Consider the following 57671-nt stretch of genomic DNA (forward strand, 5'->3'; position numbering starts at 1 on the left):
TGCTCAAAAATAATATGCGCGCAATCTATTTGATTCTTTTTTGTTTATTGGCCAATATCCCTTTCGTGAATGCGCAAAAAAAAGGCGTATTGTCTCCGGCTAAGCAAGAGGAGTTGATGGCCGAGGGGATGCGTTTTTACACCAAAGGGGATTTTGAGGAGGCGATTTTAGTTTGGGAAAGTATGCTTCCTCATATAAAACAGGAGCCTGCTTTATATTTTTATGCAGCTAAATCGTATGCGGCGCTGGCAAAACCGGCGCTTGCTATACAGCACGCGAAAAGAGCGCATGAACTGTCGCCCTACTCCTTAGATTACGGTTTATTTTATAGTGAATTATTGTTGCAAGAGCGGCGATTTGATGAAATGATTCAGTGTTTGCGTCAATTAGCTCAATACGATGAATCGCAGCCAGATGTAAATTTACTTTTGGCGCAGGCTTATTTGTGGAGTGAGCAGGGGGATTTAGCTTTAGAAGCATTGGAAAAAGCGAATCATTGGATTGGGGAGTATCCTGAAATCATTCGGACCAAACAATTTATTTTATTGAAAAAGCAACGTTTATTGGATGCTTTGGCGCTAGGAGCGCAATTAGTTGCGCAGGAGGAAGGTGAAAATTTAGTTGCCTGGGATCAGATGGATGTGGCTTGGGAGTTAAGCAAGGGGGATTCCGTGCGCAATGCATACATTCGTTTGGCGGAGCAATTTCCTACAGAGGGTCAGATTCCACTTTTACTCACGCATGTGTATGTTCAGGAAAAGGATTTTGGCGCTGCTTTAGGTCAATTACATGCGGCTTCGGAAGATCGTTCGTTAAATCCGGAAATGATTTCACAGGTTGCGTTGAAGGTTTTTGAGCTGATAGATACGAAGGAAAAGTGGGCTGCAGCATTGGATGTCACGCAGCATTTTATTCAAATGTATCCCCAGGAACCTCGATTTTTGGCGATTCAAGGCGATTTGTATGTGAGTTCTCAGGACTTTGCATCGGGATTGGCACATTATTTACAAGCTGCTCGCTTGGGTAAAAGTAAGATTGAAGTTTGGGCGCGTATCATCCAATTGGACTTTGAGTTAAGCGCGATTGATAGTGCGATTGTGCATGCGCAGGAGGCTTTGGTACTGTGGCCTACCCATGGTTTTTTCCATTTTCAAAAGGGTTTTGGGCAATACATCAAAGGCAATGTGGCCGGTTCTTTGATTTCATTGGAATTAGCAAAGACCCATTTACAGCCAGAGGATGGATGGGATGTTCAATTATACTCAATTTTGGGCGATGTGTATCAGGCCCAAAAAAGGTATCGGGATTCGGAGAAGGCTTTCGATTATGTGTTACGTAAGCAACCAGAAGATGAGCATGTGCTAAATAATTACAGTTATTATTTGTCTATGCGGAAGGAGCGATTGGTGGAGGCGGCTGCGATGTCGAGGAAATTAGTGCTGAAATCCCCAACCAATGGGACATATTTGGACACCTATGCCTGGGTTTTATTTCAGCAAGGTTTGTTTACAGAGGCTTTAGTTTATTTAAAATTGGCGGTTGCAGATAAGGAGTCCGCGAGTGCCACGGTCTGGGAGCATTTAGGCGATACCTTATATCGATTACAACGTGTGGATGATGCAGTGGTAGCCTGGAAACAGGCCAAAAAATTAGTTGGTGAAAATCAAATACTCGATAAAAAGATTGAGATGAAGCGAATTATCGAAAATTGAGATATTTTTGTATACTTTTTAATGCCTACCGGTAACTATGCGCTACGTAATTATACTCCTTTGCTTTGTGTTTGTGGCCGCGTGCCAGCGAAAGCAGTCGGCAGTCATCGTGCAAGCCATACATCAGGATACACTAGTTCGTGATACGGTGGTGGCGGAAGTTAAGAAAGTAGAAGTTCCGCTCCTTCCGGAGGCGGATCGACGTGAGGCGGTGGAGGATTTACGGTTCAACTACCTAAAAGCAAAATCACGTGTTGTTTGGAAGTCAGGCAATAATCAAGACACTTATACCGTTGACATACGCATGAAACGTGACAGTATCATCTGGGTAAATATTGGTCAGACGGGCATTACGGGGGCGACGGGTATTTTTGACCAACAGCATTTGCGTTTTTATCAAAAAATTAGCGGTCAATATTTTGACATGTCCTATGACAGTTTAAGTGTCATGATGGGTTTTCGAATTGATTTTCGGATGTTACAGTCGTTGGTTGTGGGGAACCAACCATTCAAGCGAAATAACTCACGGGTTATTCGGGAGAATGAAAATATTATTATCAAGCAAGATTCGGGGCGGATTAAGATCGATAATATGGTTGGTCCAAACCGAAAGTTGAAAAAGTTATTAGTGAATGATGAGCCTACGGCAAACAAATTGACGATGGATTTTGAGGAATTCACGACTTTAAATCAGGTTGTTTTTCCGTTTTCGAGTTTGATTACGTTGGATGTTAAGAATAAGGAGAACAAGCAAGTGTCGACGGTGATTAGTATCAAATATTCCAAAGTAGAATTATTGGACACACCATTGGAATTTCCGTTTCGTGTTCCGGTTAAATTATTGAATTCAAAACCATGAGATATATTTTTGTTTTAATTAGTTTGATTTGGAGTTTTTCAACCAGTGCGCAGGTAGATAAGAAGACGCAATTGGAACAACAGAAAAAGGACAATTTGGCTAAAATCAAGGAGTTGAATTCCATTATTTCTAGGACCTCTAAAAAGAAGAATGCGTCGATCGGGAAGTTGAACGTTTTGAAACAGCAGATCGGGGTGCAGAAAAAGCAGATTACGATATTGAATGAAAACCAACAACTTTTAGCCGCAGAAGCAACGAAGTTGGCCCGCGAAAGTGATATCCTAGCGGCCAAATTAGAGCGCTTAAAAAAGAATTACGCGCTGATGTTGTTTGAGTCACAAAAGGTTTCAACAGTTTCCAATAAAATCAGTTTCTTGATTTTATCGAATGATTTTGGTCAATTCACGCGACGCATGGATTTTTTACGTCAGTTTACGAAGAATCGAAAAGATCAAGCGAATAAAATTTTTGAGACGCGTCAGGATTTAATGACCAAGAAGCAGCAAGTGATCTTCAAGAAGAATGAAGAGAAGAAGGTGATTGTCGAGAAGGAAAAAGAAACCAAAACGCTTGAGGTATTAAAGACCAAGGAAAATAAGGTGGTTACGGTCTTAACGCAGCAGGAAAAAAAGTTGCGCACGGAATTGGAGCGTAAGAAATTAGCCATTCGGAAGTTGGATAATTTAATTGCAGGAATCGTACAGCGCGAAATTCAAAAGTCGATGGAGCGGGAACGTAAGCTTCGTCAAGCAGCGCAAGCGCGTAAATTAGAGGTAAATAAACCTGCTTTGCCGAAGGTGAAATTAGATGAGGGAGTTGTTAAAAAATCGGAGAAGCTTGGTGTAGAGGAGCAGCCAAAGGCAGAAACTAAACTAGAAGCGAAGGCTGAGAAGAAAGAAGTTGTGAAAGAGAAAGCTGTTGTGGCTGAAAAAGTTGCCGAGCCAGCGTTGAATTCAAATACGTATTATATGAATGCGGAGGAGGCGAAATTAGCTAGTTCGTTTAGCGCCTTGCGCGGACGGATGCCGTTCCCTGTTCCCTCTGGATTTATCTCGGATCACTTTGGTGTACATAAACACCCTATTTTGAAGGGAGTGATGATCAATAATAATGGAATTGATATTCAAACTTCACCGGGTTCCCCTGTGCACACCGTATATGACGGCGTTGTGCAGTCGGTGGTGAACATACCGGGAATCAATATGGTGGTAGCGATCCAGCACGGAGATTATTTTACCGTGTATAGTAAGTTGGCCGGCGTATCTGTCAGTACGGGTCAAAAAGTGAAAACGGGCCAACGAATCGGATCGGTTGCTTCGGATGAGGATGGTACGTCGGAGATTAATTTCCAGGTTTGGAAAAATACGGTTCGTCAAAACCCTGAAGTCTGGTTGCGTCGTTAAATTTTATACAAGATGCGTAGGCTGATGTTTCGACCTTGGTCGTCTGTAAAATATCGGAAGCGATTAAGATAATCGCGGTACGATGTATTCAGGGCGTTATTAATGCGAATACCCACATCTATTTTCTTGAGGTTGATTCCCCAATTCGCTTGTACTAATTGGTAGCCTTTAGGTGGTTCCGAGTAATCAGATCCTGGTTCCACGCGTGTTTGTCGGCTTACTTGAATGAGGCCAACACTTATATATTGCTTTTCCTGCATCCAACGGTAGGTCAAGGTATACTCAAAGCGATTTGCTGGAATATTAACGAGGTAACGTTTGTTGGCCGACGAGTTGTCAACTGCTTGGACGATACTTGTTTTGTGTTGGAGCGCGAGATTGGGTGTCAACTGGTAGGTGGCTTGCGCATCGATACCGCTAAAAATGGCATTGATTTGTTCGTAGGTAAAAACCGGAAATGCGCCACGTACGGTGGTGAAGTATTCGGCCACGCCACGCGTAACCATGGGCTTTAAATAGATAAAGTTTTGAATGTAATTGTGGAAGACGCCAAGTTCAATTTGTAATTTATTGGCATCAATTAAGGTGTTTAAGCTGGCATTGTAGGCCGTTTCCCCTGTCAAATTGGGATCTCCAATTTCAAATGCAGCGGCACCATGATGGACGCCATATGAGAATAATTCATTCACGCCAGGCGCACGGAATGCACGAGCTAGTATCAGGTGATTTGTCCATTTTTCTGACCAATGGTATTTAAGGCCGGCGCTTCCTGAAAGGCCCATGAAATCGTTCTTACTACGGTTAATTATGGGTGAATAATTGATTTTTGGCCGATATACGTCGATTGTTTTTTGGTCGACACGTAGGCCAACTTCAACTTCAAATTTTTCTTTTACCAGGCGCTCAATCGCAAAAACGCCTAAGGAATTTTGGAGGTAATTGGGGAGTAGGCTAGATGTTAATGTGGGTATGGTTACACTTCTGCCCGAGGTTAAATTACCTTGCATTTGTAAGTTAAAGCCAAATTGCCCTTTCCATTTTTTAGCTGTGTTTGCCTCATCCAAAACAAGCTCGCTTGTATACGTTTGGAGTAAGAAGCGTAAATTATTTACGCCTCTACCGGCGCGCAGCACATCTAGTTCGAGTCTTTCATTGTTTTGAAAGGCAAGCGTTCCGCGCATGGTTTGACCTGACGCGAATTTATATTGAGATTTAAACTTACCCAAGCTGTGGTTTATATTTTGATATGGACGAGATATTTCTCTACTGAATTCAAGGGGAGTAAATACCTCAAAAGGCCTTGAACGGGCAATCGATTTTTCAAGATCATTGACATTCCCAATGTGGGAGCCCAAATAAATTCCAATAACGGAATGAAAATGGCTGAAGAATAAATCATTAGACCAGTTATTTTTTTTGTAGCCAATGGCTGCAGAAAAATTCTCTTCTTGAACACCTGTATTTGCCAAAAAATAGTCGGCCGTACGTATATTTCCCCCATTTTTCAGCGTTCCTTGCAAACGCCAGCCCCATCCATTTGCGCGGTTAAATCCACCTTCCAGCATGCCGGACAAAACGGCTTGTCGGCCATTTGTAAAATAAATCGATTGCATTTCCCCTTTCAATCCAGCGCTATCTGGTAGAGCATCGGGTTCCATCATGACCATACCACCGATGGCATCTCCTCCATACCGTAACCCGCCGGGGCCTTTGATTACTTGAATATTTTTGGAGACAAATGGGTCCACCTCTGGTGCGTGTTCGCTTCCCCATTGCTGACCTTCTTGGCGGATACCGTGGTTTAATATGATTACTCGGGCCGAGTGCATACCGTGAATAACGGGTTTTGATATAGTGCTTCCTGTTTGTAAACTTTGCACGCCACTGATCCCACGTAACATTTCTCCTAAACTTAAACCGTCTCGTTCGGATCTTTCGGTTTCACTTAAGTTGCCGCGAAGTTGGGCACTACTCTCACTTTTTTTTCCGCTGACGACGACCTCTTGGAGGTGCTCGTCATGGCTTTCTAGCGTGAAATTTTCGTTGTGATTTGCCTCGTCTTGGATGGAGATGGGTATTTCTATCGCATCAAAACTGCTCATTCTGCAGATCAATGTATAGTCGCCAGGACAAAGGGATTGGATTTTGAAATGACCATTTCGGTCGGATAGAGCGAATTTATTAGTTCCTTTTATGTAAACATGGGCCCCAGATATGGTCTCTTTGGTTTCTTTTGAAGTAACATTTCCTTCCAAGGTGCATGAACAAGCGGCCTGCCCAAAGAGCATGCTTGCTGGTGCAAGAAGCAATAAAAGAAAAAATATTTTACGAAACATGAATGCCTAAAAGGGGTGGTAAATATACGGTAAAATAGGCTGAAAAGCCTACTAATTGATTATTTCAACTAACTCGCCGACGAACACCAATATCTTGTCGATAAAATTTTGTTTAATTTATTTTGAAATTTGTTAAACAAATATTTGTTTTGTTTAATCTTTTTATAAATTTGTTAAACAAAATCAACAGAACAAAGATGACGGCGTTAGAATTTTCTTATCAAGTAGGCAATTTTTCCAAATTTTTGAAGCCATTTGCGTTACGTTTAACGCGTGATGGAGACGATGCAAACGATTTGGTACAAGACACTTTAGTTAAGGCATATACAAATCGCGATAAGTATATGGATGGAACGAACTTGAAGGCATGGTTATTTACCATCATGAAGAATACGTTCATTACTCAGTACCAACGAATGGTTCGTCGGAACACATTCATTGACACGACAGAAAATTTACATTTTATCAATTCATCAGAAACAGTTCAAATCAATTCCGCTGAATCTACGTTCATGCGTGAAGATATAAATTTGGCATTAAGTCATACAGAAGAGATGTACCGAGTTCCTTTTCTCATGTATTTTGAGGGGTTTAAATATCATGAAATAGCAGATGAGCTGGATTTGCCAATTGGCACAGTCAAAAACCGAATCCACATCGCTCGGAAATCTTTAAAGCAGCATTTGCAAATGTACGCTTAACATATTAATTACGTTTTTTTGGTTAACAGAGGAGGAAGTAAAAAGTCAGATTTTATCTGACTTTTTCTTTGTCCGGATAACGCATAGAATTCCTATATTTGTTTCGAATATGAAGAAGATAATTGTAATTGGTGCAGGATTTTCAGGCTTGTCAACTGCGACAGCGCTTGCTGATCAAGGATATGAGGTTGAAATTTTTGAAAAAAATGACCAAGCGGGTGGTCGTGCACGTGTGTTCTCGGAAAAAGGATTTGTCTTTGACATGGGGCCTAGTTGGTATTGGATGCCTGATATTTTTGAAGATTACTTCGGCAGGTTTGGTAAAAAGCCATCGGATTATTACAATTTAGTTCGTTTAGACCCGTCGTACACAGTTATCTTGGATGAGCAGCAAATCATCGATATGCCTGCAAATTACACCGCACTAAAAAACTTGTTTGATTCCATTGAGCCGGGTGCAGGAAATGCATTAGATCGATTTTTGGAACAAGCGGCCTATAAATACAAGGTGGGGATTCAAGAATTTGTTTGGAAACCATCTACTAAAATCACCGAATTTTTAAGTCTTCGCGTTTTGATTGATGCACTCCGCATGGATGTTTTTCAATCTTTTTATAGTCATGTGCGTAAGTATTTTAAATCGCCAACGCTCTTGAAATTAATGGAATTTCCCATTTTATTTTTGGGAGCTATTTCGCAAAATACGCCTGCCATGTATAGTTTAATGAATTATGCAGAAATTAAATTGGGTACTTGGTATCCGATGGGCGGCATGCACAATATTGTCAAAGGGATGGTTGCCCTAGCTGAGGAAAGGGGTGTTAAGATTCGGACCAACATGGAGGTTACGGGTTTTGGCATAACGAATGGCCGTGTGCAATCTGTCAAAACAACTTCTGGAACGTGGGAGGCTGATGCGGTGGTTGCCAGTGCAGATTACCACCATGTGGAAGAGCTTTTAGGAGATGCCTATCGAAATTACGATGAGTCGTATTGGGATAAACGTGTCATGGCTCCGTCTTCGTTATTATTTTATTTAGGCATAAATAAGCGTTTGCCTCGCCTGAAGCATCATAATTTGTTTTTTGATCGTGATTTCTCCGTGCATTCGCACGAGATTTATACGGAGGCTTCTTGGCCAACTGACCCGCTTTTTTATGCTTCAGCACCTTCTGTGACGGATCCATCTGTGGCTCCTGAAGGATGTGAAAATGTATTTTTACTGATTCCGGTGGCGCCAAATTTGGTTGATACCGAGGAGGTACGCGAAAAATATTTTGCGCAATTGATGGATCGTTTGGAGGCGTATTGTGGTGTTTCGATTCGGGATTCGATTGTTTATAAGCGCTCGTATGCGCACCGAGATTTCATCGGGGACTATCATGCGTTCAAGGGGAACGCGTATGGGTTAGCGAACACATTGATGCAAACGGCTATTTTAAAACCAAGTTTAAAAAATAAACGGGTGGCTAATTTGTTTTACACGGGCCAACTAACCGTTCCGGGACCGGGTGTTCCTCCTTCACTTATATCAGGTTTAGTCGTTGCTAAGGAAGTTGACAAATCATTTAACTAGTCAAATGGATTTATATTTAAAGGTATCGCTCGATTCGAGTAAGTTGTTGACACAAGCTTATTCAACCTCTTTTTCATCTGGGATTCGGACTTTGGATAAACAATATCATGAAGCGATTTATGCGATTTATGGTTTTGTGCGTTTGGCGGATGAGATTGTAGATACCTTTCACGACCAGGATAAGCAAGCGCTTTTAGCGCGATTTCGCGCTGACACCTTTCAGGCAATTGAAGAAAAAATTAGCTTGAATCCTATTTTGCATTCATTTCAATGGGTGGTGAATACATTTCAAATTGGGCATGATTTGATTGATGCTTTTCTGGTTTCCATGGAAATGGATTTGACGGATCGAGTTTATGATGTCGCGACATACAAAACGTATATATATGGTTCCGCAGAGGTGGTTGGCCTTATGTGTTTACGTGTTTTCTGTTTAGGGAATTCGGAGGAATATGATTTTTTACGTGCGGATGCTTGTGCTTTGGGTTCAGCCTTTCAAAAGATTAATTTTTTACGGGATATTAAGTCGGATTTTGATGAGCGTGGACGTGTGTATTTTCCGGGAGTTAATTTTGAAACGTTCTCCGATACGGAGAAGAAAGAAATTGAAGCGGATATCCAGTTAGATTTTGATGCGGGATTGCGCGGCATTGAGAATTTGCCAAAAGCTGCTCGAAAAGGCGTTCTACTCGCATACGAATATTACATTCGATTGTTTGAAAAGATCAAGGCGCTTCCTGCATCTCGAGTTAAGGAAGAGCGTATTCGAGTGCCAGATTGGGAAAAATTGTTGATTTATCTCCGCGTGTAATATGGATTTTTGGCTTCTCCTTGTTTTACTCGGCATCATGGCATTTTTATATGCCTCAGTAGGACATGGTGGAGCATCTGGCTATCTAGCCGTTTTAGCTCTATTTAGTGTGGCACCTGCGGTGATGAAGCAATCGGCTCTTTTGTTGAACTTGGGTGTTTCGTTGATGTCGTTTATCGCATTTTACCAACAAGGATATTTTAAGTGGCGTTTGTTTTGGCCTTTTGCCTTGGGGTCTATCCCGGCAGCTTTTTTGGGTGCGCGCATTCCACTGAGTGATTCAAGCTATAAACAAATTTTGGGTGTTTGCTTATTGATTGCAGTACTTCGTATGCTAGTTAGCTTACGCGAATCGTCGGCTAAGCCACTTCCTTTGTGGGCAGGTTTAACTGCTGGGTCCTTGATCGGTTTACTTTCGGGTATGATTGGAATCGGGGGTGGAATTATTTTGAGTCCGGTTTTATTATTGTTTCGCTGGGCAAATTTAAAAGAGGCGGCGGCGGTTTCTGCACTGTTTATTTTTGTTAATTCGATTGCAGGTTTAGCTGGATTAAAAACATGGATTCCCTTAGATGACACCTCGCTTATCTATTGGTTGGCGGCCTCATTAATCGGGGGTTTTTTAGGTGCGAGGTGGGGTGCTGGTGTAGCATCAAATTCGAAGGTAAAATGGGTATTAGCTTTGGTGCTTATTATTGCATCAGTGAAACTTTGGTTTGTATAAATCGATAGGATGGAAAATGTAAATCAGGATACGGGATTTGGGGAGCGGAGTGCCGATATGGGTGGTCGCATGGTCAATAAAGACGGGTCATTTAATATTCGTCGCATTGGGATTCATGTCCATCATCGGGTAAGTAATTATCAGAATATGTTGACCATGAAGAGGTGGCGATTTTTGATTGTTATTTTGCTGGTTTATTTGTTGATAAACGCTGTATTTACCGCGCTGTATTGGCTTGCGGGTCCTGAAGGTTTGCAAGGTGTTGATTACCAGCAAGATACTTGGGGTCAGTTAAAGCAGTTGTTCTTTTTCTCTACGCAGACATTAACTACGGTGGGTTATGGGCGCATAAATCCCGTGAGTGAATTAGCTAATTGGATTGCTGCACTTGAATCGCTGGTGGGATTTTTATCTTTAGCCATTGCTACTGGACTTTTGTATGGTCGGTTTTCACGGCCAAAGGCATTTATTCGTTTTTCAAATTTGATTGTGTATTCTCAGTACAAAGGAGGGAAGGCGTTGATGTTTCGATTGGTATGTTATAAGGACGACCATTTATTAATGAATGCAGAAATTAAGGTGAATGTACGTATCCTAACTCCAGACAATACCTATCGTTTTTATAATCTTCGCTTAGAACGAAACCGCGTGGATAGCTTAGTTTTGAATTGGACTGTTGTTCATCCTATCGATGAGGATAGTCCATTTTATGGTTTGTCCCAAAAAGAGATTGTTACCTTGCAGCCTGAAATTGCCGCAAATTTGACAGGATTTGATGAGGTGTATTCATCCACCGTTGTTGCACGTATTTCCTATACCATTCAGGATTTTAAATTCGGATTTAAATTCTTGCCCATGTATTTCAGCAAATCCAAACGAACCGATTTAGATTTAGCCAAATTGAACCTAATCGATCAGGAATAAAAAAATCTCGAATTTAGCTCATTCGAGATTTTATCAGTTTCCTGGAGTAAATTATCAGTTTTTTTCTAGGTGAGTTGCATCTAAAACCGGTTTTTTGCTAACGCTGCCGGGGTCTTCAACCCCGGCAGCGTTTACCCTTCCTTAGTTTTTCGAACCAGTTACCGCCCCTGCTTTTTTGGCGTTTTGAGCCTCCTGCATAGGATTTAGGCCTCCACCATAGCTGCGCGGTTGCGCTTTAAATAGCTGTACACGGGTCGGCTGAGCGGGCTCACGTGGATATGCATTGTCATCAGTATCTATGTCGGCAATTTCAAAAAATGGGTCTAGCGTCCATTTAACGACTTTTTTCGACGTTGGTATGATTTTCTTTGCCTCTACATCGTTCAAACGCCACACCTCGGCAGGGAAGCGTAAAATCTCATCCGTCCCATCCTCATAATTCAACTTGATAATCACTGGCATTGGCAATCCCCCCTTATTTTTGAAGTTAACCACGTAGAAGTTTTTACCTTCTGAAACCAATTTGCGTTCATCTTCCGACAAGCCACCCAAATAATCTTGATATTTTTTCTTCTCTGCATCTGATGTTGCAAAGCGGTCATAGGTATTGTAAAAATCCGTTAAGTCTGGATTCTCTTCAACCACCGTAGATTTTATATCCGTTTTGTTACGAATATTCGACATTGTTTGGCGCTTCGCGTCTGCCTTTTCTTTTTCTGTTGCCTTTTTAGCTACTGGATCCATATTGTCCACGCCAAACCATTCAACCGTCTCAATGGACTGATTTACTGGCTCCGTTCCGTAGAACCATCCACGCCAAAACCAATCTAAATCCACACCCGAGGCATCCTCCAACGTACGGAAGAAATCGGCCGGATAAGGTTGTTTAAAGGCCCAACGGCGCGCATATTCTTTAAATGCATAATCGAATAATTCGCGCCCCATCACCGTCTCACGCAAGATATTTAAAGCAGCAGCTGGTTTAGCATATGCATTGTTTCCGAAGTCCATAATGTTTTCCGAATTGGCCATAATCGGTACTTGATTCTTCGAATCCAACCGCATGTAAGGTACAATGCTTTGTGGTTCCCCACGACGCGCTGGGAAATTGCGATCCCATTCTTGTTCCGCTAAATATTGGCAAAATGTATTTAAGCCTTCATCCATCCAAGACCACTGACGCTCATCAGAATTGACAATCATTGGGAAAAAGTTGTGACCCACTTCATGAATAATGACACCAATCATTCCATTTTTTACATTTTCTGTATAGGTGCCATCCGCCTCTGGTCGACCGCCATTAAACGAAATCATTGGATATTCCATACCGCCACCTAAGGTCGCATGACATGAAATTGCGACCGGATACGGATAAGCAATCGTTCTTTTTGAATACGATCGCAAGGTATGCGCTACGACCATCGTCGAATATTTTCCCCAAAGTGGATTCGCTTCTTTCGAATAGTAGGACATCGCCCAAACTTTTTTCCCTTCCACGTCCACCTGCAAAGCATCCCAAATAAATTTACGCGATGCCGTAAACGCAAAATCACGTACATTATCAGCCTTAAACAACCATGTCTTTTTGCCTATTGGCTTACCTTTCTCCGCCACTTCCGCCTCAGCTTGCGTCACGATTTCCACCGGACGTGTGGCTGTTTTTGCTTTTTCCCAACGCTTTAATTGGGTAGATGTCATGACTTGATTCGGGTTAAGGAGTTCTCCGCCTGCGCCAACAACCAAGTCGTTTGGTGCCGTGATGGCTACTTTATAGTTACCAAAATTTAAGGTAAACTCACCTTGTCCCATGAATTGTTTGTGCTGCCAGCCATAAACGTCGTTATAAACGGCCATTCGTGGGAACCAGTGTGCAATGAAATAATTTGCATTGCCATCTTTGGTAAATAATTCATACCCTGAACGGCCATAATATTCTGTAATCAGATAATTCCAATCGATGTTAAATATCACTGAGCCCCCCGACTTTACTGCAGTTGGTAAATCAATGCGCATCATCGTTTGATTAATAGTGTGGCGCAGAGGATTCCCTTTGGCATCTTTCACCGCGGTTATTTTATACCCGAAATCTTTAGGGTTTGTTAAATCTTTAAAAGCAGATGCTGGAATGCCATTTTTTATTTCGCCAGTCGCAGCAGTTTTGTTGGCTGAATTTTTCTCAAATAAATTTTGGTCCAATTGAATCCATAAATACGGCAATTCATCCGGAGAATTATTGAAATAAGTAATCGTTTCAGTTCCGGTAATTTTCCGATTAATATCGTCCAATTCCACTTTGATGTCGTAGTCGGCACGTTGCTGCCAATAATCTTTTCCGGGAGATCCACTCGCCGTCCGATAGGTATTGGGCGTTGGAAGTGTAGATTCAAGTTGCTCAAAACGACTATTTGAATTGTAGTTCGTTTGCGCGAAAGTGGGTAAGGTAAACAGGAAAAGAATTCCGAGCTTGTATAATTTGTTCATATGATGAAATAGTATTTTTCAAAAATAGGAAAAACTTATTAAAAACATAGCCTTATGTTGTTGCCCATCTGTGCTACACTATGCTGAGATTATCGCTCAGCCCATTTGGTTTCAAACGTATAATTTGTATTTTTGATGCTTTACAAGCAAATCAACGTATTTTTTAACTACACACATGAGCGTTTTAATTGGACAAAAAGAATATTTCAAAGGAATTGGTCAAATCAAATTTGAAGGTCCTGAATCAGATAACCCCTTAGCATTTCGTTATTACGATGAAAATCGAATAATTGCGGGTAAATCTATGAAGGAGCATTTACGTTTTGCCATCGCTTATTGGCATTCTTTCTGCGGCGATGGTGCTGATCCTTTTGGTCCTGGTACGCATCATTATCCTTGGGATGTTGCGTCTGATGCGCGTCAGCGTGCTGCGGATAAAGCAGATGCCGCGTTTGAATTTATAACTAAAATCGGTGCGCCGTTTTATTGCTTTCACGATGTGGATGCAATCGAAGGTCATAATGATCCGAAGGAATTCACGGATCGAATGAAATTCATCACGGATATTTTCGAGAAAAAACAAGCGGAGAGTGGTGTGAAGTTATTGTGGGGAACGGCCAACTTGTTTTCGAATGAGCGCTATATGAACGGTGCGTCCACGAATCCGAATTTTGAGGTCGTTGCTCATGCAGGTGCCCAACTAAAAGGAGCGATCGACGCAACGATCAAATTAGGTGGCGGCGGATACGTATTCTGGGGAGGTCGCGAAGGCTACATGACCTTATTGAACACTGACATGAAGCGTGAGCGTGAACATTTTGCGCGCATGTTGCACACCTGTGTGGAATATGCACGACGCAATGGTTTCAAAGGAAAGTTCTTTATCGAGCCAAAACCATGCGAGCCTACTAAACACCAATATGACTATGATGCAGCAACCGTTATCGGTTTCTTGCGCGAGTTTGACTTGTTGTCTGAATTTGGATTAAACTTAGAAGTGAACCACGCGACTTTAGCGGGGCATACCTTTGCACATGAGTGCCAAGTTGCTTCCGATGCGGGGATGTTGGCCTCGATCGATGCAAATCGCGGTGATAATCAAAATGGATGGGATACGGACCAGTTCCCAACCGATATTTACGAATGGGCTGAAGCGATGTCAATCATCTTGAAGCAAGGTGGATTAGCGGGTGGCGGTATCAATTTTGATGCCAAGCGTCGGCGTAATTCAACTGATGCCGCAGATTTATTCTATGCGCACATTGGTGGAATGGACACGATTGCTCGCTCCTTAATTATTGCCGACAAATTAGCTTCTCATGGTGAAATGGATCGCTTGAAAGCAGCGCGCTATGCAAGTTTTAATTCAGGTAAAGGGGCTGATTTTGAGGCTGGTAAGCTTAAACTAGAAGATTTGTACCAAATTGCGGTTGAGATTGGGGAGCCAGCCATGATCTCTGGAAAGCAAGAATATTTGGAGAATTTGTTAGGTCGTTTTGTCTAAAAAAACGACATTCGGGGTATGATCAAATTCAGATACCTATTATTTTTTATATTAATTACCAAAGCAGTTGGAGCACAAACTCCCACTGCTTTTTCTACTTCTAAGCCTTGGGCGTATTGGTGGTGGCCGGGAAGTGCGGTGACCGAGACCGGTATTACCCATAATCTAGAGGCTTTTGCCAAAGCGGGTTTTGGCGGCATGCACATTATTCCCATCTATGGAGCCAAAGGCTACGAGTCGAAATTTCAACCTTACTTAAGTGACGGATGGAATCAGAAGTTCGCTTTTGTTTTAAAAGAAGCCAAACGATTGCACTTGGGTATCGACATGACGCTGGGAACCGGTTGGCCTTTAGGTGGTCCACAAATTCGAAAACAAGACGCCGCTAAATCGTATAAAATAGAGCTCATTTCATTAGCACCAGGTCAAAATTGGGTGCCAACTCCCGACATAAAAGCTGCTTCAGTTTATGTGAACAAGGTATTTGTGGAGGATTTGGTGTCCTTGAAAAAAGCAAGTTTTCAAGCGGGGTCGGAGGGAGCGCAGGTGTATGTGTTTAAGGAGAGTCTGACGAACCAACAAGTCAAGCGGGCAGCTCCGGGAGCGGAGGGTTTGGTGATGGATCACTTCAGTAAAGCTGCATTTACCCAGTACCGTGAATCGTTTGTTCCCTTGTTAAAGAAGTCGCACGCGCCACTTCGGGCTTTGTATAATGATTCGTATGAGGCTTATGGGGCAAATTACACGCCTGATTTATTTGCAGAATTCCAACGAATGAATGGCTATGATTTACGCGTCTATCTGGATGTTATGGCCAAATCAAAAGCAGAATCTGATGCTGAAAACGCGATTTGGGCAGATTATCATCGAACCTTAGCTCATTTATTATTAACCGAGTTTACGCAACCTTTTGCCTCATGGATTAAGCAAATGGGCTTTGTGAGTCGGGATCAGGCGCATGGTTCTCCCGGCAACTTATTGGATTTATATGCTGCGGTTGATATTCCAGAAACGGAGTTTTTTGGCAGTAAACCATTCGATATCCCGGGATATCGGGTAGATCCGGATTATGATTCGGTTCGCTTTGGTATTCCGGATGTGCGAAACTTGAAATTAGCTTCATCGGCGGCTAACCTGACGGGTAAGAAATTGGTCTCATCCGAGACAACAACTTGGTTAGGAAATCATTTTAAAGTTTCACTTGCGCAGGTGAAGCCTGTCGTCGATCAGGTTTTTATCGGCGGAGTGAATCACATTTTTTACCATGGGGCAACCTATTCGCCCCCTGAGGTCGCTTGGCCAGGTTGGTTGTTTTATGCGAGCACCAACTTCAATCCGCAAAGTCATTTTTGGGAAGCCTTGCCTGAGTTAAATCGGTATGTGGATAATTGCCAAAAAATGTTGCAGGCGCATCCCACAGATGCGGATGTGCTGATGTATTTCCCGATGGAGGATATTTGGCATGAACGAAATGGTAAGGGGAAAACGCATCCATTGGATTTGCATGCCAATAGTCGGGATTGGATGAAAAATACGTCTTTTGGACACTGGTCGGAGCACATGCAAACCAAGGGTTACCAAGTTGATTATGTGTCTGATTTGCTCATGAAAGGCTTACAGCCAACCGCTAAAAGGACATTTAGAACGGCTTCTGGCGCCGAGTATAAGATGTTGTTGATCCCTGCCCCACATTTTGTTTCACTTGAAACGATGGAATTGTGGGCCAAATGGGTGAAACAGGGTTTACCTGTTTATTTTTTGGAACACATGCCTCTTCAGCCAAATTCGTTTGGCCTGACGGATGAACAAAAGGACCGTTGGCACGCTGCTCGTGAAACCATGGTGATGCGTTGGGTTTCAGATCCAATCAACATCCTAGAACGCTATCGGATTAGTCGGGAATCAATTGCCGACCAAGGAATTTCATTTATTCGTAAGCGTTCGCCTCAGGGAGCTCGGTATTTCATCGCGAATTTGTCCAATCGTTTTTCGGAAGGGATGGTTCGACTTGCGAAGGGAACGATGGATATGGAATTGATCGATCCGATGACCGGGGTAAAATCGGTGGTTCACGCAAATAAAGACAAGGAATTTTTCTTGAATTTGGCGCCTGGCCAAAGTCTTTTGGTTAGTCAGTTGGCATTAAAGTCAAAGGTTCAGGTGATCGGGGATAAGGTAATTAGTCCGATTGAGCCGTTGGGTCAAGTCACAGTCAGTTTTCCGGATAAGCAGTTAAAATCGTTGGTTTTGGACGACTTGGATTATTGGACTCGTGATTCATTGACGCACGATTATTGGGGGAAAGGGACGTATGCCTTTGATTTTGAATTGACTGCGGAACAATTGCCACAGGCGAAAATTTTGCATTTAGATCAGGTAAGGGATTGGGTCCGCGTGAAGATTAATGGTGTTGATTTGGGAATTATTTGGTCACTTCCGTATCAGATTCAAGTTCCGGCTGGTGTATTAAAGACGTCAAATCATATCGAATTAACAGTAACGAATGTATCTGCAAATCGCATCCGAAAGCTGGATCGGGATCGCGTAAATTGGAAGAATTTCTACGAGATTAATTTTGTGGATATTCAATACAAGCCTTTTGATGCATCCAGTTGGGAAGTGACTGAAAGTGGTTTACAAGGTAATTTGTATTTCTCAAATCGATGAGTTTTGTCAAGGAGATAACAGCTGCATTTTACGCATTGGATCATCCGGAAAACGCCTATTGGATGCGTGGATATATGCGGGATCAATACCCGTTTATTGGGATTAAAAAACCTGAACGAACAGCCGTATTCAAGGCTATATATAAGGCACATGGCCGGTGTGAAGATTGGTTTGAGGTTTGTTCGGAATTATTTACGATGCCTGAAAGGGAGTTTCAATATGCCGCGATGGATTATTTATTGATGGCTCAGAAATGTTGGGACAAGCGCCTCCTCGAATTGATTGATCGCTGGGTAGATGCCCAATCTTGGTGGGACGTGGTAGATGTTTTGGGCCCCAAAGTGCTTGGGGCTTATTTTTTGCGTTTTCCTAGTGAGCGGGATGCTTGGATTGCGCGATGGATGGCTTCGCCGGTTTTTTGGCACCAACGTCTCTGTATCTTATTTCAGTTAGGCTATAAGTCAAAAACTGATTTGGTTCTTTTAGTTCAGGTGATTCTTGTCTTGAATACGTCTAAAGAGTTTTTTATTCAAAAAGCGATCGGGTGGATATTACGGCAATATGCACGGACGAATGCCAATTGGGTGTGTGAATTTGTCGAAGAAAATGAGTTGATGCCTTTGTCGAAACGCGAGGCCCTGAAGCACATTTCCCACCTACCTTTGGCAAACCTTGGAGGATTGCCAAAGGTAAGGGGATCTGAGGATTTTTGAAACTCAAAAACTGATAATTTATTTCCGCTTTTTCAATACCGCAAGTTCATGTGCTGTGTCGTAATAACCCCGCAGATTTGACCAATCAAATGTGTCCGCAATACTCTCCACGCGATTCCGTTGCGTGATGCGATCCCGCTGACTTTGTTGGACGAATTTGAAAAGTAAATTCGCCAATTGCTCTGCGGATTCCTGGTAGTTCTGCGTTTTGCGATTCACCACACTCACTCCCCATTGCTCATAATCACGCATAATTTGCATCATGTAATCCCCGAAACCCGATAAGTCAGACGTAACCGTTGGCACACCGCGCGCCATACATTCCAATGGCGTGTATCCCCAAGGTTCATAATAGGAAGGGAAAACACCTAAATGGCAACCGCGTACAAATTGGCCATAATCAAGACCAAACAACGGATTGGTTGAGACAATGAAATCCGGATGGTAAACCACTTTCACTTTATCCTCTTCATTATTCAACAACTTTGTCCGATGCAAATTTCGAATAATATCGTCCTCTTGCTTGAGTAAATGCGTGACTACTTTAGGCCGCGCATTTGTTTTCCAAGTTTGAACGGTCCTTCGTAAACGTAATCGCCAGTATTCGTTTACAAAATCATTTAAATCAGGTAATGATAAATCTTTAGAGGCAGCGGAGGCTTGGAATAATTTCTCGCCAACTTCCTTTTCAATAGCCTGGCAGTTTTCGCGAATTTCGTCTAGGACGGCCCGGGAATGCAAAACTTCTGGGTCGATCGAATGGTAAGGTTGTTTGGTGATAAAAAACATAATCACCGTCTTGCGTGAACCAGATTCTTTCATTTTCCGATTCAATATTTCTAATGCATCCAGAGTCAAATCATACCCTTTATTCGAATATTCAAAGCGCCCCGAAGTAAACAAATACAAGGTTTGGTCCAGGTCAAAGGGTTGATTCTGGAAAAAGTGTCCCATCACAAAATCCGAAATCCGTTTTTTGTAAAGGGAATGTAAGTTTTGGTGCTCGTGGAGCGCCGCAAAACGCTGAATATTCAAACCATTTGGCAAAATTAATTCAGGTATCCTCCCCAAAAATGCTACACATTCTTTCGCAGTAATATCCGATACGGTCGTCAACACATCCGCTTTTTGAGCCGCCGCACGCTCGAAGGAAGCTTGCGCCTCTATTCCATAATGTTTGGCCTCTTTAAGCCAATCAAACTTAACCAAAACATCGTAGAAATTGGGTACGTTTCCGGCCAGATAGCGCCCTAACATGGTCGCGTGGGTGGTAAAAACCGTCGCTATTTTTACTTTTTCTTTACGTAAATCAGGAAGACACGTGGAGGCCATCCATTCATGAAAATGAACGATAATGTCTTTTTTAGTCTTATTTTCAGTCGCTAATTGACTTAAGAAAAGACGAATCATCTCACCAAAAACAATTGTTTGATTGACCAAGTCCTCAACACCCAAGGTCGAAATTTTATGATTTTCCCAAATGCGTCCTTTGATTTCGTCCACGTCTTTCATGAGCGAAGCAATGTCAAAAAGCACAATTTTCGGTTTACCGGTGATGAGCCAATTGCCATAATGAACCTCCAACCCTAAGTTGCGCATCCAGCTAATGGTTTGGCCAACCGCAGTTTCTTCGTCGATCGCTAAGGGTTCAAATTCTGCAGCTGCAGTTTGCGTAAAGTAGGGTCCCAAAAGCAAGTAGTCTTGTTCCCATTTCTCAACCATGGCAGGTACTTTGGTACGAATAACGGTATAAATTCCACCTACTTGATTACACGTTTCCCAGGCAACTTCTACCAAAAACTTTTTCTTATTGGTCGCTTTTTTTTCCATAAGTCTAGGACATGTAATAGCCACTTTCAATTACTTGTGTGACGTTATTTTTCGTAATTGTGAAATTAAATCCTTTTTGAATAGAATAAGCGCCATATTCCCCTTTTTTGTTTAGCGCAAGATAGCCCACCTGGAATTCTTGATATTTATAACGCTTCACAATCCGCATAATAGCCGCCTCGCAGGCTTGTTGGGGCGACATCCCTTGCCGCATAAACTCCACAATCAAAAAGGAACCTAGCGTCTTCATCACAAATTCCCCTAATCCTGTGGCACAAGCACCGCCAACCTCATCGTCACAAAAAACAGCCCCACCGATAATCGGCGAATCGCCCACGCGTCCATGCATTTTAAATGCCATGCCACTCGTAGAACAAGCCCCCGCGATTTCGCCCGACTTTCCTAGTGCCAATAATCCTATCGTATCATGTCGTTCAATATTTACTTTCGTTTCGTATTTTGATTCTTTTTTCCACGCCTCCCATGCTTTTTTAGATTTTTCGGTCAATAAGTTTTGTTGCTTAAATCCCTGTGACAAGGCGAATTGCAAAGCACCTGCCCCCGAAAGCATAACGTGCGGTGTTTTTTCCATGACAGCCCTTGCTACCGAAATCGGGTGCATAATTCCTTCCAAAAAGGTAACTGATCCCGCATTTCCCAAGTGATCCATTATGCACGCATCTAACGTCACATGCCCATCCCGATCAGGATAACCGCCATAACCAACCGTTGTCTCTTCTGGATTCGCTTCAGGTACCCACGCCCCAGCTTCAACGCCATCTAACGCCTTTCCAGTTTGCATAATTTTGTCCCAACCAGCTTTTGTTCCTGCCTCATTTTTCCAGGTTGCAATGATGATTGGTTCTGAGCTTTGACCCGTGGAAATTGTACTAGCAGCCCCCATAAGGCCCGCTGATTGCAGAAATTGTCTTCTTTTCATGTAGTAACTTTGTTGGCGAAATGTAATTAAAAGTAATTTATTTGTTGGTTGTTCGACAATTGCGTAAAATTGCCTTTCTAAAAGTAAAAAAAATCTTAGAAAATTTATCGTTCATCATCAATCGTTTCTATGAACTTAGTTAAAAAGGTATTCCCGTTGCTGATCACCCTTTGTGTAACATACGTTTTGTCAAATTCTTGGGGTACCATCCCACCATTCGGTAAATTTCTCAGTCCATTTCATGGTTTTTGGGTCAACGCAGAAGCACCTGAGGCTGGAGAGCCAACAGAAGAAAATTTGCAAATACCGGGTTTGCAAAAAACAGTTAAAGTGGTTTACGACGAAATGGGAATTCCCCATATTTTTGCCGAAAATGATCACGATTTATTTTTAGCGCAAGGCTATTTAACCGCCAAAGACCGTTTGTGGCAAATGGAATTTCAAACGCATTTTGCGGGTGGACGTATTTCTGAAATTGTAGGAGAAAAAGGGTTAGCGTCTGACCAATTTCAGCGCCGCATGGGTTCGGTATATGGTGCCGAGCAATCCTTTGAGGGAATGAAGGCAGACCCACTTTCAAAGGTCGCTTTGGAAGCGTATTCAGATGGAATCAATGCGTATATTTCAAGCTTGTCGGAGCGCGATTTGCCCCTTGAATACAAGCTATTAAACTACCAACCGGAACCTTGGACTCCCATAAAAAGTGCCTTGTTTCTAAAGAATATGTCCTTTGTTTTAGCTTCAGGTACAGACGATTTGAAAATGACAAATATTTTACGCCAATATGGTCGCGAAGTTGCCGAAGATCTTTTCCCGAATTATCCATTTGAGGAGAGTCCTATCATTCCAACGGGCTCACCTGTCGATTTTAAGCCTGTACCAATTCCTGCGGCTCCGAAAGATTTCATAGGTTTAGGCAGTGCGATGACAACTCCAGAAAAAGACCCGAACATTGGCTCGAATAACTGGGCTGTTTCCGGAAATAAAACGGTTTCAGGCATGCCAATTTTAGCCAATGATCCCCATTTGACTTTATCGCTTCCCTCGATTTGGTATCAAGTACAATTGGTTGCTCCAGGTGTGAATGTATATGGATCGACCATGCCAGGAACACCTAATGTGATTACAGGTTTCAATAAAGACATCGCTTGGGGCGTAACCAATGTAGGCTCGGATGTGCTTGATTGGTATCAAGTTAAATTCAAAGACGCTTCCAAACTCGAATATTGGCACGGCGGTCAATGGAAAAAAACAAAACTCCGCATTGAAACATTCAAGATTAAAGGCAAAAAGGATTTTGTGGACACGGTCTTCTTTACCCATCACGGCCCAGTCGTTTATTTGAGTCATGAAAAAGCGTTCAAATCGAACATCCCTGTTGGCCATGCCTTGCGCTGGATTGCACATGAAAAGTCACAAGAATTAACTACTTTCTATCAACTTAATCGGGCTAAAAATTACACCGATTATACAAAAGCCCTCAGTTATTATTCAGCCCCCGCACAAAACTTTGTTTTTGCGAGCAACGAAGGTGATATCGCGCTGTGGGTAAACGGGAAGTTTCCGTTGAAATCGAAGTTGCATGGAAAATATTTGATGGATGGAACTGATCCCGCTGCCGACTGGCAAGGATTCATCCCGCAGGCGCACAATCCACATGTTAAAAACCCAGCACGCGGTTTCGTAAGTTCAGCAAATCAATTTTCTACAGATGCCTCTTATCCCTATTACATGGGTTGGCAATATGCCCCTTCTGAGCGAGGAAGGCGCATCAATGAGCGTCTTACGGCCATGAGTAAAATCACCATTGACTCATTGCGCGGCTTACAAAATGACAACTTTAACATTCGGGCAAGAAAACTATTGCCACTTTTGCTTGCACAGGTAAGTTCCAACAGCAAAGCTATCGATGAATTAAAGCAATGGAATTTGCAAAATTCATCGGAGTCGATCGGAGCTACTATTTTTGAAACATGGGTGCTGACCTTGCAAACATTCCTTTGGGATGACGAATTTGCCTCCGATGAAAAAGTGCCAATGAATCGTCCTGCCATGGATCGCACGATTCATTTGATTGAGCACGGGGCGCAGGCTCGCTGGTGGGATAATGTGAAGACTAAAAATAAAAAGGAATCGATGCGCGATATTATTTCAGGATCATTTCAAGCGACATTGGATTCCTTAACTAAACACCACGGTCCCATGGGAAATGAGTGGGCTTGGAATAAACATAAAGAAACAGGTGTTCGGCATTTAATTCCAGGAATGGATGCGCTAAGTCGATTGCATATTCCAGTAGGAGGCGGAGGTACAATCGTCAATGCTACAACAACAAAAACCGGGCCTTCTTGGCGATTTATTGTTGAATTGTCAAAGAAAGGCACCCCAAAGGCCTTCGGAATTTACCCGGGTGGACAATCTGGGAATCCCGGTAGTGCGCATTATGATGACTTAATAGATACGTGGGCCAAAGGTGAATTAAAGCCGTTGCTTTATTTAGATAAGCCAACAGAGCCAACAAATAGAATTCGTAAAAAATTAACTTTATCTGTTCAATAGTATGAAATATTCGCTTGGATTAATTCTAGTCTTTGTTGTTGTGGGTGCCTTAATTGGGATGTATTTACCTTGGTATGCCATGGGTATATCTGCGGCTGTTATCGCGTATATCGTTGGCATGAAAACAAAAGGTTCTTTTATCGTTGGCTTCGTGGCAGGGTTTATTTTGTGGGTATTTGCAGCCTATTACACGGTATTGGGACATCCGAGTACCCTACCTGGGCGCATGGCGGAGTTGCTACCATTGAAGGGCCAAGTTTCTCTTTTATATGTGGTGACCGGAATCATAGGTGGTTTAACAACTGGACTGTGGGTTTGGGCAGGCGCTCGTTTACGACAGAAATAATAAAATTTTAGGACAATCAATTTTGACATTGTATATTTACCATTCTTTTAAAATAAAAATTTAATCTCGTGAAAAATCCAAGTATCGCTTACGTTTGGTTAGCCATTTTGACAATAGCAGTAGGCTATTCATTATTTAAGCCAAGCACAAGTGGAAGTGCTAGCGCAACAACAGCAGATGGAAAGCGCATCGTGTTTGTTAACTCCGACTCGTTATTAACGAATTATCAGTTTTACAAAGACGCACAAAAAGAATTTGAAAATAAGGGCTACCGTTTGCAAGTTGACCTAGGTCAAAAAGAACGTTCACTACAAGCTGAATTGCAAGCGATCCAACAGCGTGCTTCGGCAATGACGCAAGCCCAATTGCAAGCCGCTGATATGACTTTGAAGAAAAAAGGAGCTGAATTGCAACAATATTCACAGCAAAAACAAGCGGAATTAGGGCAAGAGCAAGCGAAGAAAAACGAAGAGTTATACAACAACATTCGTGAGTACATCTTAAAAGTTAATAAGGAAAATAAATATGAATTCGTTTTGGGCTATTCGAAAGTAGGTGGCGGTATTTTATTCGCTGATGCCTCAGTAGATGTAACCCAAAAATTAGTAGACGGTCTTAACAAAGAATACGCAGCTAAGAAAGGCAATAAGTAATCAATTATTTGTTTTGAAGGCCACGCAGTTTGTGCTGTGTGGCCTTTTTGTTTTAACATGGCCAAAGAAAAAATTCAAAAACAAGTCGAAATTAAAAACCGACGCGCATCCTTCGAATATGCATTCTTGGATACGTTTACGGCAGGCTTGGTATTGACTGGCACAGAGATTAAATCGATCCGTCAAGGCAAAGCGAATCTAACCGATGGCTATTGTGTTTTCTTTCAAGAGGAATTGTTTGTGCGCAATATGCATATTTCAGCCTATGATGAAGGGACACATTACAACCATGATCCTTTACGTGATCGCAAACTTTTATTGTCCAAACGCGAATTAGCCAAGCTGCAAAAGGAACTGAAAAATGTAGGTTTGACGATTATTCCTACACGCCTATTTATATCAGATAAAGGTTATGCCAAATTGAATATTGCCTTAGCCAAAGGAAAGAAAACATTCGATAAACGAGATGACATCAAAGAGAAGGATGTGAAACGAGATATGGATCGCGCTATGCGTTAGTCCGATATTTCCGAACGATTTTTACGGCCGTCATAATCACAATGGCAAAAATGACAAACCCCACCAAACCATAAATCATATCCAAGGTATTTTTCGCGACCACAAGAAACACCACGGCCACAAGAAGTATCGTTGCAATTTCATTGAACATTCGTAATTGAGGCCCAGAAATGATAAAATTTCCTTGTTGGAATTGGCGAATGAAATGCCTACAAACAAAGTGGTAGATTGTAATGCCCACAACGAAACTCAATTTGAGATGTAACCAGGTGTGCGAGGAGAATGAATCCCACCATGCTAGGTAAATTAAAATCAATCCCGTTATCCAAGTCAAAAACATCGCCGGAATCATGATGGCGTTAAATAGCAGTTTCTCCATTTTGGAAAACTGAGCTGATAAAATAGCTTTCTCGTTTGGCTCCTTACTTTGAGCTTCCGCATGATAAACGAGTAAGCGGGGAAGGTAAAATAGGCCAGCAAACCAGCTGACAACAAAAATAATATGCAGTGATTTTAAGATTGAGTAGTCCATTACGATGCTTGGTAACGCTTAAACAAACTGCTAATTTTTAACTGAATAACACCAAAAATAGCCTCTTTGAATATATTGGCCGACATCTTACTTGTTCCTTTAGTACGGTCGGTGAAAATGATAGGAACCTCAATCATTTTAAATCCATATTTCCAGGTCGTGAATTTCATTTCAACTTGAAATGCATATCCGATGAATTTGATCTGATCCAACGGAATCGTTTCCAATACATTTCTTCTGTAGCAAACAAAACCAGCTGTTGCATCTTGGACGGGCATGCCTGTAACAAATCGAACGTAGTGTCCTGCAAAATAGGACATCAATACACGCCCGATAGGCCAATTAACCACATTGACCCCATTGATATAGCGCGATCCAATGGCCATAAATGCACCTTTTTCGTGACAGGCATCATACAAGCGAACTAAATCATCTGGATTGTGCGAGAAGTCGGCATCCATCTCAAAAATATATTCATAGCCTTGATCCAATGCATATTTAAATCCTGCAATATAGGCGGTACCTAATCCTAGTTTCCCTTTACGTTCTACTAAATGTATGCGGTCCGGGTGCAATGCGTGTAATCGCTTGACCTCTGCGGCAGTTCCATCGGGGGATCCATCATCGACAATCAATAAATCAAAAACAGGCTCCAAACTCAACACCTTTTCGATGATGGCTTGGATGTTTTCGATCTCATTGTAGGTCGGTATGATAACGATCCTCGAATTCATGCGCATTAGTTAGCGTAACAGAAACAGCTTTTTACATGGTCATTCACTAAACCGGCCGCTTGCATAAATGAGTAGCAGATGGTGGGCCCCACAAACTTGAATCCCAATTTCTTCAACTCTTTACTTAATCGCTCCGATAATTCGGTGCTTGCTGGCAAAGCCTCATGTATAGTGAAATGATTTTGAATGGGATTGTCGTTCACGAAAGCCCATATAAATCGGTCAAAGCTACCAAATTTTTCCTGAATTCGAATATATGCTTGCGCATTCGTCCGGACAGACCAGATTTTAAGTCGGTTACGGATAATCAATGGATTTTGCATTTGCTTTTCGAGTGCTTCTTCAGACCAGGTAGCCAAGATTTGAAAATCAAAATTTTCAAATGCTTCTCGAAAGTATTCTCTTTTGCGCAGAATGGTGATCCAAGATAAGCCGGATTGAAAACCCTCTAAAATGAGTAATTCAAAAAGTGTATGGTCATCATGCAATGGCTTTCCCCATTCTTGGTCATGATAGGCTTGGTAAAGCGGGTCATTTCCGGGCCAAAGGCATCGGGTCACTGTTTCCATGTGGGTAGGTTTAGGTTACAAAGAAGTTAATTATTTGGGAATTGACAGAGTACAAAGTTGATAAGTTGGAATAAAAATCAAGTTCTTGATAAAATATACTAAGTTTGCATCAGTTTAAGGTGTATCAAATCATCCGTGATTTGCTGCTTAATAGGGAATTCAGTGAAATGCTGGAACTGTCCCCGCAACTGTAAACTTTCAAAATGCTTTTCTACCTCATGTCACTGGCTTCGGCTGGGAAGACGGAAAAGAATCGAAAGTGAGTCAGGAGACCTGCCTTAAATGATCCTTGACCCTGTTTTACGGTGGATGAGCTGGGGTCGAGCGTTCGATTACCTTTTTATTTTCACGCTCTTTGGGCAAAAAAATGTTAAAATTACAATCAGCGATTACAATCGCTACGCTATTCCTGTGTGGGCATCATTCCATGCATGGGCAAACAAAATCCTTTACTGATTCCACATTATCTGAAGTTCAAGTTACCGCCAGTAAATTTCCCGCAAAATTAGCGCAGACGGGGAAAGTTGTGTCCATCATTTCGCGTCAGCAAATCCAAGCAAGCCTAGGAAAAGGGTTGGGGGAACTTTTACAAGAGACGGTAGGTATTTCAGTTGTGGGTTCACGCAGTGCTCCAGGCACAAACCAAGAAATTTATGTTCGCGGCGCAAATACGGGCCATGTTTTATTATTAATTGATGGATTTCCAGCAAATGACCCTTCCCATATTTCATCGGTGATGGATTGGAATTTAATTAATTTGGCAAATCTGGAACGTATTGAAATCATGAAAGGTGGGCAGTCGACATTGTATGGTTCGGATGCGATGGCAGCCGTCATTAATTTAGTCACAGATCGATCGAGCAATGCCATTACATTGCAAGGTGGTGGACTAGGCACGCATGCGCAGTCCGTGCAATTGCAACGAAAAGTAGGTCAAGTACAGGTAGGTGTAAGCGCTCAAAATACATCAACCAATGGGTTTTCGGCCGCTGCGGATCAAGCCGAAAAAGATGGGTTTAATCAGCAAAATGTACGGGTTCGATTAAGTAGTATGGTGCGTAAACGAAGTGATTGGGACCTTAGTTACCAAGGTGAAAAATACAAAGGAAATTTAGATGCGGGACCGTTTACAGATGATTTGGATTATACGTCCACTGCTTCAAATCACGCCGTCCGAGGTCAATGGCATACGCAGTTTACGACTGGGGATATATTTTTACGTGTTTTTCATGATATCACCCGACGTAATTTTCGGAATGATTCCTTGTATATCCCCACGAATGCCTGGTCTAATTACAATGAGTCGACCTACTCGGGCACGAATCAGGGGGCTGAAATATATGCCAAATGGCGTTTGCCTTATGGGTTGATCGGGCTGGTTGGTTCGGAGTTGCGCCAACAGTCCACAGATCAGGTCGATTTTTCAATCAGTGCTTATGGTCGGTATGATTCACCTGAGATCCAATCGAATTTAGCCAAAATCCAACTTTGGGGTAGTTATTTTACGTTACAAAAGCAGACAGAAAAAGCTGGTTTTGAGGCGGGTTTTCGTTGGAATTCACATTCGTTATTTGGCCAATCGCTTACTTATAATGTAAACCCGTATTGGCTTCCAACTTCTAAATCAAAGGTTTTTGCCAATTATGCCACGAGTTTTAAAGCTCCCTCCTTGTATCAATTGTATTCCCCTTATGGAAACAAATCATTAAAGCCTGAGTATGGCGAAACGTGGGAATTGGGCTTTGAGCAGTCGGCCGGTCGATGGTCAGGTCGAGTTGTGGCCTTTCAAAATAACGTTCGTGATGGGATCGTTTTCCGATCATTGACGGTAGAGCCTTATGGTCGCTATGCGAATTTTGCCAAACAACAAACACGAGGCATCGAAGCCGAATTTAAATTTACGTCTGCTAAATTTTCTGCCACAGGATCGTATACCTATCTCCGTGGTAATATTCAAAGTATCGTTGGCACCACTGATTCAACCTACTCCTCGTTGATTCGTCGGCCTACACATCAATATTCCTTGCGATTATCGCAGCAAATTGGACCTAAATTAATGGTTAATTTGTTGACGCAGTTTGTTGGCGAACGCCGTGACTATTATTTTGATGATGAAACCTATACCACGCGTGGGGTGGATTTGCCTAGTTATGTATGGATGGAATTACAGGCTTCGTACGCGTTGTCTAGTCGGTGGAAGGTACAAGTCATGGCGAAGAATGTATTAAACCAGCGAATCGTAGAGTTAGTGGGATATGCTGGTCAGCCCATGAATGTGCAGTCGAGTTTGATTTTCCGTTTTTAAGGGACAAAGCGTTCATAGACGTCTTTTCCTGTAACGGGATCTTTGCCAAATAGTTCAATGTAGTAAACGCTTGGCATGAAATTGGTTTCATTGACGCTTACATAAACACGTTTGAGGATTTGCAGTTTATTGTTGATTGGAAACAGTGCGATGGGATTTCCTTTGGTGTCTAGTTTGACAACAAATTTACGTTTTCGGTAGGCTAGAAAATATCCTTCGTAGGTATTGGATTCGGTGGTGATTGGGTTGGTGTATAGGCCGTAGGCCAGCGTGCGTTGAATGGTGCTTAATTCTTCTTTTTGGCCCTTTTCAGCATAGCGAATCCAGTAAGTATATACGGGATCTTTGGGATTTAGTGTTTTGTTTGGGAGTAGATTTGCATCATAAATAACGGTATTTGCATTGGAGCTTCGTTGGATGTAAAAGAGTCTTAAGCTTGAATTGGGGGGTATGGGAAAGCGGTCAGCGCGGGCATAAGCTGTGTAGGTAAAAAAGAATAAATAAAGGAAAAGACTTTTTGACACGAGTAAGCAAATAAAATGGGAACGCAAGTAACGAATTTTAGTAAAGATACCTGCCCTAGATAAGGCTGTTTTATGTGCTAAACAGATCGATTTCTTGGTTTATTGAAATATTTATTTATCTTTGCATCGGAAATTTAAGAAAGAAGAGGGGTTTTTAATCCCTCTTTTTGTTTTCAATGCATTGATGGCAGATATAAAAACAAAGATTAACGCGTGGATTCAGGAGTATATCGGTACGGGCCCCATATTATTGGTTGACCTACAGGTAACGAGGGGAGCACGGCGTTCTTTGGTCACCATTTTGGTGGATACGATGGAGGGGGTGACGATAGAAGCTTGTGCTTTATTGAGTCGTAAATTGGGTCATCACATTGAGGAGCAGGCTTGGATAGAGGAGGCTTATAATTTAGAAGTTTCGTCGCCAGGATTAGATTTTCCGTTGACACAGGGCTGGCAGTTTGAGAAAAATGCGGGTCGTAAAGTGAAAGTTTGGTTGAAGGAGGGAGATCCGGTGGTGGGCGAGTTGCAAGGGCATACGGCTGATGCGATTCAGGTTTTGACCGAAAAAACAGTTAAACATCGTGCTGTTGTGGCAAAAGAGCCTACGTGGTTTCCGTTGCAGGCAGTTGATAAAATAAGAGTTCAAGTATCATTTCAATAAAAAAACGTAAGGATAGCAATGAATAGTGTTGAATTAATTTCGTCATTTTCAGATTTTGCTCGGGAAAAGAACATTGATAAGCCGACCATGATCGCGGTATTGGAAGAAGTATTTCGTACGATGATTCGTAAGAAATTCGGTTCTGATGAGAATTTTAATGTCATTATTAACCCCGAAAGTGGTGACCTAGAGATGTGGCGTACGCGCGAGATCGTAGATGACAATTCCGAGGATATTTGGGATTTTGATAAAATACCTTTGGCGGAAGCTAAGTTGATAGAGCCGGATTTTGAGATTGGGGAAGAGGTGGCTGAATTGATTAAGTTGGAGGATTTTGGTCGCCGGGTGGTTCAAACTGCGCGTCAGACATTGATCCAACGAATCAAAGACATTGAGAAAGAAGGTCTTTTTGATAAGTACAAAGATTTAGTAGGCGAATTGGTTACTTCTGAGGTATATCAAATTTTGGGTCGTGAATTAATTTTATTGGACAATGAGGACAATGAGTTGATTTTGCCTAAGTCGGAAATGATTTCGAAGGACCGATTTAAGAAGGGGGAGACGATTCGTGCGATTATTCACAAGGTTGAGATGGCTAATGGCACACCTCGTATTGTGTTGTCGCGTATTTCTCCGGTATTCTTGGAGCGTTTATTTGAGCAGGAGATTCCAGAAATTTATGATGGTACGATTTCGATTCGCAAGATTGTGCGTGAACCAGGTGAGCGTGCTAAAGTGGCGGTTGAGTCGTTTGATGATCGCATTGATCCAGTGGGAGCATGTGTGGGGATGAAGGGATCTCGTATTCACGGCATTGTACGTGAATTACAAAATGAGAATATTGATGTAATTAATTTTACGGATAATTTAGAATTATTGGTGGCGCGTACGTTGAGTCCAGCGAAGTTAAATTCGATGGCGATTGACAAGGAGCGTCGCCGTATTTCAGTTTATTTGAATTCGGATCAAGTGTCGATGGCGATTGGTCGTGGGGGTCAAAACATTAAATTAGCTGGTAAGTTAGTGGGTTATGAAATTGATGTTTTCCGTGATGTCCCTAAGGATGAGTTGGATGATGAGGATGTAGAATTAACAGAATTCTCTAATGAGATTGAGGCTTGGATTTTAGCTGAGCTTCATAAGATTGGATTGGATACGGCGAAACAAGTTTTGGCTTTATCAAAAGAGGAATTAGAGCGTAGAACGGAATTGGAAGAGGGAACGATTGAGGATGTGTTGGCTGTATTGCGTTCAGAGTTTGAGTAAGATGTAACATTGACGAATTAGTATTTTGTAATTATTTATATGGCAGAAGAGAAAACAATGCGATTAAGCCTTGTAGCAAAACAAATAAACGTGGGAACGTCTACGATCCTTCAGTTTCTTTCTGCTAAAGGTCATAAGGTCGACAATAATCCAAATGCGAAGCTAAATTTTGAGCAATTGACTTTAGTGGCGAAGGAATATGGCGTTAGCCAAATTTTAGAGCAGACAGAAGCGCCCAAAAAAGTGGCAGAAGAGGTTGTTGTGGTTGCCGCTCCTAGTGAGGAGAAGCCTGCGCCAGTGGTTAAAGAAGTGCCGGCTCCGGTTGCGGAGGCTCCTGCACCTGCGCCAGAACCTGTTAAGGAAGTGGTGGTTGAAGTGCCTAAGGTTGAGCCTGTTGCTGAAGTAAAGCCATTAGGTTTAAAGGTAGTAGGTAAAATTGATTTAGATAAGAAAGGAAATCCTGTTGCCCCGAAACCAGTTGCTAAACCTGTCCCTGAGGAGAAGGCTCCTGAGCCGATCGTGGAGGCACCCAACGTAGTGGAGGAGAAAGTTGTTCCGGCGGAACTATTGGCTGAAATAGATTTAGCATCCCTTCCACCTGAGGAAATTGAGTTGATTGAAGCTAGAGGAGAAACATTAAAGGGTTTAACTGTTTTAGGTAAGATTGAGTTGCCGGTAGATAATGACCGCGGTGGAAGTAAGCATAAGCGTAAGCGTATCATTAAGGATGAGAAGAAGCCAGTTGCGAATGATCAAACACGTCCGGCACCGGGGGGTCAAAATAATGCCAATAATAATGCGCGTAAAGATTTTGGTAAGAAGCCAGCGCCGGGTGCAAAACCGGGTGTAAAGGAAGAATTATCAGATAAAGATATTCAAGAGCAGATTAAGGCCACGATGGCTCGTCTGCAAGGAGCAACGAATAAGCAAAGTTTTGGTGCTGATAAGCGTCGCGTGAAGCGTCGTGAGCGTGCGGATGCGGAGGAAGCACGTCAAATGGCTGAGGATGAGGAGGCAAAAGTTTTGCGTGTTACGGAATTCGTTTCAGCGAGTGACTTGGCATCCTTGATGGATGTTTCAGTGAATGAGGTTATCTCAACGTGTATGAGTTTAGGTATGTTCGTTTCGATCAACCAGCGTTTGGATGCGGAAGCTATTACGATTATTGCGGATGAGTTTGCCTATGAGGTTCAATTTATTTCAGCTGAGGAAGAAATCGATGCGGTTGAATTGGATATTCCTGATGATCCGGCTGATTTATTGCCGCGTGCTCCGATCGTCACTATCATGGGACACGTTGACCATGGTAAGACTTCCTTATTGGATTATATCCGTAAGTCGAAGGTTACGGCGGGTGAAGCGGGAGGAATTACGCAGCACATCGGTGCATATTCTGTTGAGACTGAATCTGGAAAGAAAGTAACGTTTTTGGATACACCGGGTCACGAAGCCTTTACGGCGATGCGTGCCCGTGGTGCGAAAGTGACGGATATTGTTATTATTGTTATTGCGGCGGATGATTCGGTCATGCCACAAACAAAGGAGGCTATTAATCATGCGATGGTTGCGGGTGCGCCGATCGTCTTTGCGTTCTCGAAAGTGGACAAGGATGGTGCGAATACCGACAAAGTACGTGAGGAATTAGCGGCCATGAATATGTTAGTGGAGGATTGGGGTGGTAAATACCAATGCCAAGAGATTTCATCTAAATCCGGTTTAGGTATCAATGACTTGTTGGAAAAGGTCTTATTAGAAGCAGAAATGCTTGAATTGACTGCGAATCCAAATAAGAAAGCAATTGGTTCCGTTATTGAGGCTGAATTGGATAAGGGTCGTGGGTATGTAACTACGATGATGGTTCAAGACGGTACATTACATGTGGGCGATATGATGTTGGCCGGCGACAATTATGGTCGTGTGAAGGCGATGTTTGATCACCATGGAAATAAAATCAAAAAGGCGGGTCCATCTTCTCCAGTACAAGTATTGGGATTAAATGGCGCGCCACAGGCGGGTGATAAGTTGATTTGTTTGGAGAATGAGCGTGAAGCGCGTGAAATCGCGAACAAGCGTGAGCAAATTATACGGGAACAATCGTTGCGTACACGCAAGCACATTACGTTGGAGGAGATTGGCCGTCGGAAAGCGATTGGTACTTTCCGCGAGTTGAATGTGATTGTCAAAGGTGACGTGGATGGTTCTGTGGAGGCGCTTTCGGATTCCTTATTAAAATTGTCAACGGAAGAAGTTCAGGTACGCATTATTCACAAAGGTGTGGGTCAGGTATCTGAGTCGGATGTGGCGTTAGCTTCGACTTCGGATGCGGTGATTATCGCGTTCCAGGTTCGTCCTTCGCAAAATGCACGCCGACTAGCGGAAACGGAGCAAATTGAAATTCGTAATTATTCGATTATCTATCAGGCGATTGATGAAATCAAGGCCGCGATGGAAGGTATGTTGGCCCCTGCTTTTGAAGAGGTTAACACGGCCAATATTGAAATCCGTGATGTCTTCAAGATTACGAAGATTGGTACGGTGGCGGGTTGCTACGTCTTGGATGGTACGGTAAAGCGTGCACATAAGATTCGTGTGATTCGTGACTTTGTCGTGATTCACGATGGGGAGATTTCAGCTTTGAAGCGTTTCAAAGATGATGTAGCTGAGGTAAAATTCGGGTATGAATGTGGTATGTCGATTAAAGGGTTTAATGACCTTGAGGTGGGTGACCTTTTAGAATGTTACGAAATGAAAGAGGTGAAGCGAACCTTGAAATAACAAAAAAGCCGAATCGAGAGATTCGGCTTTTTTTGTGTGCTTTTCGGAATGGATTAGCTTAAAAGTTCTTTAAGGTTTACGGATTTGAAGAATACAATAATTAGCGAAATAAATAAACCAAAGAACATGGCTCCTAATGTTATCAATGTTCGGTTTGGACTTACTTTTGCTGGGTTAACTTGCGCAGGTTCTAAGATTTTAAATAACGGTGTGTCTTTTTGGATCTTAATTTTGGCCTCAGTAAGTTGGCTTGAGAGTGTTGAATAAATATTAAATGCGAGGTCAACCTCATATTGTAGTTTCTTCTCTTGATCCCTAGCTACAAATTTAAATACATTTCTATTTTGGTCTTTGTAATTTGAGAGTGAAAATAGCGCTAAATCATACCGTTTTCTCGCGTCATTCTGTCTTTCTTGTAAAAATTGCATCTCTTTACGTGACTTTTCTGTACGATAGCTAATTATATACTTTGTTAATTGATTCTGAATCAAACTTGTCATATTAGCTGCTACCAATGGGTCATTGAATTTTGCAGAAATTAAAATTGCTGGAGATTTTTTATCAGTTTCAATCTTTATTGCTGTTTTTAATTGTCCCATTGCATTAGCTTCAGCTGGACTTAATGCCAGTAAATCAGAAGACATTCCACGTATTGGTTTTACTACATCTAATACCTTTCCAGATTTTTTTTCCTTAAAGAAAAGAATCGGAGCATTGGTATTGTCTTGATTTAAATAGTCTTTAACTGTACCCCACGATTTTGATTTTGGATTATATAATTTTTGTACAATTAATTCTCTTAAGAATGGACTACTCTGAATAATATTGGGATAAAGGCCTGGAGTTAATAAATCGCCATTATTTTGGCCATTTCCAAGGCTAATTCCTGCTAAACCAGCAAGTGATGATAACCCACCAAGATTTCCTGATAAACCTGAGTTCGAAGTACTTTCAGGGAGTACTTTAGCAATTGATTCATATTCGTTATCTAGTGTGAAAGAATATAAACCACCGATACTAGTAAATATAAATGATATCAATAAAATTAATAAGCTATTACTTTTTAAAGACTTAAAGATTTCACCAAAATTGATCGAAATCTCTCCAGTTTCTTGGATATTATTTTCTGTAGACATGCGACTATTTAGGTAAATTATTAACTAGTGTAATTAAGGTTAGCGCTACTGATATAAAACTTGATGTTAAACCAATGGCTTCAGCAGCTGTCAACCCTTTCTTAGAACTCTCAGGTAGGGCAGGAATCGTAATTTCTGCACCTGGCTCAATTCGCGGATTCTTTTTGAAAATTAAAAATTTACGAATTTGATTTGAAACTCCGTTTGCATAGGTCACATAAATTTGTTTCTTATTTGCAAGAATTGAATAACCTCCTGCTTCTGCAACGTAATCTTTTAGTGTAAAGTTTTCCTTGTAAGATACAGCTAATGGATTTTGCACTGCTCCATTTAGTTTAACAGTTTGTAATAAACGTGGAATTATCAATTCATCACCCGCCATTAATTGTAGATTCTCTTGTGATTTTGGATTACTTAGCACCTCTTTGAGATTAACTCCCACCGTGATTGAGTTACGTATCAATTTTGCTCCCTCCAAATAGCCCTCAACACGTAATCCTCCAGCTCTTTCTAGAACATCTGAAATTTTTTGTTTGTTCGTCTGTATGGCATAGCTACCTGGATAATTGACCATACCTAAAACTTTAACAGACCTTTGTTCCTCATAACTTGGAGCTCTTCGAATCGAGATAATATCAAAGGGCTGAAGAATAAGTTGACTTCCTTTATTTGAAATCTTTAAATCTCCATCAATTTCAAAATTAATAATTTCAATTTTATTTGTATTTTGCTGATTGGATCCATGATTAATAATTCGGCGTGCTAATTCTAAATTTGAGAAACTTGCTGATTCTTTTAATCCTTTTGCAAGAAGTATCAAGTCGGCAACTTTCATACCCTCTTTATAGTCAAATTCGCCTTGTTGGTTTACCTCACCAGTAATATTAACCACCCGCTTTTCCCTCAAATTTTTAATGGAAAACACTTTTATAACATCTTCCCGTTGAAGTGGAATGTCCCCAACCTCACCTCTTAAGACTTTCCCTAAGTCAAATGAAATTACTTCTGGATCAAAATTTTCTTTTTTTCGAGTAATAGTTGCCCGATTTAAAAACGCATCTTCTCGTATTCCTTCAGATTTTTTTAACAGTTCTTTAACTGTTGATAATCCGTTTTCTAATGCATACATTCCAGGTCTAAACACGGCACCTTCTAACTCAATTCTATTTTCATATCGTTCAATAATCTGACCAACAGTAAATTTGTCTCCATTTTGAGTTAAAAAACTTTCTACTTCATCTTGAGTGATATTAAGTAATTTGATTTCTCTTGAAGTATTTCTTCTAACATTGATCGTGTAGGTATAAGCTTTTTCTGTAAATCCACCAGCGAATTTCAAAAGATCCTTGAATGTTTCCCCTTTAGTCGTTTCAAATATCATAGGTCTTTTTACCTCACCAGCAACTTCAACCCTATTTTCATAATCTGAAATCCGTATGACATCTTGATCATTCAAGTGTATATTGTCTGTTTGGTCTGCTTTTAGTAAAAAATCATATAAGTCTAATGTTCTAATAATTTTGTTGCCTCTAATTAGTTTAATTGACCGATATGATCCGTTTTTAGATGGTCCGCCGGCTAAATATAATGCATTGAAAATCGTTGATAGGGAGGAAACAGTATATGTGCCGGGCATTTGAGCTTCTCCTGTAATTGTCACTTTAATACTTCTTACGCTTCCCAAGGTAACTTGCGCTGAAGAGCCGCTACCCGGTTTGTTGAGGCCTTGGTATAATTGTCTAAGCCGACTGATAATTCGTTCAGAAGCTACCTCAATGGTTAATCCATTTACGTAGATGGGTGCAATATTTAATATTTTGACCGTTCCCTCCGGGCTTACTTTGACTTTAAAGTTGTCTAGTACGTCTCCAAAAATGGCAATATTAAGTTCATCTTCTGGGCCTAATTGGTAATTCTTAGGTGTTGCAATACGTAAATTAGGCTCAAATGTCATTAATTCATTATTGAATAACGTTGATCCAAAAATGTTTTTATCAATATTATTCGCAACCTTTTTCTGAATTCTTTTGTAAATCGCTACTAAACTATCGTTATATACATCAATAGGAGTGTTTAGTATTTTTCGTTCTTGAAGTGTAAGTGGAGCATCAATTTCTTCTCCTTTTGCATTAAGGTAAACTTTACGACCTTTTTCGTCAATTTCATATTTCACATTTGGCGTTATATTACCTATGCCCTTGGCAGCAATTTTACCAGTTTTTGGGATACTTTTACTAGATCCCATTTCGCTCAAACTTCGAGCGTTATTCTTGGCAAATGGGTCATTTTCGTCTTCTGAAATACCAGATTCCCCGTTTGATTCCCCAGTTGTAGGAGTTGCCTGAACCATTGAAATTCTACTTCTCATTTTAGCTATATCAGCCGCGGTATACCCCTGTGTCTTAGCTGCTTGCTCAATTTGAGCCTCAGACATTCCACTCGCCTGAGCACGCTCCATAAATAAGGCGATTTCCTCGTCAGATAATTCATCTACATTACGTTTGGGCTGGGTTACCTGCTGGGCAGTGGCTAGGTGAGCGGCCAACAAGCATACTAAACTGAGTACAAGGAAAAGGGATTTGTTTGCCTTTTGGAAAAACTTCATATGGTCAACGTAAAATTTATGCAATTTATTAATTTTTTTGGTCTCAAACCGCTTCGTTTAGGGAATGGTCAGTTATTCGCTAAAATTTCGGACAAGCCAATTTACTGTTTAATAGTTTCGTTCGTTTACTTCGCGATAAATCTAAATCCAACAAATACGCAATTGATAACTCATGCGCGCCACCCGCAGATGATCCTAATTTAGAAATCGTCATGTCAAACGAATAACCGACCGAAAAAGAATCCAACCTATAACCCAACAAAAAAATTAAGGACTCCCGATTGTAATTTGTTTTTGAAATTGGAATACCTCGGTACCAAACTCCTGCCACCAACGGTGACACAGTTAAATACGCTCCCATGTCCAACTGGTCAAATTTTCCTTGTTTTTTGTAATGAACCACCGGACTGATGCTCACTTCTTTATTCGCCCACGGATTACTGGTTGTTCGGTTCAAATACGGATCTTCAAAAATAATTTTCGTCCCCATCTGTATACCAAATTTGGTGTTCAACGGATCATTTGTACCATTAAAAATCGATTTGTCCGGCTGATTAATGTGATGGGCCGTCAAGCCAATCCACGAATTACGAAGATTTAATAAAGCGCCAGAGGAGAAATCAACGAAATTGCTTCGTTTAATTGTAGTATTTGCTACATTATCTTGAAAGAAAACATCATTACTTGAAGATATAAATCCATAATTGATAGATCGAAATTGATCCGCAAATAAAAACTGAGACGCATCTAAACTCCGCATGTATAGGTCGGTTTGGATACCGGCCGATAATCGTATATCCTCGCCTAAATCAATATGATGCCCATATTGAAGTCCTAATTGCGTGGTTTGCAAATTCATGAATTGCTTATCCGATGTCATGATAATCCCCAATCCACTCTTTTGGTTTCCTAAGGCAATATTGGCACTAATGGCCGAAAATTGATAGTTGGCATTTAACCCCGGCCACTGATTCCGATGCGTAAAATGAACATTCGATTGATTGTCAATTCCAGCGAACGCTGGCGAGATGAGCAAAGGCGCGGCGTACATTTGAGACAATTGCGGATCCTGCGCTCGAACCAAGAAAACTTGAGTCAACCAGATGAAGAATACGATCGCAAAATGCCTCTTTTTGTTCATTGTCTACCGCGTAGCCCCGCAATTTAGTGGATTCGTTTTTCAAAAACCAATTTAAAGGCTTATTTTGTGATCGTTTCGCGTTATACTTCGCCTTACCATGATCCGTTTTTACCTGTTTATTGTCTTTTGTTTGGCTAGCCTCAGCTCAGCCTTTGGACAAATTCAATGTAGAAACACCTGCCTAAAGACATGTCAAGATTGTAAAGGAAAACAAGAAGGTCTCGAAACGGTCTGCGATGTCGAAGGAATTTACCCGACAGGTACTGTTTTTGATTGGGATATGGGGGATGGTGCGAGGTATTCTACCCCCACAGCAGTTCATACCTATGCAGGACCCGGTGTGCGGACGGTGCGCGTGACGATTAGACCCACGGTCGGTTCTCCTATTCCACTTACGAAGCAGGTTTATATAACGCAGATGCCCCGCACATTTTTAGGAAATGACAGCTGTAAAGATACCTTAGAGCTCTGTTCGGGTACTACGGTGATCGATGCATTTAAAAATTTACCCCAATCTAAATACCCGAACCCATCTAATCTTAGTGTGACCTGGTTTCCCAATGGTGAGACTACAAACCAATTGACCGTCGACAAAGAAGGCTGCTATTCCGTAAAAATCAAAGACAATATTTCAGGCTGTTATTCCGAAGCTCGTTTACGCGTGATGTATTGCCAAACAAACAACGGTGCTTCCTCTGGTTCCGGAAGCCCTTTTTGGAGTATGGGAAATGGGAACAAACTTGAGTTCACTAGTGGAACCCCAACCAGAAGCCCAGATCCAGGGTTTTCAAGCCCCGCAGGTTCATCCTCTTTTATATTTGCTCCCATTAAAGCTGCAAACAATTCCTTAGGCGGTATTTATACCAATGGTGATATGGTCAAGACTTTTTCCGGAAACGTAATTACTAATTTAGGAGGGGATGTGAATTTGAGTCAAGCATCCGCTATTTTACCTAAACAATCTTGCTCTGGATGTGATTCTGAATACTATATTTTTGGGATGAAGCAGATAGGTGGTAAAAACCAACTGTTTTACAGCGTTTTTGATATCTCCGGAAACGGCGGTTTGGGATCAGTGGTTGTGCCATTTACCTCAGCTTCATTGGCAACGCCCATCAGCTCATTTGGGGCGACGGATAAGTTGGTGATCACAAATGCCGGAGAGAAAGCTTTTTGGATCAATGCCTTCGAAGAAGGCACCAAAAATATTTACCGCTATAAATTGGATAGTTTAGGTTTGTCCAAGCCCACTCGATTTAATGTAAACTATACTGTTTCTTTTTCATCCTCCTCCAGTTTTAGTTTTTCACCCAGAAATGATCGATTAGCTATTGCAAATGATTCACTTGGGTTAAGCCAAATCTTAATTATGCCCTTTGATACTTTAACAGGTGAATTTGATACTCGGATTATAAAACGAATCCAATTGGGTACGCTTCCCGTAAAAGTATATGGTGTTGCGTTTTCACCCGACGGTAAAGTGCTCTATGTCACGACACGCGGAAATGGGACAACTATCAAATCGCAAATTTTGCAATTTGACCTAACTGCAGCGAATGTTGAAGCAACCAAATTCGTTGTCTACGAAACGATTGACCTCCTCGGGGAATTAAAATTGGACCCTGATAACTCAGCTCGACTTTACATCGCGATTGAAAACACGACTACTTTGGCATTTATTCGTAGGCCAAATGTCTTGTTTACAAGTCTGGCGATTCCTGGGCCCACTAGTAACTTTGACATTACTACCTTCACCGGTTCAGGAAATTTAGGTCGGGGGATGACCGCCGTCCGTTTTGCTTCTAATTCGAATGGTGGAGGTATTCAACAATCATGTTCGGGTACAACCTTTACCTATAAATTACCCGAGCCTCCCAAGTGTAAGGATAAGGACAAGGAGATTACGGGGGCCAACTGGTCTATTTATGTTGGTAATGCCTTTTCAGGTAGAACATCACCTAATCTGGTATACAATGCGGCCAAAGGGCTCATTGAACAAGATCCAAGTTTAGTGCGAGAGGCCTTTTTTTCAAATCGAAAATCGATCAATTATTCCTATCCCGATAAGTCCCCAAACCCTAAAAAGTATGTTATCGTTGTCGAAGTACTCACACTGTGTGGAAGCTATTTTCTGGATGCGGAGGAATTTGATATACGAAATTTAAAGCCATTCTCCTTACGCAGCCGAGTGGATAAATTATTTGATCCAGGTGACCCCTTATGCCTCAATAGAAACATTACCTTTCCTGATGCTATCCGAGATAAAGTCCCCGGTTTGCCTGGCCTTACGTATGAATGGAGTACTGGGGCAAATACGTCTACCATCACAGTAAATACAGAGGATACGTATTCCGTCAAAATTAGTGATAATGCGACGGGTTGTGAAGTCAAAGGCGATATTGATCTACGATATTATGCAAAACAGAATTTTATCCCTAAAGTAGCCCCGAGTGTTTGCATGGATAATCCGACGCGTTTGCTAGAACTTAGGCCCATTGCCAATCCCGCTAGCCTGGAATTTTTATGGACAGAACGGGGGTTTCCACTGGGCACAAATCCTTCTTTGAACGTCACCTATGCGACAACATACAATTTGCGTGTGCGTGATGAATATGGATGTATCTTTAACCAACCCTATCCTGTAGCCGACAAATGCCTCCCCGTCGTTTTAGCTCCTAATATATTCACGCCCAACGGCGATGGAGTGAATGATCGCTTTGTACCGCAGCCGTTAAATGCGGCCCGGACGCGAATTCTAAATGTTAAAATATTTAACCGTTGGGGAGAATTATTATTTGAAGGGGACAATTTACGCCCGGATACGCAATGGGATGGAACATATAAAGGGAAGCGAGTCCCTCAGGAAACATACGTGTATGCCATTGAATATGAGTCTATTGATTTCGGAGGTACTCAGACCCTAAAAGGCGGTGTTTTAGTCGCCTATTAGTAAATTAGAGACCACTAGATAAATAATTTTTTCGTCTACTTTTTTCATGCGGTATTTTTGAGCAGTAATTGATCTACACTCTCAAATTAAGCGATGCAAGTATCTTTCTTCAACCGACTTTTTGCCTACATGCAAGGAAAGAAAGTTGTTGAATTATACTCCTCCGCAACCCTTCGTTCCTACTTTACGGTAGCGATTCGAAACAATCAAAATCAATGGATTTGTCAAATTCCGCGTTACGATAAACAATGGGAATATATCACCATCGTTTTAGAGGATAATGGGCATTTGACTTTTCTAGAAGAACCGATGATCGAAGGCGGTTTGGACCGTTGGAAATAGGCCAACTAGTAAGCCCGAACTTCAATTCCCTTCATGAAATTTACAAATGATTTATTCACCACCTGGTTTCCACCCGGTGTAGGGAAATTACCTGTGAAATACCAATCGCCCAAATGATCTGGGCAGGCCAAATTCAAGTTGGGAACCGTCTGGTATACAATGGACAACTCGGCTTGCAGATTCTTTGGCTTAACTATCTCCGCAATTTTATTTGAAATTTCTTCATCCGTGAACGGTGCATAAATCGCTTTGACAAAGTTCTCGCTGGTAGCGGTTCCATTTTCAAGGGCCAATAAGCATTTCAAGTTGACCTCGTCCAAAATATCTTCCATTCCACGCTCCTTCAACAAGGCAAGTGCTGCCCGGAAAGCAACAAATTCCATCATTTTGGACATATCAATCCCGTAACAATCTGGATATCTGATTTGTGGCGCCGAGGAAACAATAACAATTTTCTTGGGGGATAACTTATCCAACAAACTCAAAATACTTTTCTCCAAAGTCGTTCCGCGAACAATCGAATCATCGATCAATACCACTGAATCCACCCCTTTTTCAATCACCTCATACGTGGTGTCGTATACGTGGGAAACCATATCATCCCGCATCGCATCACTCGCAATGAAAGTCCGAACTTTGACATCTTTGGAAATCAGTTTTTCGACGCGCGGACGGAACGTTAATAATTCTTCCAATTGCTCCTCAAACAATACGCCTTCCATGATGGCTTTTTTCCTCTCTTTCGCCAAATGATCTTCTAATCCATCAATCATTCCCAAAAACGCACTTTCAGCGGTATTTGGGATATACGAAAACACGGTATGTTTCAAGTCATTTTTCACCTCATCTAAAATCTGAGGAATCAACAAGCGACCTAACTTCTTACGCTCACGGTAAATATCCGGATCCGAACCGCGCGAGAAATAAATACGCTCAAACGAACAAGATTTCTGCTCAATTCGGTCAATAAATGGTACTTCGCTGACCGAAGCATCCATTTCAATAATCAAGGCATGACCCGGTGTAATCTCTTTAATTTGGTCATATGCGCAATTAAAAGAAGTTTTTATCGCTTGCTTCTCCGAAGCCACCACCACCACTTCATCATCCATATAGTAATATGCTGGACGAATTCCCGCCGGATCACGCGCTACAAACGAAGCACCATAACCAGTCATTCCCACCATCGCATAACCTCCATCAAAATCCTTGCACGAACGCTCTAAAACGCGCTTTAAGTCGATATTTGCCGCAAGTACATCCGATAATTCTGGATTTTCATACTTGTCCTTAAACTTGCCAAACTGACGTTGATTCTCCTCATCTAAAAAGTGACCAATCTTTTCCATCACCGTCACGGTATCCACTTTCTCTTTTGGATGCTGGCCCAACGACACTAATTTGTCAAACAAATCATCCACATTGGTCATGTTGAAATTACCAGCCATCACCAGATTCCTGCTCCGCCAGTTGTTTTGGCGTAACATCGGATGGCAATTCTCAATTTCATTTTGACCATGAGTACCATAACGCAGGTGCCCTAAAAGCACTTCTCCCGTAAAGGCCACATTTTCTTGCCACCACGTAGCATCATGAACCGCATCGATTCCTGTTTCCCGTTTTGTATCCTTCGCTAATTTTTGTGCTTTCTTAAATTTCTTATTAATCTTCCCAAAAATATCCGCAACGGCTTGGGGTTCTACGGAACGGTAGCGACTGATATACCTGCTACCCGGTTTGACATCTATTTTTATATTCGCAATCCCCGCTCCATCTTGTCCTCGATTCACCTGCTTCTCCATCATCAAATACAACTTATTTAAGCCATACATCGGCGTATTGTACTTATCGAGGTAATGCTGAAAAGGTTTTCGCATTCGGATTAGTGCAATTCCGCATTCGTGTTTGATGGATTCAGACATGTAGGTTTAGGAGAAGATTTTACTAAAATAAAGCACAAAATTAGGGAATTATTATCAGCAATTTGGGTTATTTTTTAATTTTTATTTAAACTTTTAAAAGCTCAAAAAATAGGTTTGGATGGATTAAAGCAGCAATTAAAAGTATTGCCAAAAGTACATAGCCACAATCTTTCGCGCTAAATTTAGCTTCATCCAATGCAATTCCATCTTCCCGCTTTTTTAAGTAAATGTGATACGGAATTCGTAAATAATAAAAAACAGATATCAATGTAACTAGCAGGGAAACAATCAGCAATGCCAGCACACTTGTCTTTAGGCTATTTTGGTAGTTCTCCCACAACTGACTAAAGTAGGTGACCTTCGCTAAAAATGTTCCCGCAGGCGGTATTCCAATCATGGCGATTAAACCCACCAACAAAGTCACCGATCTGAGCGGTTGGCGGTGCGAATAGCCTGCCCACGCCCCCATGTCATCCGACTGAATCGAATCCCCAATCACTTCATCCACTTGATAGAATACCAAAAACGTACTTATTCCATATAAAAATCCATAAAATAGTAAGGCTTTTAGCGCCTGATCAGCCGGAAATAACCACACCATGGCCATAAAACCTCCATGCGCTATGCTTGAGTAGGCTAATAAACGTTTGCTGTTTTTTTGACCCATCGCCGCTAAATTTCCCACTAAAAGCGTCGCAATAGCCAAGAAACTTATAGTCGAATCCATCGAAAGCGGAATGTAGTGAATCAGTTTGATGCCCAAAATACTAACCGCAATTTTTGGGGCCACCGAAATCCAGCTCATCCACGACGCTGGTAAACTTTCCAAAACGTCCGGACTCCAAGGATGAAAGGGCACCCAGGCCATTTTAAATAAGATACCCACAGCCAGTAAGCCTAAGGCTGTGTAAGCAAAAATTGGATCTACAGTCGATAATCCCCGACTTAAATCCGCGGAAAACAAATACATCGTACCACTTAGTCCATAGATAAGTGAAATCCCATACAGTAAGATCGCCGAGGTACCAAGTCCAAACAAAACATAGGGTAAGGCCGCACGCGCGCCAGTGGAATCTTTGCGCATGCCAACTAACACATACGTCCCCATTGAAATGAGTTCTAAACTCAGAAATAGCGATAAAAAATGTGAACTCATCGAAGTCAGTAAACTTCCTAATAGAATAGATGAAAATCCTATATTTTCCTCCAATGAGAAATCTTTTCGATGTAATTGGTTTAGACCAAGTAAAAGTACCCCTAGGGCAATAATCAGTGTATTTGTCGTGTTTGACCCTATATTAACTTGGAAAAGTTGAAAGCTAACAAAGCCAGCTAATCCCTGCGACATGCGTTGGAAAGACAATCCCATTGCCAAAAACAACCCCAATTGTGCCATGAAATAGCGCCACGAATTAGCTACTTTGGCTGGTTTGCCATGTAAAAATAAATCAGCAAAAATACTGATAAGTAAACAGCCAGCGACTACTAATTCCGGTAACACCAACGAAAATCCCTGTGTCGTCCCGGTCATTTTACTTGAAATACTAGAAAGGAATTCGGTTGAAAACATAGACTTTATTTGGTCGGTAATTTTTCTTTCAAATAGTGGGCCGTAGGGTTCTTTTTCAAACTAATCATATCCTCCGGCGTTCCTTCGTAGCTGATATATCCTCCTAGTTCACCGCCTTCAGGACCTAAGTCGATGATGTGATCCGCACATTTCACCACCTCCATATTGTGTTCAATAATGATTACCGTGTCGCCTTGCTCCACCAAATCATTCATGGCCTTGAGTAATTTTTTAATATCATGGAAGTGCAAACCCGTAGTAGGCTCATCAAAAATAAATAAAGTCTTGCCTTTATTTGAATTTCCCTTGCCTAAAAAACTCGCTAATTTGACGCGTTGTGCTTCACCACCCGAAAGTGAATTTGAGCTTTGGCCTAATTTAATATAGCCTAGTCCCACTTGAAAAAGTGGATCAATTTTCTCCGCTATTTTAGGTGATTTTTCCTGGAAAAATGGAATGCTTTCCTCGACGGTTAAATCGAGAATATCAGCGATGGATTTATCTTGGAATTTAATATCGAGTACTTCTTGCTTAAATCGCTGACCGTTGCATGATTCGCAGGTCAATTTAATATCGGCCATGAATTGCATTTCAATCGTGATTTCGCCTTCTCCTTGGCAGGTTTCACAGCGCCCACCCTCGACATTAAATGAAAAATGAGCCGGTTTATATCCACGAGTTTTTGCCAAAGGAAGTTCAGAAAACAACAAGCGAATCGCGTCATACGCCTTGATGTAGGTAATCGGATTTGACCGCGATGACTTCCCGATAGGCTGTTGGTCCACCATTTCCACACCCGCAATTTTGTTCAAACTCCCACCTAATTCGCGAAATCTACCCGTTTCTTCCGTCCCTAATTGCAAGTGACGCAGCACTGCCGGGTAAAGGATTTTACGGATCAAGGTCGACTTACCCGAACCGCTGACGCCAGTCACCACCGATAATATGCCTAGCGGAATTTTGACGTCCAAATTCTTTAAATTATTCTCATTCGCGCCCTTGATCTCAATAAATGCCAACGGTTTTCTTCGGAATGATGGGATCTCAATCTTATCCGCACCACGTAAAAACCGTAGGGTATGGCTGTCGGTTTTGTCGTCTTTTAACGCCTCAGCAAGATTGCCTTGGAAAATTAAATTTCCGCCATGTCGGCCTGCCTCCGGCCCAATATCAATTATCTGATCAGCCGCCCGCATGATATCTTCTTCATGTTCGACAACGATCACCGTATTGCCCATGGATTTTAGTAATTCCAGTACAGAAATTAGTCTTTCCGTATCCCGCGGATGTAGACCAATGCTGGGTTCATCTAGGATGTACATGGATCCTACGAGCGCACTGCCTAAGGAAGTAGCTAATTTAATACGTTGAAATTCACCGCCGGAAAGGGTAGAGGTAAGTCGGTTTAAGGTCAAATATCCTAGTCCCACACGGTCCATATAGTCCAGTCGGTTCGTGATTTCGATTAAAATTCGTTTGGCAATTTTCTGATCTGTTTCAGACAATTGCAGTGAATCAAAGAATTTTTTAGTCTTCGAAATGGGCCAAAGTACCAAATCGATAATCGACGTATCCAGGATTTTCACATACGCTGCGTCGCCACGTAATCGAGACCCCTGGCATTCTGGACACGTTGTTTTGCCCCGGTAGCGGGATAGGAGAACGCGGTATTGAATTTTGTAGGTCTCTTTTTCGAGATGGTCAAAAAACTGATTTAATCCCGCAAAGTATTTATTCCCTTTCCAAAGTAATTGCTGCTCTTTGGTGCTTAAATCTTTGTATGGTCGGTGAATTGGGAAATCAAAATGAATGCCGTTGCGCAATAAAGGATGTAGCCATTCGCTCATGCGCTCGCTGCGCCATGGGGCAATCGCTCCTTCGTAGACGGAGAGGTTTTGATCTGGAATGACAAGCTCAGGATCGAGCCCCAAAACTTTACCGTAACCTTCACAATTTTTACACGCGCCGTACGGGTTATTAAACGAAAACAAATTGAGGCTTGGTTCTTCAAAAACCTGGCCATCGAGTTCGAATTTATTGGAGAATTGGGTGCGTTTTTGGCCTTCGACTTCGATCCAACAAACCCCTTCGCCCTCGAAATAGGCTGTTTGAACCGAATCGCCTAGTCGGAAAATGGTTTCTTCATCCTCTGGTTTGCTAATCAGTCGGTCAACTAATATGGCAATTTCACCTGGTTTGGCTTGAAGTTTTTTTAGGTTGTCGGCGTTATCAACGAGTTCTTCCAATTCGACAATTTCGTCCTTAATTTTCAGACGCGTATATCCTTTTTGAATGAGCAGTTGGCATTCATCCAAAATGCTACGATCAGGATGCGCAACTAAAGGCGCGAGGATTAGGACTTTTTTGTCGGGATATGTTCCAATCCAATCAACTATGGTGGATACAGAATCTTTCTTGACCTCTTTCCCAGACACGGGCGAATAGGTTTTACCGATTCGGGCGAATAATAATTTGAGATAATCGTAGATCTCGGTAGTCGTCCCCACCGTTGACCGCGGATTTTTTGTATTTACTTTCTGCTCGATGGCAATCGCCGGAGAAACTCCACGAATGTAATCAACGGCCGGTTTTTCCATGCGGCCTAAAAATTGGCGCGCATAGGAATTCAGACTTTCAACGTACATGCGTTGGCCTTCTGCAAAAAGTGTATCGAATGCGAGTGAAGATTTTCCCGAGCCTGAAAGGCCTGTAATAACTACTAATTTATTGCGGGGAATGGCTACGTCGACTCCCTTGAGATTATGTACGCGCGCACCCTTGATAATGATGTAGGACCTAGGGTCTAAATTTTCGAAATCTTGGGGCAAAGGAGAACTCATATTTCAAAATTATCCTTTAATTTTGACAAACCCAACGCTACCTTTGGCAAACCTTGGAGGATTGCCAAAGGTAAGGGGGAATGAAGCCTTGGAAACATTATAAACTGATAAAATGAAATCAATAATCTTATTTTTCGTCCTTGCTCTTCTTTCAATCTCATTTGCAAGTCAAGCACAAGATCCTATCGTCATTGCGGAGGAAGGGGCAAAAGGGGATCTCGATATCGAACCCGATGTGAAAGACTTGCCATTTCGCCAACGCTTGCACTTTGGGGGAGGGATTTCGGGATTAAGTTTTGGTAATCCAACCAGCATAGGTATTTCGCCTATGGCGGGGTATATGCTAACAAATAATACGATTTTAGGGGTAGGTTTTACCTATCAATATTTTTCTTTTCGAGGTTTTCAAGCGTCTAATTTATTAGGCCAACGAATCTTTGTTCGTCAATTTGTACCGGCTTTATCAGCGATGATTGGCCAGGGCTATTTAACTGCCCAAATTGAAAATTTTCAAGACATTGCAAGCCCCGCGAATAAGATGAAATATTCCACACCCGTTTTAGTTGGCATAGGCATTGGATCTAAACTTGGGATTAATTTAAACGTCATGTATGACTTAAATTATACGGCGGGATCGAACTCCCCTTATGGCACTGCTTTGGTCGTTCAAGTGGGTGGATTTTTCTTTTAAAAATTTAAAACAATTTGGACCAAAATATAGTCTTACTATTTTAAGATTATAAGCGATAAATTCTTAATTTCGAATTCATTTATATTTCACATGTCAAAAGAACTTTTTTCTGAACCTCTTTTAGTAGAGGACCCAAGTCGTTTCGTTTTATTTCCAATCAAACACGATGATATCTGGAGATTCTACAAGCAATCCCAAGCCTCTTTTTGGACGGCTGAAGAGATTGACCTTCAACAAGATTTGTCAGATTGGAAGAAATTAAATGACGGAGAACGTCATTTTATCTCTCACGTTCTAGCTTTTTTCGCGGCCTCTGACGGTATCGTGAATGAAAATTTAGCAAACAATTTCTTGAAAGAGGTACAATATGCTGAAGCGAAATGTTTCTATGGTTTTCAAATCATGATGGAAAACATTCACTCAGAAACGTATTCTCTTCTGATTGATACTTACATTAACGACCCAAAAGAGAAAGACCATTTGTTACGTGCCATTGAGACGATTGACTGCGTGAAGAAGAAAGCGGATTGGGCATTGAAGTGGATTGAAAGCGACAATTTTGTAGAACGTCTTATCTCATTTGCAGCCGTTGAAGGAATCTTTTTTTCCGGCTCGTTTTGTTCAATCTTCTGGTTGAAGAAACGTGGCTTAATGCCAGGTCTATCATTCTCCAATGAATTGATCTCGCGCGATGAAGGTTTACATTGTGATTTTGCATGTTTATTATACACCGATCACATCAAAAATAAAATTTCTCAAGAGCGTATTTACGAGATCATCTTAAATGCGGTAGAAATTGAAAAAGAATTTGTTACGGTGGCTTTGCCAGTTTCCTTGATTGGCATGAATTCAGAATTGATGTGTCAATACATTGAGTTTGTAGCGGATCGTTTGTTGGTTTCTTTAGGATGCCAAAAGAACTACAACGCAACCAACCCATTCGATTTTATGGAAATGATTTCATTGCAAGGAAAGACTAATTTCTTCGAAAAACGTGTGGCTGAATATCAAAAATCAGGTGTCATGTCCGACAAGGAATCTATGTCATTCTCTATGAGTGAAGATTTTTAATTCGTATATAGATTTAAGTAAAATGCCCTGGAGAAATTCAGGGCATTTTTTTTACCATCTTTCCAGAATCATCGGCAAGACTAAACCAATGATAATTCCCGATATGACAAGCACATAGGTCCGTTGGCGTACATGTAAAGTATGCATCAATAATGTCCCTAGGCCAAGAATGACTGCAACAATAATCATTTGGCCTAATTCAAGGCCAACATTAAATGCGAAAAGTGGTCCGATAATTCCTGCTTCTTTACCTAATAAACTCTGTAAATAATTTGAGAACCCTAAACCGTGAATCAAACCGAAAGCCGTAACCATCCAATAGGTATTTTTATGTTTTTGGCGCTCTTTAAAGCGAAGGTTAGTCATAGCAGTTATCAATATGGTACACGGAATCAACCATTCAATCCAATCAGCTGAAATTTCAATCAGTTTTATTGTGGCTAATACCAATGTAAGCGAATGCCCTAAGGTGAACGCACTGACTAAATAAAATAATCGCTTCAAGTCAGTCAAGGTATAAATACAGGTGATGGCGAGAATAAACAACAAATGATCTAAGGCTTGCCAGTTGAGAATATGCTGTAATCCAAGTAACAGATACGTTTGGAATGTAGACATGAGTTTGGTTTAGTTGGCGCAATTTATTTAATTAACCCATTATTTTGAGTAATTTTTTTATTATTATGACTTTAAATTTAAATTAACTACATGAAAACTAGCCTATTAACCCTTTTGTTTGCCTGTTTGACGTTCATCTCCCTAGCTCAAAAAGCAGATGTTGCATCACTAAAACAAGCCGAATTAAGTAGATTTAAAGTGATGGTTGCCAAAGATCGTGCAGGCTTAGAGGCTGCTTTTCACAAAGATTTAGTTTATTTTCATTCCAGTGGAGTTGCTGACAACAAGGAGTCCTACGTTGCCTCTATTTTCTCTGGAAAATCTAATTATCAATCAATTGAACCTGCGGAATTGACGACGCGTGTATATGGGAAAACAGGTATTAACACGGGGATTGTTAATATCGTTACCATTAACGCCGAAGGGAAAGAAGCGCCACTTAAATTGCGATTTACAGATGTTTTCGTGTTTGAAGATGGTCGCTGGCAAATGGTTTCGTGGCAGTCGACGAAATTAGCCAACTAGCCCAGCGGCGAAATTTTCGATTTCCGAATAAATAATTTCCAGTTCATCGTTGCTGATGCAATAGGGAGCGAGAATATAAATGGTATTACCAAGGGGTCTCATGAGGATCCCTTTTTTTATGAAGTACTGATACGCGTCATCCCGAATCGAATGCATATATCCATTTTCCTGTCCATCTTCTAATTCAAATGCGAGGATTGTCCCTTGTACACGAAGATTTTGAATGATACGATGTGGGCGTATTTTTTCTACCCATGACTCATGGCACGCTTGAATGCGCGCAATATTCGCCCACGTTTCAGGTTTCTCCATCAGATCTAAACTCGCTAGGGATACAGCGCAGGCCATCGGATTTGCGGTAAAGGAATGACTATGAAAAAGCATTTTTTTGCGGTCATCCGATAGAAATGTATCGAAAAGTTCATTCGAACAGGTTGTAATTCCCATCGCCATCATGCCACCAGTTAAGCCTTTCGAGAAACAAGCGATGTCCGGTTTATGCGTAAAATAATCCATTGCAAACCACTTGCCCGTCCGACCAAAACCCGTCATGATTTCATCGGCAATACATACAAGTTTGTTGGCATGCGCCAAAGAAATCAACGCATCCAATGTCTCAGGCGCATACATTTTCATCCCACCCGCACCTTGGATCAAAGGCTCAAAAATAAAGGCTGCATACGTATCAGCATCTTTCATTTTTTCACGCATGGCTGCGATACATGCCTCCGGATCACATGGACTTGGTAAAAATTCTACCTCAAATAACATATCTTGAAATGGCGCATTGAAGGCGCTTGGCGCTCCGAGACTCATCGCTCCAAAGGTGTCACCATGGTAAGCATCCTCAAAAGCAATGATTTTCCGCTTTTGTGTTTGGCCTTGGTTGTGAAAAAATTGCAAGGCCATTTTAACGCCCACCTCCACAGCCGTGCTGCCGTTGTCCGAATAGAAAACTTTCTGAAAATTAGCAGGTAAATGCCCGAGTAAACGCTCAGCTAATTGAATGGCTGGTTCGTGCGTAAAGCCAGCAAAAATAACTTGTTCTAATTTTAACGCTTGCTCGTAAATTTTTTGTGCTAAATAAGGATGCGCGTGTCCATGGATACTCACCCACCAGGAGGAGATGGCATCGATGTATTTTTTGCCATCTGCGTCAACTAAATAAACGCCTTCTCCATGCGTAATCGGAATCGAAAGTGGTTCGATTTGATGCTGCGTGAATGGATGCCAAATAACTGCGGCATCTCGTTGAGCTAAATTAGCGTTGGAATGATTCGGCATAGTGAGCGATGATGCTGGAGTTGATTTCTTTTTCTTCGTTGACGCGTAATAAAACGGGTAGTCCCGTATGTTTCAAAATAAACGCTTCGCCCGAACTATTTGTTTGGCCATTAAAGATAATTCCTTCGATGGGGATGTGGTGCGATTTTAATATTTCATAGGTCATCAAGGTATGGTTGATGCTTCCCAAGTAATTTTTACTGACCAAAATAACGGGTAGTCCTACGTGTTTAATCAGATCCAGATTGGTATGTTTATCGTTGAGCGGAACCATGATTCCGCCAGCTAATTCCACCACCAAATTTTGTGCCTTCTCAGGCAAGGAAAAAGCCTCTATTTCGATGCTAACCCCATCTAGCTCTGCCGCGGTATGGGGTGAAAGTGGATGATTTAATGCGTACACAGATGGAAATATCTTGGTTTCTGGAACCCATTGCTGGACCCAATACGCATCTCCATCAGTTAAATTTCCAGCTTGAATTGGTTTCCAATAAGCGGCTTGTAATGCTTTTGTGACGATAGCAGCACAGACAGTTTTGCCTATTTCAGTTCCAATCCCCGCGATGATATACTGCTTAGGCATGGGATTCGAGGGTTTGAATTAGGGCCAATATATCGGATTCTTTTGTCAAGGATGTTAAGGTAATTCGAATGCGTTCTTTACCTTTCGGTACTGTAGGATACACGATTGGCTTAACTGCGAACCCCGCATTTTGTGCGGATTTGGCAACGGCCCGAACGGCTTCATTTCCCGAAACAAAAAAGGTTTGAATTGCGGTATCACTATCTCCCCAAGAAGTGGAGCGTGCATGTTTTTTGAAAAATTCAATGTTTTTTTTCAAATTTTTGCGTTCCTCAGAGGCCCGTTGGATATATGGCATCACGGTCAACAAGTGCTGAATATGTTCGGGTGTGGGCGCTGTGGAATAAATAAATGGACGCGCAAAATTGATCAAATACTGTTTTAAAATCGTAGAGCCTAGGACCACAGCACCTGCAATTCCCCATGCTTTACCGAATGTAATGACGCGCGCAAAAATTTCAGGATAGGAAGCACCTAAACCTTCACCCATCGCTCCATAAATTCCGCCTGCATGTGCCTCATCTACAATTAGTTCAAACTGGTATTTTTCACGAAGGGCAATTAATTCTGCCAAAGGAGCCTGGTCGCCATCCATGGAATAAATGGATTCTACGATGACCCATTTGGTGGTGCTTGTTGGATATTGCTCCAACAAATGAACTAAATCAGCCAAGTCATTGTGCTTAAATATGCGGCGTTCCGCCGCGCTAAGCCGTAGTCCATCAATCAGGCTCGCATGGAGTAGTTTATCACAAAATAAAACGTGTTCCTTTTGGGCTAAAGCTGATATCAATCCTATGTTGGCCTCATAACCAGAACCAAACAGCAAGGCTGCTTCTGCCTGATGCATCGCCGCGCATTGAGTTTCGAATATTTCTACTCCCTCGCTTTGACCAGAAATTAAGCGAGATCCTGAAGATCCATTAATTGGGCTTTCATTTGGTTGGCGAGATATCCATTCCGAAAAATCAGTTGCCAAGGCAAGACTAAGTTCTCGGTTACGCGCAAGCCCTAAATAATCATTGGAACAAAAGTCGATGAGGTCATCGACACGTTTGGTTTCACGCAATAGCCCAGCGGCTTTACGTTCATTCAATTGCGTGATTAGAAGTTCGTTAGCTGATTTCATGACCTAGATTGGTCGTAAAAATACGAAATAATCGGGCTTTGGTGTAAAAACAGAAGAAAATGCTTGACAATCTAATACTTAGCGTGTAGTATTGCAGAGCGTTTCAATACGAGAGCGCTTCAAATTAGACAATCCCTCTTTTATTAGCTCCTTACCAAACGGTTCCGGTATCGAATTTTACGATTCAATGAGGATTGATCAATCAAAAAAGAACATCATTTACCCCATTTATGGATAATAAAGAATCCTCAAATTCCACTGAACGTCCTAAGCGTCAACGAATTCAAAAACCAAACGAAGAACAAGCTCCACTATTACCTATGGGAGATGCTCCTTTGGAAGAACCAACTCAAGATTCATCACCCTCAGAAGAGCCCGTAGCGTCAGCTAAACCTGTTCGTAATGTTCGTCCTCCACGTAAAGGTAAGCCTGAAGCAGAAGAGACGCCTATCGAAATGGCCGGGATCATCGAGCCAGAGGAAGTAGATACTTCGTTTGTAACGAGTGATGCGCCTTTGGCAGCAGATAAAGTGTCGCCAACAGACGCGCCTGTCGACTTAAATACCTTGCCCAAGGAGGATGCGCCGGCCCAACAGCCCCAGCATCAACATCGCCAGCACCGCACTAATTACAATCAAGTCATCAAAGAATTGGATGGCTTAATTGACAATGAAGGGGTTTTGGAAATCATGCAAGAAGGTGGATACGGGTTCATGCGTTCATCGGATTACAACTATTTGGCATCACCGGACGATATATATGTGTCACCTTCGCAAATCAAAATGTTTGGTTTGAAGACAGGGGATACCATTTTAGGAAAGATTCGTCCACCAAAAGAAGGGGAGAAATATTTCGCTTTATTGAAAGTGGAATCTGTGAATGGAAAAACGACGGATGAGATTCGTGATCGGATCAACTTTGAATATTTAACACCATTGTTTCCAGAGGAAAAATTAAACTTGTCTTCAACGGCGGATAATTATTCGACGCGTATTTTGGACTTGTTTGCGCCGATTGGTAAAGGCCAAAGGGGTATGATTGTAGCCCAACCGAAAACAGGTAAAACAGTTTTATTGAAAGATATTGCTAATGCGATTTCCCGCAATCACCCAGAGGTTTATTTGATCATTTTATTGATCGATGAGCGTCCGGAGGAGGTAACGGATATGCAACGTTCGGTACGCGCGGAGGTAATTTCATCTACCTTCGATGAGCAAGCAGAACGTCACGTGAAAGTGGCTAACCTAGTTTTGGAGAAAGCAAAACGCATGGTAGAATGTGGTCACGATGTCGTGATTTTATTAGATTCAATTACACGTTTAGCACGTGCTTATAATACGGTTGTTCCATCTTCAGGTAAGATTTTATCAGGTGGTGTGGATGCCAATGCATTACACAAACCAAAACGTTTCTTCGGTGCGGCACGTAATGTGGAAAATGGTGGTTCATTGACTATCATCGCAACTGCCTTGATCGAAACTGGTTCGAAAATGGATGAGGTAATCTTTGAGGAATTTAAAGGTACGGGTAACATGGAATTACAATTGGATCGTAAATTGGCCAACCGCCGTATTTATCCTTCGATTGATGTAACCGCATCCGGTACGCGTCGTGAGGACCTATTGATGGATCCAGCGGTATTGCAACGTGTTTGGATTTTACGCAAGCACATGTCGGACATGAACTCAGTAGAGGCGATGGAATTCTTGCAACAGCAAATGAAAGGTACACGAAACAACGAAGAGTTTTTGGTTTCCATGAATCGCTAGTATGCCGATTTTACCCATTGAATTACGTTCATCGGATCGTCAGCCCGTTTGGTTTATCGGGCATGGCAGTCCGATGAATGCGTTAATGGACAATCCATTTACGCAATCTTTGAATCAATTGGGCGCTTCTATCGCCCCACCACAGGCTGTTCTTGTGGTTTCAGCACACTGGTTGACGCGCGGTGGCACGTTTGTGCAAGCCTCACCTGAACCTGAAATTTTATATGATTTTGGCGGTTTTCCGCGTGAATTACATCAATACCAATATCCGGCACCGGGCAGTCCGTTCTTTGCATCTGCATTAGCGGATGAAGTGAAAGCCGTGCAGCCTACGACCGAGTGGGGGCTGGATCACGGTGCTTGGACGGTTTTGTGTCATTTATTTCCAAAGCACAACATTCCCTGTTTCGAATTGTCGATTAACTATTCTCGCCCATTGGGATACCATATTTCGTTAGCTCGTGAATTACAGTTTTTGCGTGAAAAAGGTGTGTTGATACTAGGTAGCGGCAATATTGTGCACAATTTACAAGCTAGCGTACCTAATTTGAGTTCGGGTCAAGAGAACTTTGGCTATGAGTGGGCACAGGAATTCGATGTGTGGTCGGCACAATTAATTGCCGATAAAAATGTCGAAGGCTTATTAGATTACGAACGCGCGCCGGGTGGTCGCTATGCCGTTCCTACGCCGGATCATTACATTCCATTGCTATACAGTTTGGCATTAGCCCGTGAAGATGAGCAAGTTCATACGACTTATGATCAGCTTGTATACGGAGGAATATCGATGCGTTGTTTCGAAGTTCGTTAATAGCCAAAAAATACTTTCTCAATGATTTCGCAGGCTTGATCCATTTCAACTTTGGAGATG

Annotated in this window: 44 protein-coding genes, 1 pseudogene and 1 riboswitch (1 of these 46 running past the window's edge); of the genes and pseudogenes, 26 read left to right on the forward strand and 19 right to left on the reverse strand. The window is 41.8% G+C overall.

The window, feature by feature from the left end; genetic code table 11:
• The 3 genes from ACIQ6T_RS05205 to ACIQ6T_RS05215 all read left to right on the forward strand — a co-directional run.
• Positions 1–1712 (forward strand): tetratricopeptide repeat protein (locus ACIQ6T_RS05205; RefSeq protein WP_395784849.1); only part of this gene is annotated, 1712 nt, incomplete at its 5' end.
• Between the two features lie 37 nt (positions 1713–1749).
• Positions 1750–2571 (forward strand): DUF4292 domain-containing protein, encoded by an 822-nt coding sequence (locus tag ACIQ6T_RS05210; protein ID WP_395784850.1) that lies wholly within the window; start codon positions 1750–1752, stop codon positions 2569–2571.
• Positions 2568–3974, forward strand: a complete 1407-nt coding sequence (locus tag ACIQ6T_RS05215; protein WP_395784851.1) for a murein hydrolase activator EnvC family protein — start codon at positions 2568–2570, stop codon at positions 3972–3974. Before ACIQ6T_RS05210 ends, ACIQ6T_RS05215 begins: the two co-directional genes overlap by 4 nt.
• Here the strand turns inward: ACIQ6T_RS05215 and ACIQ6T_RS05220 are convergent.
• The gene (locus tag ACIQ6T_RS05220) at positions 3971–6310 is read right to left on the reverse strand and encodes a TonB-dependent receptor (RefSeq protein ID WP_395784852.1); all 2340 of its coding nucleotides are present in this window, start codon (positions 6308–6310) and stop codon (positions 3971–3973) included. The two genes, ACIQ6T_RS05215 and ACIQ6T_RS05220, sit on opposite strands and share 4 nt — an antisense overlap.
• 197 nt (positions 6311–6507) lie before the next feature.
• Between ACIQ6T_RS05220 and ACIQ6T_RS05225 the strand changes: the two genes are divergently transcribed.
• The 5 genes from ACIQ6T_RS05225 to ACIQ6T_RS05245 all read left to right on the forward strand — a co-directional run bounded on the left by ACIQ6T_RS05225 (position 6508) and on the right by ACIQ6T_RS05245 (position 11046).
• A complete protein-coding gene (locus ACIQ6T_RS05225; RefSeq protein WP_395784853.1) occupies positions 6508–7011 on the forward strand; it encodes an RNA polymerase sigma factor in 504 nt (167 codons plus the stop codon).
• 109 nt (positions 7012–7120) lie between these two features.
• Positions 7121–8587 carry a phytoene desaturase family protein gene (locus ACIQ6T_RS05230; protein WP_395784854.1) on the forward strand — a complete coding sequence of 489 codons (1467 nt, stop codon included), beginning with the start codon at positions 7121–7123 and terminating at the stop codon, positions 8585–8587.
• 4 nt (positions 8588–8591) lie between these two features.
• Positions 8592–9398, forward strand: a complete 807-nt coding sequence (locus ACIQ6T_RS05235; protein ID WP_395784855.1) for a phytoene/squalene synthase family protein — start codon at positions 8592–8594, stop codon at positions 9396–9398.
• Position 9399: 1 nt separating this feature from the next.
• Entirely contained in the window at positions 9400–10122 is a 723-nt protein-coding gene (locus ACIQ6T_RS05240; RefSeq protein ID WP_395784856.1) for a sulfite exporter TauE/SafE family protein, read from the forward strand.
• A 9-nt stretch (positions 10123–10131) separates the two neighbouring features.
• Positions 10132–11046 carry an ion channel gene (locus ACIQ6T_RS05245; RefSeq protein ID WP_395784857.1) on the forward strand — a complete coding sequence of 305 codons (915 nt, stop codon included), beginning with the start codon at positions 10132–10134 and terminating at the stop codon, positions 11044–11046.
• A 141-nt stretch (positions 11047–11187) separates the two neighbouring features.
• Here ACIQ6T_RS05245 and ACIQ6T_RS05250 read toward each other — a convergent pair whose 3' ends face one another.
• Complete coding sequence (locus ACIQ6T_RS05250; RefSeq protein ID WP_395784858.1) at positions 11188–13527, reverse strand: M1 family metallopeptidase; 2340 nt, start codon at positions 13525–13527, stop codon at positions 11188–11190.
• A gap of 175 nt (positions 13528–13702) precedes the next feature.
• On the opposite strand from ACIQ6T_RS05250, the gene xylA reads away from it, so the two are divergent.
• The 3 genes from xylA to ACIQ6T_RS05265 are packed head-to-tail and all read left to right on the forward strand — an operon-like array spanning position 13703 to position 18411.
• Positions 13703–15031: a xylose isomerase gene (gene xylA / locus ACIQ6T_RS05255; protein ID WP_395784859.1), complete on the forward strand. Its 1329-nt coding sequence runs from the start codon at positions 13703–13705 to the stop codon at positions 15029–15031.
• 18 nt (positions 15032–15049) lie between these two features.
• Positions 15050–17698, forward strand: coding sequence for a glycosyl hydrolase (locus ACIQ6T_RS05260; RefSeq protein WP_395784860.1), 2649 nt, complete (start codon positions 15050–15052; stop codon positions 17696–17698).
• Complete coding sequence (locus tag ACIQ6T_RS05265; protein WP_395784861.1) at positions 17695–18411, forward strand: DNA alkylation repair protein; 717 nt, start codon at positions 17695–17697, stop codon at positions 18409–18411. Before ACIQ6T_RS05260 ends, ACIQ6T_RS05265 begins: the two co-directional genes overlap by 4 nt.
• An 18-nt stretch (positions 18412–18429) precedes the next feature.
• On the opposite strand, the gene ACIQ6T_RS05270 is transcribed toward ACIQ6T_RS05265, so the two are convergent.
• Positions 18430–20241: a glycosyltransferase gene (locus ACIQ6T_RS05270; RefSeq protein WP_395784862.1), complete on the reverse strand. Its 1812-nt coding sequence runs from the start codon at positions 20239–20241 to the stop codon at positions 18430–18432.
• 4 nt (positions 20242–20245) lie between these two features.
• On the reverse strand, positions 20246–21181 hold the full coding sequence (locus ACIQ6T_RS05275; protein WP_395784863.1) for a N(4)-(beta-N-acetylglucosaminyl)-L-asparaginase: 936 nt from the start codon (positions 21179–21181) through the stop codon (positions 20246–20248).
• A 129-nt stretch (positions 21182–21310) separates the two neighbouring features.
• Between ACIQ6T_RS05275 and ACIQ6T_RS05280 the strand changes: the two genes are divergently transcribed.
• The 4 genes from ACIQ6T_RS05280 (at position 21311) to smpB (ending at position 25258) form a co-directional block, all read left to right on the forward strand.
• On the forward strand, positions 21311–23740 hold the full coding sequence (locus ACIQ6T_RS05280; RefSeq protein WP_395784864.1) for a penicillin acylase family protein: 2430 nt from the start codon (positions 21311–21313) through the stop codon (positions 23738–23740).
• A 1-nt stretch (position 23741) separates the two neighbouring features.
• Positions 23742–24086, forward strand: coding sequence for a hypothetical protein (locus ACIQ6T_RS05285; RefSeq protein WP_395784865.1), 345 nt, complete (start codon positions 23742–23744; stop codon positions 24084–24086).
• 68 nt (positions 24087–24154) lie between these two features.
• Positions 24155–24739: an OmpH family outer membrane protein gene (locus tag ACIQ6T_RS05290; protein WP_395784866.1), complete on the forward strand. Its 585-nt coding sequence runs from the start codon at positions 24155–24157 to the stop codon at positions 24737–24739.
• Between the two features lie 57 nt (positions 24740–24796).
• Positions 24797–25258 carry an SsrA-binding protein SmpB gene (gene smpB / locus ACIQ6T_RS05295; RefSeq protein WP_395784867.1) on the forward strand — a complete coding sequence of 154 codons (462 nt, stop codon included), beginning with the start codon at positions 24797–24799 and terminating at the stop codon, positions 25256–25258.
• Here the strand turns inward: smpB and ACIQ6T_RS05300 are convergent.
• The 3 genes from ACIQ6T_RS05300 to ACIQ6T_RS05310 are packed head-to-tail and all read right to left on the reverse strand — an operon-like array spanning position 25248 to position 27093.
• A complete protein-coding gene (locus ACIQ6T_RS05300; RefSeq protein ID WP_395784868.1) occupies positions 25248–25790 on the reverse strand; it encodes a CopD family protein in 543 nt (180 codons plus the stop codon). The two genes, smpB and ACIQ6T_RS05300, sit on opposite strands and share 11 nt — an antisense overlap.
• Positions 25790–26524 (reverse strand): polyprenol monophosphomannose synthase, encoded by a 735-nt coding sequence (locus ACIQ6T_RS05305; RefSeq protein WP_395784869.1) that lies wholly within the window; start codon positions 26522–26524, stop codon positions 25790–25792. The genes ACIQ6T_RS05300 and ACIQ6T_RS05305 overlap by 1 nt, the downstream gene beginning before the upstream one ends.
• 5 nt (positions 26525–26529) lie before the next feature.
• On the reverse strand, positions 26530–27093 hold the full coding sequence (locus ACIQ6T_RS05310; RefSeq protein WP_395784870.1) for a DNA-3-methyladenine glycosylase I: 564 nt from the start codon (positions 27091–27093) through the stop codon (positions 26530–26532).
• A 100-nt stretch (positions 27094–27193) separates the two neighbouring features.
• Positions 27194–27389: riboswitch (cobalamin riboswitch) on the forward strand.
• Positions 27390–27460: 71 nt separating this feature from the next.
• Between ACIQ6T_RS05310 and ACIQ6T_RS05315 the strand changes: the two genes are divergently transcribed.
• Positions 27461–29398, forward strand: a complete 1938-nt coding sequence (locus ACIQ6T_RS05315; RefSeq protein WP_395784871.1) for a TonB-dependent receptor plug domain-containing protein — start codon at positions 27461–27463, stop codon at positions 29396–29398.
• On the opposite strand, the gene ACIQ6T_RS05320 is transcribed toward ACIQ6T_RS05315, so the two are convergent.
• Positions 29395–29922, reverse strand: a complete 528-nt coding sequence (locus ACIQ6T_RS05320) for a DUF4833 domain-containing protein (protein ID WP_395784872.1) — start codon at positions 29920–29922, stop codon at positions 29395–29397. The genes ACIQ6T_RS05315 and ACIQ6T_RS05320 overlap by 4 nt on opposite strands.
• A gap of 121 nt (positions 29923–30043) precedes the next feature.
• Between ACIQ6T_RS05320 and rimP the strand changes: the two genes are divergently transcribed.
• From rimP to infB, 3 genes are read left to right on the forward strand one after another with little or no spacing between them, the layout of a single operon-like run.
• Positions 30044–30583, forward strand: coding sequence for a ribosome maturation factor RimP (gene rimP, locus ACIQ6T_RS05325; protein WP_395784873.1), 540 nt, complete (start codon positions 30044–30046; stop codon positions 30581–30583).
• An 18-nt stretch (positions 30584–30601) separates the two neighbouring features.
• Positions 30602–31849 carry a transcription termination factor NusA gene (nusA, locus tag ACIQ6T_RS05330; protein WP_395784874.1) on the forward strand — a complete coding sequence of 416 codons (1248 nt, stop codon included), beginning with the start codon at positions 30602–30604 and terminating at the stop codon, positions 31847–31849.
• A gap of 39 nt (positions 31850–31888) precedes the next feature.
• On the forward strand, positions 31889–34624 hold the full coding sequence (gene infB, locus ACIQ6T_RS05335) for a translation initiation factor IF-2 (protein ID WP_395784875.1): 2736 nt from the start codon (positions 31889–31891) through the stop codon (positions 34622–34624).
• Between the two features lie 53 nt (positions 34625–34677).
• Here the strand turns inward: infB and ACIQ6T_RS05340 are convergent, their stop codons facing one another.
• The 3 genes from ACIQ6T_RS05340 to ACIQ6T_RS05350 form a co-directional block, all read right to left on the reverse strand.
• Complete coding sequence (locus ACIQ6T_RS05340) at positions 34678–35760, reverse strand: Wzz/FepE/Etk N-terminal domain-containing protein (RefSeq protein ID WP_395784876.1); 1083 nt, start codon at positions 35758–35760, stop codon at positions 34678–34680.
• 4 nt (positions 35761–35764) lie between these two features.
• Entirely contained in the window at positions 35765–38365 is a 2601-nt protein-coding gene (locus tag ACIQ6T_RS05345; RefSeq protein ID WP_395784877.1) for an SLBB domain-containing protein, read from the reverse strand.
• Positions 38366–38444: 79 nt separating this feature from the next.
• A complete protein-coding gene (locus ACIQ6T_RS05350) occupies positions 38445–39506 on the reverse strand; it encodes a type IX secretion system membrane protein PorP/SprF (RefSeq protein ID WP_395784878.1) in 1062 nt (353 codons plus the stop codon).
• A 97-nt stretch (positions 39507–39603) separates the two neighbouring features.
• Here ACIQ6T_RS05350 and ACIQ6T_RS05355 point away from each other — a divergent pair, with 97 nt between their 5' ends.
• Together ACIQ6T_RS05355 and ACIQ6T_RS05360 are read left to right on the forward strand one after the other, a co-directional pair.
• Positions 39604–42456: a gliding motility-associated C-terminal domain-containing protein gene (locus tag ACIQ6T_RS05355; protein ID WP_395784879.1), complete on the forward strand. Its 2853-nt coding sequence runs from the start codon at positions 39604–39606 to the stop codon at positions 42454–42456.
• Between the two features lie 93 nt (positions 42457–42549).
• Positions 42550–42798, forward strand: coding sequence for a hypothetical protein (locus ACIQ6T_RS05360; RefSeq protein ID WP_395784880.1), 249 nt, complete (start codon positions 42550–42552; stop codon positions 42796–42798).
• Positions 42799–42803: 5 nt separating this feature from the next.
• On the opposite strand, the gene ACIQ6T_RS05365 is transcribed toward ACIQ6T_RS05360, so the two are convergent.
• The 3 genes from ACIQ6T_RS05365 to uvrA all read right to left on the reverse strand — a co-directional run bounded on the left by ACIQ6T_RS05365 (position 42804) and on the right by uvrA (position 49130).
• Positions 42804–44720, reverse strand: a complete 1917-nt coding sequence (locus ACIQ6T_RS05365) for an amidophosphoribosyltransferase (RefSeq protein ID WP_395784881.1) — start codon at positions 44718–44720, stop codon at positions 42804–42806.
• 85 nt (positions 44721–44805) lie between these two features.
• The gene (locus ACIQ6T_RS05370) at positions 44806–46290 is read right to left on the reverse strand and encodes an NADH-quinone oxidoreductase subunit N (protein WP_395784882.1); all 1485 of its coding nucleotides are present in this window, start codon (positions 46288–46290) and stop codon (positions 44806–44808) included.
• 5 nt (positions 46291–46295) lie between these two features.
• On the reverse strand, positions 46296–49130 hold the full coding sequence (gene uvrA / locus ACIQ6T_RS05375) for an excinuclease ABC subunit UvrA (protein WP_395784883.1): 2835 nt from the start codon (positions 49128–49130) through the stop codon (positions 46296–46298).
• 112 nt (positions 49131–49242) lie between these two features.
• Here uvrA and ACIQ6T_RS05380 point away from each other — a divergent pair, with 112 nt between their 5' ends.
• Together ACIQ6T_RS05380 and ACIQ6T_RS05385 are read left to right on the forward strand one after the other, a co-directional pair.
• On the forward strand, positions 49243–49821 hold the full coding sequence (locus tag ACIQ6T_RS05380) for a hypothetical protein (RefSeq protein WP_395784884.1): 579 nt from the start codon (positions 49243–49245) through the stop codon (positions 49819–49821).
• Positions 49822–49911: 90 nt separating this feature from the next.
• Positions 49912–50892, forward strand: coding sequence for a ribonucleoside-diphosphate reductase small subunit (locus ACIQ6T_RS05385; RefSeq protein WP_395784885.1), 981 nt, complete (start codon positions 49912–49914; stop codon positions 50890–50892).
• 51 nt (positions 50893–50943) lie between these two features.
• Here ACIQ6T_RS05385 and ACIQ6T_RS05390 read toward each other — a convergent pair whose 3' ends face one another.
• Complete coding sequence (locus ACIQ6T_RS05390) at positions 50944–51510, reverse strand: HupE/UreJ family protein (RefSeq protein WP_395784886.1); 567 nt, start codon at positions 51508–51510, stop codon at positions 50944–50946.
• A gap of 90 nt (positions 51511–51600) precedes the next feature.
• Here ACIQ6T_RS05390 and ACIQ6T_RS05395 point away from each other — a divergent pair, with 90 nt between their 5' ends.
• Positions 51601–52035, forward strand: coding sequence for a nuclear transport factor 2 family protein (locus tag ACIQ6T_RS05395; RefSeq protein ID WP_395784887.1), 435 nt, complete (start codon positions 51601–51603; stop codon positions 52033–52035).
• Here the strand turns inward: ACIQ6T_RS05395 and bioA are convergent.
• The 3 genes from bioA to ACIQ6T_RS05410 are packed head-to-tail and all read right to left on the reverse strand — an operon-like array spanning position 52024 to position 55031.
• Entirely contained in the window at positions 52024–53319 is a 1296-nt protein-coding gene (bioA, locus tag ACIQ6T_RS05400; RefSeq protein WP_395784888.1) for an adenosylmethionine--8-amino-7-oxononanoate transaminase, read from the reverse strand. The two genes, ACIQ6T_RS05395 and bioA, sit on opposite strands and share 12 nt — an antisense overlap.
• Entirely contained in the window at positions 53297–53902 is a 606-nt protein-coding gene (gene bioD, locus ACIQ6T_RS05405; RefSeq protein WP_395784889.1) for a dethiobiotin synthase, read from the reverse strand. The genes bioA and bioD overlap by 23 nt, the downstream gene beginning before the upstream one ends.
• Entirely contained in the window at positions 53895–55031 is a 1137-nt protein-coding gene (locus tag ACIQ6T_RS05410; protein WP_395784890.1) for an aminotransferase class I/II-fold pyridoxal phosphate-dependent enzyme, read from the reverse strand. Before ACIQ6T_RS05410 ends, bioD begins: the two co-directional genes overlap by 8 nt.
• A gap of 620 nt (positions 55032–55651) precedes the next feature.
• Between ACIQ6T_RS05410 and rho the strand changes: the two are divergent.
• A pseudogene (gene rho / locus ACIQ6T_RS05415) lies at positions 55652–56800 on the forward strand (transcription termination factor Rho); the annotation flags it as partial.
• A gap of 1 nt (position 56801) precedes the next feature.
• Complete coding sequence (gene ygiD / locus ACIQ6T_RS05420) at positions 56802–57611, forward strand: 4,5-DOPA dioxygenase extradiol (RefSeq protein ID WP_395784891.1); 810 nt, start codon at positions 56802–56804, stop codon at positions 57609–57611.
• Here the strand turns inward: ygiD and rocD are convergent.
• Positions 57608–57671, reverse strand: partial view of an ornithine--oxo-acid transaminase gene (rocD, locus tag ACIQ6T_RS05425; protein WP_395784892.1) — the 3' portion only. Its footprint extends 1154 nt past the window's final position; the window shows 64 of its 1218 coding nt (coding positions 1155–1218); its start codon lies off the right edge, out of view; it ends in the stop codon at positions 57608–57610. The two genes, ygiD and rocD, sit on opposite strands and share 4 nt — an antisense overlap.

It is taken from the genome of Aquirufa sp. (assembly GCF_044377215.1).
Classification (GTDB): domain Bacteria; phylum Bacteroidota; class Bacteroidia; order Cytophagales; family Spirosomataceae; genus Aquirufa.

Coding starts and splice junctions, on each gene's coding strand:
- ACIQ6T_RS05265 (WP_395784861.1), top strand. CDS start 17,695: ATGAGTTTTGTCAAGGAGATAACAGCTGCATTTTACGCATTGGATCAT.
- ACIQ6T_RS05285 (WP_395784865.1), top strand. CDS start 23,742: ATGAAATATTCGCTTGGATTAATTCTAGTCTTTGTTGTTGTGGGTGCC.
- xylA (WP_395784859.1), top strand. CDS start 13,703: ATGAGCGTTTTAATTGGACAAAAAGAATATTTCAAAGGAATTGGTCAA.
- ACIQ6T_RS05340 (WP_395784876.1), bottom strand. CDS start 35,760: ATGTCTACAGAAAATAATATCCAAGAAACTGGAGAGATTTCGATCAAT.
- ACIQ6T_RS05275 (WP_395784863.1), bottom strand. CDS start 21,181: ATGAAAAGAAGACAATTTCTGCAATCAGCGGGCCTTATGGGGGCTGCT.
- ACIQ6T_RS05395 (WP_395784887.1), top strand. CDS start 51,601: ATGAAAACTAGCCTATTAACCCTTTTGTTTGCCTGTTTGACGTTCATC.
- smpB (WP_395784867.1), top strand. CDS start 24,797: ATGGCCAAAGAAAAAATTCAAAAACAAGTCGAAATTAAAAACCGACGC.
- ACIQ6T_RS05315 (WP_395784871.1), top strand. CDS start 27,461: ATGTTAAAATTACAATCAGCGATTACAATCGCTACGCTATTCCTGTGT.
- ACIQ6T_RS05350 (WP_395784878.1), bottom strand. CDS start 39,506: ATGAACAAAAAGAGGCATTTTGCGATCGTATTCTTCATCTGGTTGACT.
- ACIQ6T_RS05225 (WP_395784853.1), top strand. CDS start 6,508: ATGACGGCGTTAGAATTTTCTTATCAAGTAGGCAATTTTTCCAAATTT.
- ACIQ6T_RS05370 (WP_395784882.1), bottom strand. CDS start 46,290: ATGTTTTCAACCGAATTCCTTTCTAGTATTTCAAGTAAAATGACCGGG.
- ACIQ6T_RS05305 (WP_395784869.1), bottom strand. CDS start 26,524: ATGAATTCGAGGATCGTTATCATACCGACCTACAATGAGATCGAAAAC.
- ACIQ6T_RS05270 (WP_395784862.1), bottom strand. CDS start 20,241: ATGGAAAAAAAAGCGACCAATAAGAAAAAGTTTTTGGTAGAAGTTGCC.
- ACIQ6T_RS05345 (WP_395784877.1), bottom strand. CDS start 38,365: ATGAAGTTTTTCCAAAAGGCAAACAAATCCCTTTTCCTTGTACTCAGT.
- ACIQ6T_RS05245 (WP_395784857.1), top strand. CDS start 10,132: ATGGAAAATGTAAATCAGGATACGGGATTTGGGGAGCGGAGTGCCGAT.
- ACIQ6T_RS05230 (WP_395784854.1), top strand. CDS start 7,121: ATGAAGAAGATAATTGTAATTGGTGCAGGATTTTCAGGCTTGTCAACT.
- ACIQ6T_RS05365 (WP_395784881.1), bottom strand. CDS start 44,720: ATGTCTGAATCCATCAAACACGAATGCGGAATTGCACTAATCCGAATG.
- ACIQ6T_RS05280 (WP_395784864.1), top strand. CDS start 21,311: ATGAACTTAGTTAAAAAGGTATTCCCGTTGCTGATCACCCTTTGTGTA.
- ACIQ6T_RS05260 (WP_395784860.1), top strand. CDS start 15,050: ATGATCAAATTCAGATACCTATTATTTTTTATATTAATTACCAAAGCA.
- ACIQ6T_RS05355 (WP_395784879.1), top strand. CDS start 39,604: ATGATCCGTTTTTACCTGTTTATTGTCTTTTGTTTGGCTAGCCTCAGC.
- ACIQ6T_RS05220 (WP_395784852.1), bottom strand. CDS start 6,310: ATGTTTCGTAAAATATTTTTTCTTTTATTGCTTCTTGCACCAGCAAGC.
- ACIQ6T_RS05390 (WP_395784886.1), bottom strand. CDS start 51,510: ATGTCTACATTCCAAACGTATCTGTTACTTGGATTACAGCATATTCTC.
- ACIQ6T_RS05300 (WP_395784868.1), bottom strand. CDS start 25,790: ATGGACTACTCAATCTTAAAATCACTGCATATTATTTTTGTTGTCAGC.
- ACIQ6T_RS05310 (WP_395784870.1), bottom strand. CDS start 27,093: ATGGAAACAGTGACCCGATGCCTTTGGCCCGGAAATGACCCGCTTTAC.
- bioD (WP_395784889.1), bottom strand. CDS start 53,902: ATGCCTAAGCAGTATATCATCGCGGGGATTGGAACTGAAATAGGCAAA.
- uvrA (WP_395784883.1), bottom strand. CDS start 49,130: ATGAGTTCTCCTTTGCCCCAAGATTTCGAAAATTTAGACCCTAGGTCC.
- ACIQ6T_RS05250 (WP_395784858.1), bottom strand. CDS start 13,527: ATGAACAAATTATACAAGCTCGGAATTCTTTTCCTGTTTACCTTACCC.
- ygiD (WP_395784891.1), top strand. CDS start 56,802: ATGCCGATTTTACCCATTGAATTACGTTCATCGGATCGTCAGCCCGTT.
- ACIQ6T_RS05385 (WP_395784885.1), top strand. CDS start 49,912: ATGTCAAAAGAACTTTTTTCTGAACCTCTTTTAGTAGAGGACCCAAGT.
- ACIQ6T_RS05360 (WP_395784880.1), top strand. CDS start 42,550: ATGCAAGTATCTTTCTTCAACCGACTTTTTGCCTACATGCAAGGAAAG.
- infB (WP_395784875.1), top strand. CDS start 31,889: ATGGCAGAAGAGAAAACAATGCGATTAAGCCTTGTAGCAAAACAAATA.
- ACIQ6T_RS05240 (WP_395784856.1), top strand. CDS start 9,400: ATGGATTTTTGGCTTCTCCTTGTTTTACTCGGCATCATGGCATTTTTA.
- nusA (WP_395784874.1), top strand. CDS start 30,602: ATGAATAGTGTTGAATTAATTTCGTCATTTTCAGATTTTGCTCGGGAA.
- ACIQ6T_RS05380 (WP_395784884.1), top strand. CDS start 49,243: ATGAAATCAATAATCTTATTTTTCGTCCTTGCTCTTCTTTCAATCTCA.
- ACIQ6T_RS05410 (WP_395784890.1), bottom strand. CDS start 55,031: ATGAAATCAGCTAACGAACTTCTAATCACGCAATTGAATGAACGTAAA.
- ACIQ6T_RS05210 (WP_395784850.1), top strand. CDS start 1,750: ATGCGCTACGTAATTATACTCCTTTGCTTTGTGTTTGTGGCCGCGTGC.
- bioA (WP_395784888.1), bottom strand. CDS start 53,319: ATGCCGAATCATTCCAACGCTAATTTAGCTCAACGAGATGCCGCAGTT.
- ACIQ6T_RS05215 (WP_395784851.1), top strand. CDS start 2,568: ATGAGATATATTTTTGTTTTAATTAGTTTGATTTGGAGTTTTTCAACC.
- ACIQ6T_RS05235 (WP_395784855.1), top strand. CDS start 8,592: ATGGATTTATATTTAAAGGTATCGCTCGATTCGAGTAAGTTGTTGACA.